Genomic DNA, 57671 nt, shown 5'->3' with positions numbered 1-57671 from the left:
CATGCGCATCCCGAGTTACGGTTCGAAGAACACAGGACCGCCGACGTCGTCGCGCGTGAGCTCGAGGCGCTCGGTTATACGGTATCGCGCGGATTGGGTGGAACAGGCGTCGTGGCGAGCTTGCCTGGCGCGAACCCGGCCTGGGGCATCGTGCTGCGTGCGGACATGGATGCGTTGCCCATCCACGAGGCCAACGATTTCACGCACGCGTCGTGCACGCACGGGATCATGCATGCGTGCGGACACGACGGCCACACGGTGATGCTGCTTGGCGCCGCGCGCATTCTCAAGGACATGCCGCCATTGCCAGGCAGCGTTCATTTCGTGTTTCAGCCGGGAGAAGAAGGCGGCGCCGGCGCGCGAAAGATGATCGACGACGGGCTGTTCGAACACTATCCAGCCGAGGCAGTGTTCGGCATGCACAATTGGCCGGGTTTGCCGGGTGGGCATTTCGGCTTGCGGGTGGGCCCGATCATGGCGGCCGGTTCGCGCTTCAGGATCACGGTCACCGGCAAAGGCGCTCATGCGGCGCAACCGCATCTCGGCCTCGATCCGATTCCGCTGGCTTGTTCGATGGTGCTGCACTGCCAGACCATCGCCGCGCGACACAAGGATCCGGTCGATCCCGCCGTGATCTCCGTCTGCATGATCCACGCGGGCGATACCGACAACGTCATTCCGGACAGCGCCGAGTTGCGCGGAACGATACGTACGCTGTCATCGGAGCTGCAGCAGAAGTTGCAGCGAGACATCCAGTTAATGTGCGAAGGGCTGGCGGCCGCGCACGGCGCTCAGGTCGAAGCCACGTTCTTCCAGTACTATCCGGCCACCATCAACACGCGCGCCGAAACCCGGCTCTGCGAAGCCGTCATTCGCGAAACCTTCGGCGATGACCGTACGCACGCCGACGTGCCGGCCAACATGACATCGGAAGACTTCGGCTTCATGCTGGAAGAGCGGCCCGGCACGTATGTGCTGATCGGCAACGCCCATGCCGGCACGACTGCACCGGGTTTGCACAACCCGAAGTACGACTTCAACGACGACATCATCCCAGCAGGTGTTCAGTACTGGGTCGCGTTGGCGCAGCAGTACTTCCAGACCCGTCAGCCGGGTAAGGCCGTTCAGAACCCAAAGTGAGCCGAACCACACCATCCGATCGTTCCGTGACCCGCTCGCGGCCGTCGTGGAGGTGTGGTCGTGGCGTGGTCGTCGATCGAACCTTTCTACCTGGAATGCCGCGATGGATCAATCCCAGCAGAACGCACAGTTTCCCGAAACGATGAATCCAGCTGGCCTTGCCACGCCTGGCGGCCACTACAGCCACGTTTCGATCGCGAATGGCCTGATTTTCGTGTCGGGCCAACTGCCCATCGACGCGAACGGCGAGAAGCTCACGGAGCGGCCCTTTGAAGCCCAGGCCGAGCAGGTGCTCGCCAATCTGGCTTCCGCACTCGCCGGCGTGGGCAGCGATGTCAGGAAGCTCGTCCAGGTTCGCGTCTATATCGTCGATGTCGCGCATTGGGCCAGCTTCAACGAGATCTACGCGCGTTGGGCAGGCGATGCACGGCCCGCCCGCGCCGTGGTGCCGGTTCCAGCGCTCCACTTCGGTCTGAAGATCGAGATCGAAGCGGTGGCGATGGTTTAGGGGATCAGAGCCGGGAGCCCATGTCTTCATGCGAGCACTGGAATCCGCCACGAATCGTATTGAACGTGCTGGGCCAAGACAGGTCGGCCGCGCTGGAGTTTGTGATGCTTTTCAGTTCTCTCGATACTGTTGAGCGGCTGGTCAGGGAAGAGTCGATCGATTGCGACTTTGTGCGCTAGGCACCACGCCCCTCGTGACGAAGGCGGAGGAAAGCGCCGCCGGAGACCGTCAGCAACCATCTGCGGCGGCCCCCTGCTCCATCAGCCCTGCCACCATACATACTCGCCGAACGAGAAGCCCATCAGGCCGCCGACCGGGATCGAGCCCAGACCTTTGATGCGCTTGTCGTAACCGTCGAGCAGACTGATGAACGACGGTATGCCGATGCCGCCTTCCTGGTTGATGAGCACCTGCATCTCGCCGTACATCTGCTTGCGTTTCGCCTCGTCGGTTTCGGCGCGCGCGAGGGTCAGCAGCTGGTCGAACTTCGGGTTGTTCCAGCCTGATTCATTCCACGGTGCGTCCGACTTGAAGAACTGCGTGAACAGCACGTCGGCGCTCGGACGCGGATTGACGCTGCCGAATCCCAGCGGATGCTTCATCCAGTGATTCGACCAGTAGCCGTCGGACGGCACGCGGTTCACCGTGAGATTCACGCCGATCTTCTGCGCCGACTGCTGCATCAGCACCGCCATTTCGATCGAACCGTTCGCATCCGAAGTCGCGAAGATCGGCGGAATCGGCGTGCCGATCGCACCGGCCTTCTGCAGGTGGAACTTCGCCTTGTCGAGATCGTAGGGGCGCTGCGGCAGCGACGCATTGAAGTAACGATGGCCCGGCGGGATCGGCTGGTCGTTGCCGACCACCGCATAGCCGCGAAAAACCGCCGAGCGGATCTGCTCCCGATCGAACAGATACTTCATGCCGAGCACGAAATCGGGATTGCCGGTCAGCGTGTTATCGCGCCGCATGATGAGGTCGGTGTAGAGGCCCGATTTGGTTTCCTTGACCGCATAGCCGGGCGCCGAGGCGACCTGTTGCGTCGCACGCGGATCGACCGCGCTGATCAGATGCACGTCGCCCGACAGCAGCGCATTGACGCGCGCCGAGCTGTCGCTGATCCCGATCAGTTCCACCTGGTCGAGATACGGTTTTCCCGGCTTCCAGTAACCGTCGTTGCGAACGCCGACAGTCGACACGCCCGGCTTGAACGTTTTCACCTTGTACGGACCGGTGCCGACGGCAGTCGTGAAATCGGTCGTACCGTCCTTGATAATCACCAGTTGCGGCGTCGCAAGAATCACCGGCAGATCCGCATTCGGCACGGTCAGCGTGAGCGTCACTTCGTCCGGGCCGGTCGCCTTGACCTCGGCAAACTGGTCCGCGACGGACTTGACCTTCGATCCCGTCGCCGGATTCTTGTGGCGCAGCAGCGAATAGACGACGTCCGCCGGTGCCAGCGGCTTGCCGTCGGTGAATGTCACGCCCTTACGCAGCTTGATGACCCAGGTCTTCGCATCGCTGCTCTCGAGCGATTGAGCGAGATTCATCTGAGGCGTGAGGCTTTCGTCCAATTGCGTGAGCCCGCTGTAGAACAGGAAGAAGCGGATGTAATCGGGCCCGGCAGACCCTTTCGCGGGATCGAGTGTGTCGGCCGTCGAGCTCGATTCGTAAGCCACCCGGATCTTGCCGCCCCGCTTCGGCGCATCGGCGGCAAAGGCGCTGTTCGCGCCGGCGAGCAGTCCGCCCGCGCCGCTCGCCATCATGCCGCCTGCAGCCAGAATACGCATCATGTCGCGGCGGGTGACGCCACCCTGCTTGATATCGTCGTCGCTCATACGAGTGCTCCTGTAGATTGTCGGGAAGGAAGGTGCGTCGGTAGTGCTGTAGCTTTTAGTACGCCGGTCAGCGGCGTGTTAACCAGAGCCGACCTGCTTGTAGCCGCGTCCTCCGGTGAGCCCGGTCAGAAGCGCTCGTCCTGATGGAATTTCAACATTGCAGAATATTCAGGGTGTTCCGTTCGACGCTATCCCGCCAGCACAAGCGATCGTTTTGCCGATGCTTTTCAGCATGAATTGCTGCGACAACGACGGCAAAGCCTGCGGCGCGACTCCTGCCGGAGCGGGTCGCCCTATCAATCCGGAGAAGCCAGGCTGCGTTGAGCCATCAGACCTGCGCAAACGCGTGGTCCGATTGATTCGGCAAACTACATAATCTGGTACGTTCCCTCGTGCACAACCTGAAGCAACGACAAGGAAAGAAGCATCGCGGCGACGGCCGAACGCTCAGCAGGCGACCTGCGAACGCCGAGCGACGTAATTCCCCGGCGTTACCCCGACCGTGCGCCGGAAGTGACGGCCAAGATGGCTCTGATCGAAGAAGCCCACTTCGGTCGCCACCACCGATGGCGGCACACCGTTGCGCAGCAGCATCTGCGCGTGCCGCACGCGCACGAGGCACACATAGCGATGCGGCGAGATGCCGACTTCCTGCCGGAACAGCGTGGCAAACCGTGACACGCTCAAGCCGACCGTCGCGGCGAGCATCGCAAGACTGACCGGCTGCGCAAACGACGCTTCGATGAACGCCACCGCCCGTGCAACCGCACACGATCGTGCGACCGGTTCGACATGCGGACGTTCGCCTGCGGCATACATGAGCAGTTTGGCCACGATTTTCTCCACTACGCGGCGATCGGTGCAGCGTTTGCCTGGACGGCGAAGCGCTCGATCGCGAAAGGCTCGATGGGTGTACTGGTCGCGCCCGTGTCGATCAGTTCGGCCATTACGTCGCCGACACCGGGACCGAGCTGGAAGCCGTGCCCGCAGAAACCGAACGCGTAATACAGGCCATCCACCTTGCCGCTGCGCCCCATGATCGGACGGTCGTCCGGCATATAACCTTCGACGCCGCTCCACACGCGAATGATATTCAGGCGCGACAGCGCCGGTGCAACGCGCGCCGCCTGGCGGAACTGCAGCAGCGTGCTCTCTGGCAGAACCTTCGCACGACGCGCGTCGAGATAGGCCGGAGCGCGCGCGCATCCGCCGATCACGATGTTGCCGCGCTTCACCTGGCGAAAATACACAACCTCTTCGATATGCGGCGACGACACGCCGACCACCGTCGTGAGGCCGTAAGGCACCGGTTCGGTGACTGCCATCTGCGGGCCGTGAATCGCGATCGGCACCGCTTCGCCGAACTGCGCGCTCAGCCGGTTGCCCCATGCGCCCGCGGTAATCAGCAGGTTTGGCGCGCAGAACACGCGGCCATCCGTGCTGGTCGCGCGGAACGTGTCACCGTCTTTCTCGACCGTGGCGATTTCGGTGTTTTCTTCGATCCGTGCGCCGGCTTTCACCGCCGCGCGTCCGAAAGCCGGCGCCGCGAGGCGCGGATTCGCGTGCCCGTCGATCGGCGCATGCGATGCTGCCAGTACCTCGGGACCGAGGAACGGAAACTTCGCGCGCATTGCGGCGCCATGGTACAGATCGAGCTTGAGCCCATAGTGCGCGGCTTCGCGGGCATAAACCGCGAATGCCTCGTCCTGCTCCTGCCGGTAGCACACGCGAATATGTCCGGTCGGCAGAAACTCGGCATCATGATCGATCAACGCCGGCAGTTTTCCCCAGATTTCGCGCGATCGGTTCGCCAGCGGCAATTGCGGCAGAAAGCGGCCCTGCCGGCGGACGTTGCCGAAGTTGACGCCACTCGCCTGCTGACCGACCAGGCCGCGTTCCAGCAGGATGACCGAGCGGCCGCGCTGGCGCAGAAAAAACGCCGCCGCGACACCCATGAATCCGCCGCCCACGATCACGACATCCGCGTCGGTCCGTTTCATTCTTCCTCCACCGTGGGGGTTGCACTCGACGGCGCCGCGGCCGGCGCGACAGCGGCAGGAGACCAGCCGGCCACCGTCGACATCGCGAATGGTTTGACCGGCGCCTGTCCACGCAGGCGGCCGACCTGTTCGAGCGGCACGCGCGCCGCTGCGGCAATGACCTCGGCGGCCGCATGGCCGCAGTAGCGGCCCTGGCAGCGTCCCATGCCGACCCGGCTGAACGCCTTCGCGCGATTGGCTTCGCGTGCGCCTTCGTCACGGATGACGCGGCGCAATTCACCCGCGCTGATGCCTTCACAACGGCACACGATCGTGTCGTCGGACAAGTGCGCGGCCTGTTGCGACGGCCATGGAAACGCCTCGGCAAGCCCCGCGCGAAAGCGGTCCATCTTCGAGCGCTCACGCGTAAGCGAAGTGACGCGCGATACATCGACAGCGTGTCCAAGATCTTGCAGCACGGCCAGTGCGGCGAGTTTTCCGGCGATCTCCGCGCCATCGGCGCCGAGCACGCGCACGCCGTCCCCCGCGAGATAAACGCGTTTGACCGAGCTGCGGCCCATGCGGTCCAGTACGGGCAGCCATTGACGAGTGGACGCATCGAACGCGAACTCACAACCCGCGAGGTCGGCAAGCTGCGTTTCAGGGCGCAGGTGATAACCCATTGCGACGGCATCGCACGCAATCCGCTGCTGCACGCCGCGCTTATCGCGGTAGCTGAGCGATTCGACGCCGCGCCCGGCGTCACCGTGGATCTCGACCGGCTCAATACCCAGCTCGATTCTGACACCGCTCCTTTTCAGCGACGACACGAGCGCCGCCCCCTTGCGCAGCACGTCGGGCCGCGCAAGCAGCGCGGGCAGCGCACGCAGACGCCTGCTCGAACGCGACGTGTCGAGCACGGCCGCCACCGTTGCGCCAGCCTGCACGTACTGGTTCGCGACCAGATACAGCAGCGGCCCGGAGCCCATGAATACCACGTTGCTGCCGATCGAACAGGCTTGCGCCTTCAGCGCGATCTGCGATGCGCCGAGACTGTAAGTGCCGGCATACTGCCAGCCCTTGACCGGCATCAGCCGGTCGGTTGCGCCGGGGCACAGGACCAGCGCGTCGAACGGATGATGATCGGCCACACCGTCACGCGCCGTATAGAGCTTGCCGCCGGAGATATTCCACGCGAGCGTTTGCGGCAAATAGCCGATCTTTGCCCGCAACCGTTCGAAGCTCTCGTGCAGGTTCTGCGCACTGGCGGCTTCGGTGCCATACAGCTTCGTATAGGGCCGGGAAAACTGCTCCGGCTGACGGCGATATATCTGGCCGCCATCACGCCGGCTTTCGTCGATGACGAGCGGACGCAGCCCCGCCTCCACCAGCGCCTGCGCGCAGCGAATCCCGGCCGGTCCGGCACCCACGACGATTACACGAGGTTCGGCCATTGCAGCTCCGGTTGCCGGGTGACGATATCGAGTTCCTCGCTGAGCACCGTCGTGCACGCGCGAAGCCGTTGGCCATCGACGGTCCAGACCCAGCAGTCCTGGCACGCGCCCATCAGGCAGAAGCCCGCGCGCACTTCCGGACCGAACTCGGACTGTCGCACGTGGCCGGTGTTGCACAGCATCGCCACGAGCAGCGTGTCGCCCTGCAGCCCGTCGACCACTTTGCCGTCGATGCGAAACGACACAGTGGGACGCGTGGTTTCCGCGAGCCGGACGAATCTGGACTTCATGCGCGTGACTCCAGTTGCGCGCCGACGCCGCGACGCAGATCGTGAGTGCCGTCGAGTGGCAGCCTGGCCTTCAATGCAGGATGTCCTGCAGCCGGTAATACGCGCCGACCAACGGCAGAAACCATGCGTGACCGAAGTGCCCGGGAATGGCCGGCCATTCGAGATCCCGCCAGGGATTGCCGGCCGCTGCGCCGTACAGCACGTCGGCCATCACGCGGCCCATGTGTACCGACATCTGCACGCCATGGCCGCTGTAACCCATCGAATAAAAGAGCCCTTCGTGTTGACCCGCACGTGGCAGACGGTCGGCGGTAATGTCCACGAGACCGCCCCAGCAATAATCGAGGCGCACGTTCGCCAGCTCGGGGAAATAGCCCGCGAGTCCGGCGCGCAGAATCTGCCCGCTTTTTTCATCAGATCTCGGGCTCGACATCGCGAAGCGGGCGCGGCCGCCGAATAGCAGCCGGTTATCGGGCGTGACGCGAAAGTAGTTGCCAATCTGTCGCGACGTAACATAGGCGCGACGCGTGGGGAACAGCCGGTTCAATTGTTCGAGCGGCAAGGGCTCGGTCACGACGATGAAGCTGCCCACGGGCGCGATACGCCGCCGGAACCACTGGAACGGCCCGAGCTGCGACGCGCCGGTCGCAACCAGCACGCGATCCGCGCGGATCGTGCCGCGCGCGCACGTCAGCTCATAGCGGTCGCCGTCGAGCCGCTTCATCTGCGTGACGGCAGCCTGTTCGAAGATCCGCGCGCCCTGCAGTACCGCAGCCTGCGCGAGACCGACGCCGAACTTGCCCATGTGCATTTGCGCGCCGTTACGCTGCAGCAGGCCGCCGTAAAAGCCGTCCGAGCCGACTTCGTTGCGCAGGCGTTCGCGCGGAATCAGTTCGATATTCTGGTCGACGTCGCGCATCAGGACTTCGTAGGTCTTCTGCAGCTTAGCGAAATGCTCGGGCTTCGCGGCCAGCTTGAGCTTGCCCGTGCGGACGAAATCGCAATCGATCTGATGGGTGGTGACGATCGAATCGACCGTGGCCACCGCGCTTTCATACGCGCGATAGAACGCCTTCGCCTGCGTCGCACCGATTTTCGCCGCCAGCGACGCGTAGTCGTGCGACAGCCCGGTGTTGCACTGGCCGCCGTTACGTCCCGACGCTTCGCCGGCAATCTGGCCGGCTTCGAGCACCGTCACCTGGACGCCGCGCGATGCAAGTTCGAGCGCCGCCGACAGACCGGTAAAGCCGCCGCCGATCACGACCACTTCGGCATGCCGCTCGACCGGTCCTTCGCGACCGCCGCGGAAGGCTGGACGCGTGTCCAGCCAGTACGATTCGAGTTTCATCCTGACCTTTCAGCGCAGTGCAGGTTAAACCGCCGGTGCTCGCGGCGTGACAGTGCACGTACTCACAGGCCGACCACGCCCGGAAGACCGCCGATGTCCCTGATCTCGGTGTAGCCGTAAAACGGCGTCGACGGCTCGTGCCCGCGCGCCACGAACACCTTGTTCCTGATACCCATGTCATGGGCCGTCATCAGGTCGTAACGCAGGCTCGACGACACGTGCAGGATGTCTTCGGGACCGCAGCCGAGATTGTCCAGCAGATATTCGAACGCCTGCATGCGCGGCTTGTACGCCTGTGCCATCTCCGCAGTGAAGACCTTGTGGAACGGCGCGCCGAGCTTGTCGACGTTGCTCTGGATCTGTTCATTCATCGCGTTCGACAGAATCACCAGCGGAATTTCCTTCGCCACTTTTGCAAGACCTTCAGGCACGTCGGCGTGCGGACCCCAGGTCGGGACCGCGTCGTAGAATTTCTGCGCTTCGGCATCGATGTACTCGATATTCCAGCGCTTGAGCGTGCGGCGCACGGCGTTCTTCACCACGTCCTGATACGGCTTCCACGCACCGAGCACTTCGTCCAGACGGTATGCCGCGAAATCCTTGACGAACTGTTCCATCTGATCGGCCGGAACGCGGTCGGAGAAAACTTCGCGCGCCAGATCACCCATGCGAAAGCGAGTGAGCGTGCCGTAGCAGTCGAACGTGATGTATTTGGGTTTGAAGCGGGTCATGTCTAGTCCCTGTGGTCAGCGAAGATCAAGTCAGAGCCGGAAACAGACGCGGTCTGAAACCGCGTCGACGAATCGAACGCAGCAACGCCGGCGCCGTCGAACATTCTCGCCCTGCGGCATGGCGCGGTAGAGAATCCTTCACGGCGTCGCTTGCTGAGAAACATTAAATCACCTTAAAAAAGCCGACTTACCGTGTATTGGCGGTTCAGCAGCACAGAATCCACCGTTTTTCGCGCCTTGTTCAGCACACTATGCGGCACAGTTTTGGGTGCCATTTGGGGCAATGCCGGGCGGCCTGTCAGGCCCTCAGTCGCACGTACTTGCGCATGATTGCGCATGATTGCGCGTGCTTGCGCGTGAATGTGTTTGCCTCGCGCGTAGTTGTTGCCGGCATGGCGCGCGCCGATACGCGCTGGCCGCGTCGCCTCGCTCGCGGCCTCAGGCGCCGTCGGTCAGGTCGATCAACACGCTCTTGAAACGCAGATTCGCTTCGAATGCCTGGCGTCCCAGGTCTTTGCCGATACCCGACTGCTTGTAGCCGCCCGTCGGAATCACGAAATCGGCGGTGCGCCCATAGCGGTTGATCCACACCGTACCGGCCTCGATGCCTCGCATCATCCGCAGCGCACGGCTCAGATCGGCCGTGTGAACGCCCGCTGCAAGACCGTACTTTTCGTGCGCGGCCAGCGCGAGCGCTTCATCGTCGTTATCAAAAGTCTGCACGGTCAGCACCGGCCCGAAAATCTCTTCCCGCACCGCTTCGGACGCCGGAGTCACGCCGGTCAGGATAGTTGGTGCATAGAACGCACCGTCGCCGTCCAGCTCGATCCGGGCGCCGCCTGCGGCCGCTTGCGCCCCGCTATCGAGCGTACGCCGCACGATGCCGTCGATGCGTTGAAGTTGCAGCGTCGAAATGATCGGCGGCAACGTGGTGCCCGGGGACCAGGTATTGCCCGCCTTCAGTGCAGCAAATGCGCGCGCGATGCCGTCGATCAGGCGCGGCGCCGCGCTGCGCTCGACCATCAATCGCGAGCCGGCCACACATACCTGCCCGGCGTTACCGGCAATCGCGGATGCGACGCGGCGGGCGACCCGGTCGAGATCCGGCGCGTCGGCGAACACGAGTTGCGGACTTTTGCCGCCCAACTCCAGCGTGACCGGTTTAGTGCCGCTCTGCGCGCATGCCGTCATGATCGCCGCGCCGGTCTGCGTCGAGCCGGTGAACGTGACCTTCGCAATCTTCGGATGACGGCACAGCGCGTCGCCCGTCATACGGCCATCGCCCTGTACGACGTTGAAGATGCCCGGCGGAATGCCGGCCTCGATCGCGAGTTCAGCGAGCCGCAGCACCGAAAACGGCGTCAGCTCCGAGGGTTTGAGTACGACCGCGTTGCCTGCGGCGAGCGCGGGTGCGATCTTCCACGACGCCATCACGAGCGGGAAATTCCACGGCGAAATCGCAGCGATGACACCGTAGGGTTCCGCGATCGTCATGCCCAGATGATCGGGGCGAGTCGCGGCCACTTCGCCGCCGATCCGGTCGGCGAATTCGCCGTAAAAGCGGATGCCCTCGGCGGTAAAGGGGATGTCCCAGCGAGCCGCGTCGGCGACCGGGCGCGTCGAGCCGAGCGCTTCGAGCGGCGCGAGCGTCGCCACATCGGCTTCGATCAGTTCGGCCCAGCGGCGCATCGCGCGGGCCCGCTCGCGTGGCGCCCGGCGCGTCCAGTCGCTGGATTTGAACGCGCGCCACGCGTCCTCCACGGCGCGATCCACCAGTGCGGCATCGGCCACCGGCAATTCGGCATAGAAGACGCCGTCGGACGGTCGAACGACGTCGAGCGCGCCGCTGCCTTCGACATACTGTCCGCCGATGAAGTGCGCGCTGCGCACCTTGACTCGGTTAGGGTCAAACCTGTCCATCTTGTCCGCTCCTGTCAGGAAGAAAGGATGTCGCCGCGCAAACACGCCAATGCGTGACGCTTGCGGCCGCGCCGACGCTCGTACGCAAGCCGACATGACCATGTCGTACCGTCACGCCGCGCTCACATCGCATTCAATTGCGGATAATCGCAACGCAGGTCGGCGAACATCGCCTGCACGATTTCAGCACCGCTCTCGTGCGCGAGAGACGGAGCGGACGCGATCCGGTTATCGAGCGCCTCGAACAGCCGATGCTTGATGAAGTAGCGCCACTGCACCGGCACGCTTGCGAGGATCACCGTCAGCGCGGCATAGCGTTCGCGGGTCCACTTCGCCTCGAACGCCTCGCGGTACGGACCGAACGAAAAGGCAGGCGGCGCCGATGCGCCGATCCGGGCCCGCGCTTCGTCGCGCAGTTGCCGCGTGCGTTCGCTATCCAGCGTGTCGCCGTCGAGCGCGACGCCGTAGACATCACGTGCTTCATCGATGCTCACGTAGCCTCGCAGTACGTCTTCGCGCACCTTGTGCGGATCGCGCTCGGTCGGTCGTCCATAGCCTCCCGCGCCCGCGCCGACGAGACGGATCACGTCGCCCGGCATGCAGACAACCAGATCGTTGTTATCCAGTTCTTCCGCGCGCGGCGTGTCCGGATTGCGGGTGAATCGCGCATTGCCGCCGGCGTGGCCGCCGTGCACGCCCCACGACGCGAAACGCGTGCGGTCGCGATTGCGCGCGGTCACGAGCGTATTCGGCGAGAACACCTTGAATTCCATGACGAGGCCCTGGCCGCCGCGATACTGGCCCGCACCGCCCGAACCTGGCGCCACACCGTAGCGGGTAATGCGAATCGGCACCTCGGTTTCGTTGATCTCGACCGGCGTATTGCGCAGAAACGCGTTGTTGGCACCCGAGCCGTCTTCGCCGTCATCTGACGGACCGCCGCCCGCGCCGCCGCCAATCGGACCGATCGATGCCATCACGGTTGCGCCCTGCCGGTCGAGCGTCTTCACGCTGAGAATGGACAGGCCGCCCGCCGGACACGCCGCGAGCCGGTCGGGCACGGCCTGCGAGAACGCGCCGAATGTCAGCAGATGGAGCAGCTTGCACGTGAGGCTGCGCATGCCGACCGCTGCGGGCGGGGTTGCGTTGACGACCGTGCCTTCCGGCAGGATGCAGCGTGCAACACGCAGCATCCCCGTGTTGAGCAGAATGTCCGGGTTGAGCGTGTAGAGCACATAGACGAATCCGACCAGCGCGAGCGCGTGGCGCTCCCGCCCGCCAGTCGGAATATTGAGCGAAGACTGCAGTTGCGGGTCGCTGCCGGTGTAATCCATCTCCACCGAATCGCCGTTGATCCGCACCGTGAGCGCGACGCGCATCGGCTTGCCGCGGACCGAATCTTCGTCGGCGTATTCGGCGAAGAAATAGTCGCCGTCCGGTATGCCACGCAAAATCGTACGAGCCTGTTCTTCCGAATAGTCGAGCAGCGCGTGCATGCCCGCCTTGAAGCCGTCAATGCCAAACCGCTCGATGATCTCCAGCACGCGCCGCTCGCCCGTATGCAGCGACGCGAGTTGCGCCTGCAGGTCGCCGATATTCTGATTCGGCACGCGCACGTTCGCCGCCATGATCCTGACGATCGAATCATCGAACACACCCGCGCGCACGATCTTGCACGGCGGAAAACGAATCCCTTCCTGTTCGATTTCCGTCAGCGTGCGCGACAGCGACGCGGGCACCGCGCCGCCCATATCCGTGTTGTGAATATGTCCGCCGATGAAACAGACGATCTCGCCGCCGTAATACACCGGCTTCCAGATCAGGATGTCAGGCGTATGCGTGGCGACGAAGCCGCTATACGAGTCGTTCGTCATGCAGATGTCGCCCGGCTCATAGTGATCGATCATCGCGATCACCGGACTGTAGTCGAGCCCGACATACCACGTCGCGCCGAGCGTCTTGGGTGAAGCGAACGTGAGGCCCTCCGGCGTCATGATCGCGCACGAAAAATCCTCGGTTTCCTTGACGAACGTCGAGTGCGCGGTGCGCACCAGCGTGTACGCCATGCTTTCGGCTGCGGCCACGCAGTAATTGGCGAAAATCTGCAGCACTGCCTTGTCGAATTGCATTGCGATGCTCCGTCCGAAATCAGTTGACGACCGTGAAAACCAGATTGCCGTATTGGTCGACACGACCGTGATAACCCGGCAGCACGCAGGTCGTGCAATCGTCCTGGGCAATCACCGCCGGCCCGTGAATCTGCTGACCGGCTTTGAGCGCCGTGCGGTGATAAAGCGCTGCATCGTGGAACGCGTCGTCCATGAACACGCGGACCGTGCCCGCCGGCGTGGGCGGCTGATCGCTCGATCCGATCGGTTGCAGCTTCGGTTTGGGCGTCGCGGCGGAGATCACGAGACGCAGCGCGACCACCTGCACGCTGGCGGAAGCATCGCGATGCCCATAGAGCCGTTCGTGCTCGCGATGAAACGCCTCATGCACCGCGCCGAGATCCTGGCCGGTGAGCCAGCCGCTCTCCAGCGGCGTGTCGATTTCGAACGACTGGCCCTTGTAGCGCATATCCGCCGACACGACGATATGCGCCGCGCCGCCATCGCCGGTCTGGCCGGTCATCCAGTCGCGTGCGGACGCTTCGAGCCCGCTCACGTCGTCGGCTAGACGGGCCATCGAGGCCGGATTGAGGTCGTAATAGGTGGTCTTGACGAAGTCGTTGCGGGTGTCCGCAATCAGCCCGCCTAGCGCACTCAACACACCTGGTGCGGTTGGCACGACGATCTCCGGCATCCCGATCGCGCGCGCGAAGTAGCATGCGAGCATCGGACCGGCGCCGCCGAACGGCAACAGCGAAAAAGTCCGCGGATCGATACCGAAACGCGACACGATCCGGCTCACGCCCGCATACATGCCCGACACCGCGACGTTCACGATCGCCTCGGCGGTCCTGTAGACGCTGCTGCCGAGCTGGCTCGCCAGCACCTCGACCGCGCGGTGCGCCGCGTCGTGATCGACCTTCACCGAGTTGTAGCCGAGGCTCGCATTGCCGATCACGCCCAGCACCACGAACGCGTCGGTGATGGTCGCGCGCGTGCCGCCGCGTCCGTAGCAGACCGGACCCGGATTCGAGCCCGCGCTTTCCGGGCCGACCTTGAGCACGCCGAAATCGTCGACCCATGCGATCGAGCCGCCGCCGTCTCCGATCGACGACACCGAGACCGACGGAATATGAATCTGGAAATCGCCGATGTATTCGCCGCTCGCATATTGCGGCTCGCCGTCGACGATCAACGCGACGTCGGCGGTGGTGCCGCCGATGTCGAGGCTCATGCAGTGCTTCAGTCCGCTTTGCCGCGCAACATACGCGGCGCCGATCACGCCCGACGCGGTGCCCGACAGGATCATCTGCACGCAGTTCGTCTTGCCCGCCTCGGCGCTCATCACGCCGCCGTTAGACCTGGTCACTTTCATGTCGGCGCTCACGCCGGTTTCGACCAGCGCACGTTGCAACGAAGTGAGATAGTGCGAGACTTTGGGCTGCACGTAGCCGCCGATGACCGCTGTCGAAGTGCGTTCATATTCACGGATGATGGGCCACACGTCGCTGGAACACGACACGAAAAAACCAGGCCATTCCCGTTCGATGATCGCTTTCACTTCGTGCTCGTGTGCCGGATTACGATACGAGTGCAGCAGCGAGACGACCACACCTTCGCAACCGGCCCGCTGCAGATTCGCGGCCGCCTCGCGCACGCTCGCTTCGTCGACCGGCGTTTCTACGAGACCTTCCGCTGTCAGACGTTCAACCACGCCGAACACGCGCTCGCGCGGCACCAGCGGCACCGGACGCTTCGACAGCAGGTTGTACATGTCCGGACCCTTGAGACGCGCGAGGTCAAGCACGTCCTCGAAGTGGCGCGTCGTGATCAGACCCAGACGCAGGCCCTTGCGCTGCACGACGGCGTTCACGCCGACCGTCGTGCCATGCGTGAAATAATCGACGTCACGCGGTGCGATGCCGTAGCGCTCGGCAAGCTGCTCCATCCCACGCAATACTTCGCTGCCCGGACTGTCCGGCCGCGAAAAGACCTTCAGCGTGTTGAGCTCTCCGGTTTCGTCGTTCAATACGGCAAAATCGGCAAACGAGCCGCCGATATCCACTCCGATTCTCATGCCCATGAAGTTTCCCTTTTCGACGTAAGCTCCGGCGAGCCGGATTTCGCCGGACGACAGGCGGCACGCCCTGAGGCGGTGCCTCAGGACCTGCGTGAAACTGCTCTCTGGCGGTGACCCTCCCGCTTCGCACGGGGTGGTTCCAGCAGCGGGCCAATGCAACTCCGGCTCCTCCACTTCGGTGGAACCTGTCACATCAGACGCGCGTCATGCACGCTCCACGTGTTCCACCGAGAGCGGACTGAGCGGCTGCTGGAAGCCGATCAGATCGGCCTCGCTGCGATGACACAGCACCTGCGCGCCGTTTTCGAGCGTGCGCAGCGAAGGCGTGGTCACGTTGCACACGCCGTCGATGCGCATTGAACAGCGCGATACGAATGTGCAGAGTTCGGGGTTGTCGCTCGACGGACCGATGGGCGCAAGCTCGCGGTGACAGCGCTCGCTCGCATCAGCGAGCCAGCCCGCGCGCAACTCCGGTGCCGACGACACGAGCAGATGCGAATAGGGGTGGTAAGGCGGCGCGGACAAGGCGGCGCGCGTGCCCGTTTCGACGCGATGACCCGCATACAGCACGACGATGTCGTCGCTGATCGCCCGAACCTTGGCGATGTCGTGCGTGATGAACAGGTACGAAACGCCGAGCTTTTTCTGCAGATCGCGCAGCAGGTCGAGGATCGCGGCACCCACGACCGTATCGAGCGCCGACGTGACTTCGTCGCACAGGATCAGATCGGGTTCGGCCGCGAGCGCACGCGCGAGATTCACGCGTTGCTTCTGGCCGCCCGACAGCTCAGCGGTGCTGCGCGCCGCCACCGACGCCGGCAGCCGCACCAGCTCCAGCAACTCCGCGACCCGCGCCTTAGCGCGCGCGCCCTTCATGCCGTGATAGAAAGCGAGCGGCCGCGCCAGCGTGCGTCCTACCGTGTGAGTCGGATTCAAAGCGGTGTCGGCGTTCTGGAACACGATCTGGATGCGGCGGAACTGCTCTTTCGTGCGCCTGTTCAGGTCGCCCGCGAGCGGTTCTCCATCCAGCAATAACTTCCCGCCCGACGGCGTCACGAGCCCGGCGATGACCTTCGCGAGCGTGGTCTTGCCCGAACCGGATTCGCCGATCACGCCAACGGTCTGAGCGCGCCCGATCTTGAGATCGACATCGTTCAGGATCAGCGTGGTCGGCCAGCCTTTCGCGTTGCGGCGGCCATAGCCTGCCATCATGCGGCGCACTTCGAGCAGCGGCGTTGCGGAGGCATCGACTGCCGGTCGCGTGGCCCGGTCCTGGTGGTTGCGCGGCTCGTCGCAGACCGCTGCGCCGTCCGGTGTCACCGCCGCGATCAGGCTCTGCGTGTACGGATGCGCGGGCGCATGCAGGATCTGTCCGGTCGCGCCCGCCTCACGGATTGCGCCGTCGCTCAGCACGAGGATGCGATCGGCCATTTGCGCAACCACCGCCAGATCGTGCGACACATACACCGCCGTCATCCCGTACTCCTTGATGACGCGCTTGAATGCCTGCAACACGTCGATCTGCGTGGTGACGTCGAGTGCCGTAGTCGGTTCATCGAGAATCACGAGTTCCGGATCGGTGATCAGCGCCATGGCGGCCATCAGACGCTGCAGTTGCCCACCCGAGACCTGGTGCGGATAGCGCTTGCCGATCAGGTCCGGCTCGGGCAACGCCAGCGCGCGAAACAGCTCGACGGCCTTGGCTTGCGCAGCACGCTTGCTCAGTGTGCCGTGAATCAGCGCGCTCTCGATCACCTGGTCGAGGATGGTCCGCGACGGGTTGAAGGCGGCGGCCGCGCTTTGCGCGATATACGCGACCGTGCGGCCGCGCAAGGAAGCCAGTCCTTTCGGCGACAGCGAGCGCACATCCGTGTCGCCGACCCGGATCGAGCCGCCCGCGATGCGGCAACCGCTACGCGCATGTCCCATCAGCGACAACGCAATGGTGGTCTTGCCCGAGCCGGATTCGCCGATCAGCGCCAGCACTTCGCCGCGCGCCACGTCGAAATCGACGTCGTGCACGATCGTCGTATCCGGCTCGCCCGGACGGCTGCCGACCACGCGCAGTCCGCGTACTTCGACGAGGTTGCCCGACGCCATGCCGGGATTCGCGTCATGTTTCGTTTTCGGATACGTCTTCATCAATGACCTCCGTCGGCGCTGCGTGCGATCTTGCCGATTTTCCCTTTGCCACCGCGATGCGGGAGCCCGTCGATCAGCAGATTGACGCCGACCGTCAGGATGGCAATGGCCAAAGCCGGCATGATGACGACCGGTGCGCCGTCGCCGAGCCCTGCAATGTTTTCCCGCACCAGAGAACCGAGATCTGCATACGGCGGCTGTACGCCCAGGCCAAGAAAGCTCAACCCGCTCAGCAACAGCACGACGAACGTGAAGCGCAGTCCGGTATCGGTCAGCATCGGATGCAACATGTTCGGCAGCATTTCGACGCATGCTATGTACAGCGAACTCTCGCCGCGCGCCCGCGCCACCTGCACGTATTCGAGCTGGCTGATATTGACCGCAAGCGAGCGGGCGATCCGGTAGGAGCCCGGCATGTAGCTGATCGCGGCCGTCAGGATCAGCAGCGTCAGCGATGAGCCGAACGCGGCCACGATCATCAGCGCGAACATCTTCGAAGGAATCGAGGTGATGGCGTCGAGCAGGCGGCTCATGGTTTCATCGATCGCCTTGCCCGCGACGGCAGCAAGCAGACCGAGTGTCGTGCCGGTGACGGCCGCGAGCAGCGCGGCGGCAAGCGCGAGCAGTACGGTCAGCCGCATACCGTAGATGATGCGGCTCAGCATGTCGCGGCCGAGATAGTCCGAGCCGAGCGGCAGCTTCGCGCTGAAGTTCGCGAACACATCGGGCGTAACGATCGCGCCGACCTCGTGCGGTGCGATGAGGGGCGCGAAAAGCGCGACGAAAAGCGCGAGACACACCATGCCGAAGCCGATCCAGCCACCCGTGGACAATCTCATCCGGGAGGCGAGCGAGCGGCGGCGTGCCGGTTGCGGTTGAGCCGGCGGCTGCGTCGAACCGCCACCGAACGGCTGCGAACGGTCCGCACCCGGCGGCAGTTCGCTACTGCGTTGAACGACATCGGACGTAGTCATGGGCTGCACCTCTTGCGAAAACCAACGGTTCGAGTTCATGTCCGCAGCCTCGGGTTCGAGATGATTGCGCACAGGTCGGCCAGCAGCACCAGCACCAGATAGCCGAGGCAGAAAAGCAGCGTGCAGGCCTGCACTAACGGAAAGTCGCGGTTGCTGACTGCGTCGACCATCAGGCTCGCGAGGCCCGGATAGTTGAAGATGGTTTCGACGACGATCACGCCGCCCAGCAGATACGACAGGCTCAGCGCAATCGCGTTGGCGATCGGACCGATCGCGTTCGGCAGCGCATGGCGCAGCACCACGCGCGCGGGGCTTGCCCCTTTGAGCATCGCCATTTCCACATATGACGATCCCAGTTGTTCGATTACCGCAGCGCGTGTCATGCGTGCCATCTGCGCGATCACGACGGCGCACAGTGTCAGGACCGGCATCGCGTACGCACGCAAGAACTGGTTGAAGTTGTCGATCTCGCCGCCGTAGGAGAGCGCCGAGAGCCAGTGCAGCTTCACCGCGAAGATCAGCACCGCGATCGTGGCGATCAGGAACTCCGGCGTCGCGACGAGCGACAGCGTAGTCAGACTGACGATGCGGTCGATCAGCGAATTCCGGTTGACCGCCGCGATAATGCCGAACGACACCGCGATCGGCACCGAGACCGCTGTCGTGATCGCCGCGAGTATCAGCGATTTCGGCAGACGACCTTCGATCAGTTCCGAGACCGGCAGATTGTTCGACAGCGAGACGCCGAAGTTGCCATGCATGAGACCCGCCAGCCAGTGCACGTAGCGCAGGTAAGCCGGTTGGTCGAGGCCGAACTGCAGGCGCAGCGCCGCGACGGTTTCGGGCGTCGCGGACTGACCGAGTGCGGCTTGCGCGGCATCTCCCGGCAGCAGGTTCGTGATCGTGAAAATGATGACGGACACGATCAGCAGTGTGAGCGCAGTCACCGCGACGCGTCGGCCTATCAGTGCGGCTATGTTCTGGTTCATCGTCCACCTCTCCTGAGAATGACACCTGCCGGAACCGGCGCGCGGGGAGCGCCGCGCTGACCCGGCGCGGACTGCGCGCGGGTCAGGTTGCTGCATGCTGCCGTGCTACGTCAGGCGTTCCACCACACGTGCTCGGCAAACGAGAAGCCCATCATTGCGCCGCTCGGAATCGAGCCGAGCCCCTGCAGATGCTGGTCATATGCATCGAGCAGACTGATAAACGCGGGAATGCCGATCCCGCCCTGATCCGCGACGATCACCTGCATGTCGCCGTACATCTGCTTGCGTTTGGCGTCGTCGGTTTCCGAACGCGCGGCGAGCAGCAGTTGATCGAACTTCGGATTGTTCCAGCCCGACTCGTTCCATGCGGCATCCGACTTGAAGAACTGCGTGAAGAGCACATCGGCGCTCGAACGGGGATTCACACTGCCGAATCCCAGCGGATGCTTCATCCAGTGATTCGACCAGTAACCGTCGGTGGGCACGCGGTTGATGCTGATGTTCGCGCCAATCTTCGCGCCGGTCTGCTGGATCAGTTCGGCCATTTCGATCGAGCCGTTCGCATCGGCGGTCGCGTAGATCGGCGGCAAGGCCGGGCCGAGCGCACCCGCCTTCTGCAGATAAAATTTGGCCTTGTCGAGATCGAAGTGGCGCTGCGGCAGCGACGCGTCGAAGTAACGATGGGTTGGCGGAATCGGCTGATCGTTGCCGATCACGGCGAAGCCCCGGAAGACGGCCGAACGGATCTGCTCGCGATCGAACAGATACTTCATGCCCAGCGCGAAATCGGGGTTACCCACGAGCGGGTTATCGCGGCGCATGATCAGATCGGTGTAGAGACCGGACTTGGTCTCCTTCACCGCGTAACCCGCCGTCGACGCAATGCGCTGTGTCGAGCGCGGATCGACGGAGTTGATCAGATGCACGTCGCCGGACAGCAGTGCGTTCACGCGTGCGGCGTTGTCGCTGATCGCAATCAGCTCGACCTGGTCGAGATGCGGCAGACCCGGCTTGAAATAGCTGTCGTTGCGAACCGCGACGGTCGTCACACCCGGCTTGAAGGTCTTGACCTTATACGGGCCGGTGCCGACCGCCGTCGTGAAGTCGGTCGTGCCGTCCTTGATGATGACGAATTGCGGCGTCGCGAGGATCACCGGCAGATCGGCGTTCGGGCTCGACAGCGTCAAGGTCACTTCATTCGGGCCGGTCGCCTTGATCTCGGCGAACTGATCGGCCAGCGTTTTCACTTTCGATGCGGTTGCCGCAATCTTGTGGCGATTGAGCGAATACACGACGTCCGCCGGCGCGACCGCTTTGCCGTCGTGGAAAGTCGCGCCTTTGCGCAGCTTGATGACCCACACCCTCGCATCGTGCGTGTCGAGCGCCTCGGCCAGGTTCATCTGCGGCGTGAGGCTTTCATCGAGCTGCGTCAGGCCGCTGTAGAACATGAAAAAGCGGATGTAGTCGGAGCCCGTCGAGCCTTTCGCGGGATCCAGCGTGTCGGCCGTCGAGCCCGCGTCGTACGCCACGCGAATCTTGCCGCCTTTCTTCGGCGCAGACGCCGTGGCGGCCGCGGCCGACGCCGAAGTCGCGCCCGCCAGCAGTCCACCCGCGCCTGTCGCAAGCAGGCTCCCCGCAGCCAGCACACGCATCATGTCGCGGCGGCTGAAACCATTTTTGACTTCGTCGTCCTTCATGCGAACTGCTCCTAACAATGACAGGGTTGATACTGGTCACCGCACTCGCCGCGCGAGCCGCTGAACGCGCTTGAGCACCGACCTGTTGCAACAGCATGACTTCGCTGGACTGGCACCCGGCAGCGTCGACTTGATTTAAACACCCCAAAAAGGGACTGTCGTTGCATTCGGGACGTTGCAACCATTCGATTCGGCGGTTTAAGCCGGGTCGCGCAGCACGAGTCGCGGTGCAGCGCAGCACGCGCTGCAGGCCGGCATCGCCCGTGCCGGCCCTTGCGGCGCGACGTGGCTGCGTACTGACATCCATCGTAAAGTCACACGACTGATATATGCCGCCGACAAAAATGCCAATTCAGCACAATCCACGCGTTCAGACTGGTTGGACAGCTGTTTTGCATCGTGTCGGCGCGCGGATGACCTCCATCCGGGGACATAGGAGGATCGTCCTATCAAGCAGGCAACCGGCGTGCGACAGTCGCGGGCAAGCGTGACGTCAAAAGAAAGGAGTTCGCCGTGCCTGAATCAACGCAAAGCGGGTCGCTGACCTACCGACGTTTTACCCCCGACGACATCCCCGCCGCCCACGGTCTGTCGACGGCCGTAGGGTGGCCGCACCGGCCCGAGGACTGGCGCTTCGCTGCCGAGGCCGGCGGCGGCTTCGTCGCGGAACAGGCCGGCGCCGTGATCGGCACGGCGCTGTGCTGGAAGTTCGGCGCGGACCGCGCGACACTCGGCCTCGTGATCGTGTCGCCGGAACATCAGGGACACGGCATCGGCGCAAAGCTGATGCAACTGGTGCTCGAAGAAACCGGCAGCCGCGTCACCTTCCTGCACGCGACGCCGGCAGGCATGCCGCTCTACGAGAAGCTCGGCTTCCGGGCGTGCGGCGCGCTCGACCAACACCAGGGCGCGGTGTTCCAGCCACCGCTCGTGTCGCTGCCGGCCGGCGAACGGTTGCGCCCGCTCGGCATCAACGACACGCCGCGACTGACTGCGCTGGCCGCATCTGCAAGCGGCCTCGACCGCGATGCGATGCTGTCTGCGCTGCTGCAAAGTGCGGATGGCATTGCGCTCGACCGTGACGGCGAACTGCTCGGCTTCTCGCTGTTCCGGCGTTTTGGGCGCGGTTATGCAATCGGCCCCGTGATCGCGGCCGATTCGCCGGATTCGAGCCGCGCGAAGGCGCTGATCCGCCACTGGCTGGCGCTCAACGAAGGCGTGTTTGTCCGCATCGACGTGCCCGCCGGGAGCGGGCTGACCGACTGGCTGATCGGGCTAGGCATCCCGCGTGTCGATACGGTGGTGAAGATGGTCCGCAACGACGACCCGGCGCGCCACGAAGGGCCGCCGGACGATCGCCTTCTCCAGTTCGGCATCGTCAACCAGGCGATGATGTAGGAACGCCACGCACATGACCTTCCTCTACAAAGCCGACCCGGTTCGCGGCGCGCAATGGGCCGCGCGCTTCGCACAGCTCGCCCCCGACCTGCCGTTCCGCATCTGGCCCGACGTCGGCGATCCAGCCGCCATCCGCTATCTCGCCGCCTGGCAACCCGACGATCTCGCGCAAACGCTCCCGAATCTGGAGATCGTGTTCTCGGTGGGGGCGGGCGTCGACCAGTTCGACATGACGCGCGTACCCGATCATTTGCCGATCGTGCGGATGATCGAGCCCGGCATCGTCGACGGCATGGTTGAATACGTGACCGAAGCCGTGCTCGCGGTTCATCGCGATCTGTTCGACTACGCGCTCCAGCAGCGTGAACGCATCTGGAAGCCGCTGCCGGTGCGCACTGCGGCGACGCGCCGGGTTGGCGTGCTCGGGCTCGGCATGCTCGGCACGGCCGTGCTGGAGCGGCTGCGATCCTTCGGCTTTGCATGCGCGGGGTGGAGTCGCTCGCCGCGTGAGCTCGATGGCGTGCGATGCTTCGCTGGCGAAGCAACGCTCGATGCATTTCTCGCGCACACCGACGTGCTGATCTGCCTGCTGCCGCTCACCGATGCGACGCGCAGCCTGCTCGGCAAACGCGTGTTCGATGCACTGCCCACGGGGGCGTCGCTGGTTCATGTCGGACGCGGCCCGCAACTGGTGACGGCCGATCTGCTCGACGCGCTCGAACGCGGCCAGTTGCGCAACGCGATACTCGACGTGACCGATCCGGAACCGCTGCCCGCCACTCATCCGTTATGGGACCACCCGCGCGTGCGCATCACGCCGCACGTCGCGAGCGCGACGCAGCCCGACACCGCGGTCGATGCCGTACTCGACAATCTGCGCCGCCATCGCGCAGGCGAGCCGATGCGGGGCACGATCGACCGCAGGCGCGGTTATTGAGTGCTGGCGAGCATCTCACAGCGAAAACATGCTGTGCACGCGCCGCCGTACAGACAAGGCTTTTAAACGCATGCAGCAGAAGATGCTGCCCACGGGCCTCAAAACGCGACGCCTGCGCTTTTTCGCGCTTTCTTTGACGAAGCGACCGATACGGGTGAATGGGTAGTATGGATTGGTCAACAGCCACCCTGACGAGATACCCGACATGTCACATCAATCGCTCATCGAAGCCGACCGCAAGCATCTGGTCCACCCCGTCATCAACTATCGCGCACATGAAGCGCGCGGTGTCACCGTACTCGAATCCGGACATGGCGCCTATCTGCGCGACATCGACGGCAACGAGTTGCTCGACGCGTTCTCGGGGCTCTGGTGCGTCAATACCGGCTATGGCCAGGAAAGCATCGTCAAGGTGGCGACCGAGCAGATGATGCGCCTGCCCTATGCGACCAGCTATTTCCATTTCGCTTCGGAACCGGCGATCCGGCTCGCCGAAAAACTCGTGTCGCTCGCACCGGCTTCATTGCAGCATGTGTATTTCACGCTCGGCGGCTCGGATGCGGTCGACTCGGCGCTGCGGTTCATCACGCATTACTACAATGCAAGCGGTCGCCACAACAAGAAGCATATGATCGCGCTGCAACGCGGCTATCACGGCTCGTCGTCGGTCGGCGCCGGCTTGACGGCATTGCCCGCGTTCCATCGGAACTTCGATTTGCCGCTGCCGCATCAGCACCATTTGCCGTCGCCTTATGCTTACCGTCAAGCGAACGGGACTGATTCGCAGGCGCTGATCGCGTCGTCGGTGGCGGCGCTCGAAGCGAAGGTGGCGGCGCTCGGCGCGGAGAACGTCGCCGCGTTCTTCTGCGAACCGATTCAGGGATCGGGCGGCGTGATCGTGCCGCCGGTCGGCTGGCTCAAAGCCATGCGTGATGCGTGCCGCCGTCTCGACATTCTGTTCGTCGCCGACGAAGTCATTACCGGCTTCGGCCGCACCGGCCCGCTGTTCGCCTGCGAAGGCGAACAGGTGAAACCCGATCTGATGACCGTCGCGAAGGGGCTGACCGCAGGCTACGCGCCGATGGGCGCGGTGTTCATGTCGGACGAAATTTATCAGGTGATTGCCGGCGACGCCGGCGACACCGCGATCGTGGGTCACGGTCACACGTATTCGGCGCATCCGGTGAGTGCTGCAATCGGTCTCGAAGTCATGCGCCTCTATCATGAAGGCGGTCTGCTCGCGAACGGCAAGGCCATGGCTCCGCACTTCGCGGCAGGTCTCGACGCGCTGCTGGAGCATCCGCTGGTCGGCGATTCGCGGCACCGTGGGTTGCTCGGCGCGCTCGAACTCGTGTCGGACAAGGACAGCAAGCAAGGCTTCAATGCGGCGCTCAAACTGTCGGAGCGCATCGCCACAGCCGCGTATCGCAACCGCCTTGTGTTCCGTGCTTTCGGCGACAACATCCTCGGCTTTGCGCCCGCGCTGTGTTATACGGAGGCCGAATTTGCGCTGTTGTTCGAACGCCTGAAACGGACGCTCGACGACGTGCTGAACGAGGCCGAAGTCCGCGCCGCGCTTCGCGGGGCCAGCCGCGAAGCGGCATAACTTCGTGATAACATCGCCCTGCCCGATCGGAACAATCTTCGATCGTCAGACAGAATTAGAGCCATGAGCAGCGACTGCAAACTCGACCGCATTGATCTGCGTATTCTTTCGCAACTGCAGAAGAAAGGCCGTATTACGAACGTCGAACTGGCCGACGCTGTGGGACTGTCGCCGAGTCCCTGTCTGATCCGCGTCAAACGGCTGGAGAAGGCCGGTTATATCGTCGGTTACGGCGCGCAGATCCAGCTCGAAAAACTCGGCGACGTGCAGATCGTCTTCACCGAAGTCACCCTTGCGGATCACCGCCGCGAAGACTTCATCAAGTTCGTCGCCGCGATTCGCGACATCGACGAAATCGTCGAGTGCCATCTGGCAAGCGGTGGCTACGATTATCTGCTGAAGTTCGTCACGCGCAGCGTCGGTCATTATCAGAGTATTGTCGAAGGGCTGCTGGAGCGCGACATCGGCATTGAAAAGTATTTCAGCTATGTGATCATCAAGACGCCTTTCATCAAGACGCATTACCCGCTCGAAACGCTCTTCCCGCCGAATCAGCATTAAAGCGTTTTTTCCGATTTTCAATGCGGACGTTGGCGCGGCCCATGCGCCACGTCAATGCCGACTCCGCTTTCTTCCTGACCCTCTCCGCTCTCTTTCAACGCGTTCGCGACACGCGGTTCGAGCTGCATTCTGTTCGCGTGCGTTTTTCAGAATACATGCCGCGTCGGCGCGCCAAATGCAGATTTATCTGCGGTGAATGCCCACATAGAATGAGTCTCAAAGCTTGGCGCGTGCACGGCGCGCACGCTCACTAAGGAGAGACTTGCTATGACCCGCAGTTATCGCGTTGCCGTCATTCCCGGCGACGGCATCGGCGTGGAAGTGATGCCCGAAGGTTTGCGCGTGCTGGATGCGGCGTGCCGGCGCTTTGGTATCCAGATCGACTATCGACATATCGAATGGGCCAGTTGCGATTACTACGCGCAACATGGCCAGATGATGCCCGAGGACTGGAAAGCGCAACTCGACGGCTGCGACGCGATTCTGTTCGGCGCCGTGGGTTGGCCCGACAAGGTGCCCGACCACGTTTCGCTGTGGGGCTCGTTGCTGAAATTTCGCCGCGAATTCGACCAGTACATCAATCTGCGCCCTGCTCGTCTCTTCGACGGCGTGCCGTCGCCGCTCGCGGGGCGCCGCCCTGGTGACATCGACTTCATGATCGTGCGGGAGAATACCGAAGGCGAATATTCGTCGGTAGGCGGCAAGATGTATGAAGGCACGGAACGCGAAATCGTCATGCAGCAAGCGATTTTCTCGCGTCACGGCACCGACCGCGTGCTGAAGTTCGCGTTCGATCTGGCCGCGCGCCGCGAGAAGAAGATCACGGTGGCAACCAAGAGCAATGGCATTTCGATCAGCATGCCGTGGTGGGACTCGCGCGCCGCCGAAATGGCCGCGCGCTACCCCGATGTCACGTGGGACAAACAGCATATCGACATTCTCTGTGCGCGTTTCGTACTGAGTCCCGACCGCTTCGACGTGGTGGTCGCGTCCAATCTTTTTGGCGACATCCTGTCGGATCTCGGTCCTGCCTGCACGGGCACGATCGGCATCGCGCCGTCGGGAAACCTCAATCCGGAACGCACGTTCCCGTCGCTGTTCGAACCGGTCCACGGGTCCGCGCCGGATATCGCCGGAAAGGGTATCGCCAATCCCGTCGCGATGATCTGGTCGGCGGCGATGATGCTCGACTTCCTCGGCAACGGCGAAGGTGCGGAGCGCGCCGCGCACGATGCGATGCTCGAGGCCATCGTGCAGGTGCTCAAGGAAGGGCCGCACACGGGTGATCTCGGTGGCAACGCATCGACGAGCGAAGTCGGCAAAGCGGTCGCCGCGCAGCTCACGGAACGTATCGGCACGACAGCCATCGGTTGACATTGTGACTAGCAGAGGAGTCGATCATGACACTGGAAGAGCAGGCCGCCGCGTTGATTCGCACGGACAATTTCATCGACGGTGAATGGGTGCCCGCGCAAAGCGGCCGGCGCTTCGCCGTCACGGATCCCGCCACCGGCAAGCTGATCGCGGACGTCCCCGACAGCGGGCCATCCGACGCCCGCGCCGCCGCCGATGCCGCCGCCCGCGCGCTGCCGGCATGGCGCGCATGTTTGCCGAAAGAACGTGCTGACGTGCTGCATCGCTGGCACGCGCTGATCCTCGAGCATCTGGACGCGCTCGGCGCGCTGATCTCGCTCGAACAGGGCAAGCCGCTCGCCGAAGCCCGCGGCGAAGTCGCCTATGGCGCGTCGTACGTCGCGTGGTTCGCTGACGAAGCGACACGCATTTACGGCGATCTGATCCCGCAGCAGCAGCGCGGCAAACGGATGAGCGCGATCAAGGAGCCGATCGGGGTCGTGGCGGCCATTACGCCGTGGAATTTCCCTCTCGCGATGATCGCGCGCAAGATCGCCCCTGCGCTCGCGGCCGGCTGCACGGTCGTCGCCAAGCCGGCCGAAGATACACCGCTCACTGCACTGACGCTCGTTCATCTCGCGCACGAAGCCGGCGTACCCAATGGTGTGCTGAACCTGATCACGGCCTCACGGGAATCGACCGTCGAAGCCGTGGCGGACTGGCTCGCCGATGGGCGCGTGCGCAAGATCACCTTTACGGGCTCGACGCCGGTCGGCAAACAGCTGGCGCGTGAATCGGCGGCTACGCTCAAGAAGTTGTCGCTGGAACTCGGCGGCAATGCGCCGTTCATCGTCTTCGAAGACGCCGATCTCGATGCCGCCGTCACTGGCCTGCTGGCCGCCAAATTCCGCAATGGCGGGCAGACCTGCGTGTGCCCGAACCGTGTGTATGTGCAGTCAGGCGTGTATGAGCGCTTTGCGGACATGCTCTGCGCACGCGTGTCCGAACTGCGCGTCGGTCCCGCCAGCCATCCCGCTTCGCAGATCGGCCCGATGATCAATGGTCGTGCCGTCGACAAGATCGCGCGCCATGTCGAGGACGCCGTGGCGCGCGGCGCAACCGTGTTGACGGGCGGCAGGCGCCTGCCCGAGCTTGGGCCCAACTACTTCGCGCCCACCGTGCTTAGCGACGCGAGTTCGCCGATGGCGCTGTGCAGCGAGGAAACCTTCGGTCCCGTCGTTCCGCTATTTCGCTTCGATACCGAACAGCAGGCGGTCGATGCGTCGAACGATACGCCGTTCGGCCTCGCGTCCTATTTCTACAGCCAGGATCTGCGGCGCATTGAACGCGTTTCTCACGCACTCGAAGCCGGCATTGTCGGGATCAATGAAGGGGCGCTCGCATCGGAAGCGGCGCCATTCGGCGGCGTGAAGGAATCCGGCTATGGCCGCGAAGGCTCGAAGTACGGTCTCGACGATTACCTGTCGATCAAATACCTCTGCCAGGGCGGTCTCGACTGAGTGTTTGCGGACGGCGCCAGGTACGCGGCGCTTCGCCCCGGATCGCATCGGACTCAATCAACACAGGAATACGCTACGTGAAAGTACAGCAGATCAAACAGACCGTCGAACTCGGCGGACTCGAAGACTGGGGCACCGCTTCTCTTCCCGGTGAGGAAGGGGTACACGTCTCGGGCAAGCAGTACGTGATTGCCGGGACCGAGGCAATCGACACCGGTGTGTTCGAATGCTCGCCCGGCACCTATCGGCGCAAGGTCAAACAGGCGGAAGTCATGCATCTCCTGTCCGGCTCGGGATCGTTCACACCCGACGGGGAACCCACGGTCCACTTTCGCGGCGGCGATACGATGTTCTTCGAGGCCAACACGGAAGGCCTGTGGCAAGTGGACGAAACGATGCGAAAGGTCTACGTCATTCTGTGAAGGAAGGCGGCTCAATGAAGCGACTCGAGCGTGGGCCTTCCGGTGCGCGATGCCCATCCATCTCAGTCCGGCACGGGCTCTTCAATGTCGATATCGAGCAGCGCTGAGCTCACCGACTTGCCGTGCGCGTCGAGCGCCAGCGACCGTGTCACGCCGCCGCCGAGCGCGTGGCCCAGCACGAAATTGAACGCGCCGAGAAGCGGCAGTTCATAGCGCACGACATCGCCTTTCACCACATCGGCGAGATGTGCCTTGACGCGCTCGGGCGTCAAAGCTTCGCGCAGATGCGCATAGTGCGTCGGGTCGAAGCAAATGACCGACGCGTTCAGCGTGTTGCCCTTGTCTCCGGTACGGCTGTGCGCGAGTTCACGCAACTTCATCGTGGGCCTCCACGAATTCAAAAGCAGGTTTCACATGTTCGCGCGCGAGCAGCACGGACTGCACGGCGATGACTTCGCGCGTCATTTTCGTTACACCGCCGCCCGCTGCCGGGCCGTTGGTGTAGAGCGTTTCCACTTCGTTGCCGATACGCGTCGCTTCGTTTGCGTCAAGTGTGCGCCCCGCTACGCGCAAGCGGACTTCGGCAGCATCTTCGCTGTTGCTCGCGAATGCCTCGCCGTAGAGCGCGTTCACCCCGATCATGTCGAAGCGCAACTCACTCGCATGGACGCCAGTGATCGCGAGACGCTCGCGCACGATATCGCGCGCGAGACGTGCGCGTGCGACTGCGCCCGGTCCGCCATAGGATATCTGCCCTTCGCCGATATACCCGTCGACGTAGGCGACGGAGACTTTCAGCGTATCCGTGCGCGCATTGCCGCGTCCGCCCCAAACGCGCACGCGGTCCTGTGCTTCCTGCTTCACTTGTACTGCGGTGAAATCGGCGACCACATCCGGCTGATAGTAACGCGCCGGATCGTGAATCTCATAGAGCAGCTGTTCCTTGCACGTCGCCTCGGTCACGGCACCGCCTGCATGCGGCACCTTCGTCACGACAATGGAGCCGTCGGCGGCCACCTCGCCAATCGGAAAACCGAGCCGCGCTGGATTGCCGACGTCCTTATAGCCGGGGTCGGCGAAGTACCCGCCCGTCACCTGTCCCGCGCATTCGAGCAGATGCCCTACGACGGTTGCCTGCCCAAGGGTGGTCCAGTCGTCCATCTTCCAGCCGAATTCGTGAATGAGCGGCGCCGTGAAGAGGGACGGGTCCGCGACACGTCCTGTCAGCACGATGTCCGCACCCGCGGCAAGCGCATCGACGATCGGCCCCGCGCCGAGATACGCGTTCGCGGAGACGAGGCGCGGCGCATAAGCGCTCACCTTGTCGCCGGATTCCTCGAAACGCAGATCCGAGCGCAGGACGACATCGAGCACGTCGTCGCCGGTGACCGCAGCGATTTTCAGCCCGTGCAACCCGAGTTCGCGCGCGATCTCCGCGGTCTTTCTCGCGGCCGCGCGCGGATTGGCCGCGCCCATGTTCGAAATGATGCGCACGCCGTTTCTCGCCGCGACCGGTAGCACCGCGCGCATACGCGTTTCGAGCAGCGGGTCGTAGCCGAGGCCGCGGTCGATGCGGCGCGCCTGTTGCGCGATGGCAATCGTGCGTTCGGCGAGGCATTCGAACACGAGATAGTCGAGCGCGCCGTGTTCCGCGAGCTCGACGGCGGGTTCGATGCGGTCGCCTGAATAGCCTGCGCCCGCACCGAGTCTGATCGTGTGTTTCATGACGTCGTCCGGTATGGATTAAAGCGGAAACACGCCCAGCACGACGCACGTGATCGTCATGACGATCGATGCGCCGAACAGCAGCGGGAACGTAAACTTCTGATGATCCGCCAGATCGATGCCGCACAAGCCGACGACCAGAAAGGTGGCCGGCGTGAGCGGACTCACGGGAAAGCCGGTTGTCATCTGACCGAGCAGGGCCGCCTGACCGACATGCACTGCTGGCACCCCGAGCTGTGACGCGACTTCGGCGATCACCGGTAGCACACCGAAATAAAACGAATCAGGGTCGAATAGCATTGAAAGCGGCATTGACAAAAGGCCCAGCGCGACCGGAATGTGTCCGGCCATCGCGGGGGGCACGTGTCCGACGGCCGCCTGCGCCATCGCCTTCAGCATGCCGCTGCCCTGCATGACGCCGGTGAACACGCCCGCCGCTAGAAGAATGCCCGCCATCATGAGCGCAGCGCGCGCGTGCGCATCGATGCGTTTCCTCTGCATGTCGACGTTCGGATAATTCACGATCAACGCGATGCACAGTCCGACCATGAACATGATCGCGGGCGGAATTTTCTCGCCCATCACGACCATCGTGCCGAGAACGACGATCGTCAGAATGATGTTGAACCAGAAGTTCCCCGGACGACGCAGCGCCTGCTCCTCGGCGCTCAGTTCACGCGTGGGAACGGGAATCGCGCCGCTCGCGCTCGAATAGCCGAGACGCTTTTCTTCACGGCGCCCGAGCCACCAGGCCATGCCGAACACGAACACAAGGCCGACCGCCTGCACCGGAATCAGCGGGTTGAAGAGCGCCGAAATGCGCAGGTGCAATGACGCGGACGCGCGGATCATGGGCCCGGTCCACGGCAGGAAGTTAATGCCCGCCGCCATCGATACAGCTGCCGCGAGCACGCGCCTGTCCATGTTCAGGCGATCGTAGAGCGGCAGCATCGCCGGGATGGTGACGAGGAAACACACGGCGCCGGAGCCGTCAAGATGGATCAGAAGCGCGAGCAGCGTCGTGCCCATGACAATGCGCGTCGGTTTCGTGCCGACGGCGCGCAGGATGCGGTCGATGATCGGATCGAGCGTGCCTGCGTCGGTGATCGTGCCAAAATAGAGAATCGCGAAGACAAACATGCCTACAACCGGCGCAAGGCTCTTTAATCCGTCGATGACGAACCTGCTCGTCGACAGGCCGAAGCCGCCGATCAGTGACGCTGCGATCGGCACGAGGATCAGCGCCACGAGCGGCGACATGCGCTTGGAAAGAATTGCCCCTAGCAGGACGAGGATGGTCGACAGACCGAGCAGCGGCAGCATCAACTTGTCTCCGGATATTGTCTTTTAATAGGGCCGAGAGTAAGTTTGGTGCGGCGATAATGCAATTGAAATGATTTGATCGTAGCTATCACGAACCGTAATGGATCTGAATCTTCGCGATATCCGCGCGCTCGTCGCGGTGGCTGAAGCGGGTAGCTTCACGCGCGCGGCGCAGCGGCTGCACCTGTCGCAGCCCGCGCTCACCGTACAAATACGCAGACTGGAGGAGGCGGTCGGCGCGCGGCTCTTTGATCGCAATAGCCGCAACGTCGCGCTGACGCCGAACGGGCGCGAACTGCTACCACTCCTTCGCAAGTCCCTGCGCGACATGGAGACGGTGCTGCGCGATGCGCGCGCGATGGGTACAGGCGAAAGCGGCACGATCCGGATCGCCTGCCTGCCGACCTTTGCAGCGAGCGCGTTGCCCGAGTTGATCAACGCCATGAAGCGCGACGTGCCGCGCGTCGTTTTCCAGATCCACGATGTCGTGGCCAGTACCGTCAACGCGCTCGTGCGCGAAGAAGAAGCGGATATCGGCCTCACCGGCGGTGAAGTGCTCGACCCGGCGCTCGAAGTCCTGCATGCGGGAGTGGACCGGCTTGTCGCCGTGTGTCCGCAGGCTCACCCTCTCGCCAAAAAGCGTCGCATCGGTCTGGACGAACTGGCGCGCTTACCGCTCGTACTCACGGCGCCGGGTACGAGCGTGCGCGCAGTCGTCGATGCAGCGCTCAGCAAATCGAGCCAGCCGCTCGACATCGCGTGCGAACCCACCTACATGATGACTGCTGTCGCGATGGTGCGCGCCGGTCTGGGTGTAACCATCCTGCCAGCGACCGCGCGCGAGGTGCACGCCGAAGCGGGGCTTGCTGTAAAGAAGATCGACGACCCGGCGTTCGTGCGCTCGATTGCCATCGTGAAGAAAAGAGGCAGAACCTTGTCGGCCGTCTCCGATAACTTCGTCCAACGAATGCGTCGGAGTGTGAGGACGCGGTGAGCTTGTCGCATGTATCCGATCGGTCTCTGCCCGGGGTAATTGGCCTGGAAGATCGTGACTATCTGGATGCCACGTCGATAACGACCTTGCCAAAGTGACCCGCCTGCTCGAGGTAGCGATACGCCGACTGCGCGTCGTCGAACTCAAATACACGGTCGACAACCGGTTTGATGCGCGACTGGGCGATGGCGCGCGTCGCATCTGCCAGATTCGCAGTCGATCCTGTCTGGCTACCCACGATCCGCAGTGTCTTCAGCATGACGGGAAGCACCGGAAACGACACGTCCATGCCGCTAATGAACCCGAGCGTAAAAATCGTGCCCCCGATGGCCGCCACGTTAATGGAGCGCCGGAACGTATCGGGGCCAATGGTTTCCACCACCAGATCCGCTCCGCGACCTCCGGTTGCTGCGAGCATCGCTTCGTCCCACGCCGGCGTGGTCCGGTAGTTGATCAGTTCGTCCGCGCCCAATGCTCGCGCCCGCTCCAGTTTTTCAGGAGACGATGACGTGATCAACACGCGCGCACCCGCCGCTTTGGCTAGCTGCAGTGCGAAGAGGCTCACACCGCCCGTGCCGAGCAGCGCGACTGTCGTGCCTGGGCGAATCGATCCCGCCACGAGCGCGTTCCAGGCCGTCGTGGCGGCAATCGGCAGGCAGGCGGCTTCGCGATACGACATCGACAGCGGGATGCGCACGAGCGCGGTCGTCGGCACGACGGCGTACCCGGCGAGGGAGCCGGGCATCGATACGCCACGGATTCGCTTGCCGGCCTCAGTCGTGTAGCGCCCTGCGGACCAGTCGACAAACGTGCCCACGACCACCCGCTCGCCGACCTCCCAGCCCTCGACGCGCTCGCCCAACGCGGCGATCTCGCCGGCACCGTCGGTGCCTGGTATGAACCCGGGCGCAACATCGCCAAAGCGACCGCGCGCCACAGCCAGATCCAGATAATTCAGACTCGCTGCATGCAGTCGGACGAGTACTTCACCGCAGCGCGGCACTGGCTGCTGCATGTCGATGCGCTGCAACCGGTAGTCCTCACCTGCCATCAGATTAAAGGCTTGCATGGTGTTCTCCTTTGAATGGGGTGGAACCATGCTACCTATCCTGAGACGCTACAATCGATGCGCCAGACACAACATTGCTGCATGAGGTGCATGAATGGATAGCCTACAGGCCGATCAGACAAACGCGTTCCTCGCCGTGCTCGAAACGGGCAGCTTCACGGCGGCGGGCCGCAAGCTCGGCCGCGATGGGTCGGTGATCTCGCGTCGTGTCGCGGCGCTCGAAACGCGGCTGGGCATCCGGCTGCTCGAACGCTCGACGAGACGCGTTTCCGCAACCGAAGCGGGCGCGCGCTTACGGGCACGGATCGGCGAGGCATACGGAATACTGCGGCGGGCGGAGGACGAAGCACGGTCGATGGCCGAGACGCCGACGGGTCTGCTGCGCATCAGTGTGCCGGCCGGATTCGGCCGTCGGTGGGTGGCGCCGCGGCTACCTGAGTTCCTGGCACGCTATCCGGCACTTGAAGTGGAGTGCAGCCTCAGCGACAGGTACGTCGACCTCATTGCGGAGCGCTACGACGTGGGTGTGCGGATCGGCAAACTTGAAGACAGCCGTCTGATCGCAAAGCCGCTCCTGACCATGCAACGTCTGCTCTGCGCGTCGCCCGAATGGGTCCGCAGCCACGGGCGCCCCACCCATCCGCGGGATCTCGCGCATAAGTCGTGTATCGGGTTCACACCGCTGCACACCTGGCCGACATGGCACCTGCATCGTCGCGGCGAGCATCACGCGGTCCGCATCCAGGCACAGCTCGCGACCGATGACGTGGATACGATGGTCCATGCGGCCACGGCCGGTGCGGGCATCATGCTCGGCGCGGACTGGCTGGTCGGCCCCGAACTGTGCCAGGGGAAGCTGGTGCGTGTCCTCCCCCAATGGACCGTGTCGGAGAACGAGAAACTGAGCATTGTGCGTGCGTCGCGCAGAAACGAGCCCGCGAAAACGCGGGCGTTCGTTGACTGGTTGAGTGCACTGTTTCAGCAACCACCGTGGACGGACGTGGTTAGGTCAATCGGGACGCGGAAAGCCGACTAGTGTGATTCATCACCCGAGCGACGAAGTACCGGCCGCATGTCTGGCCAATCCGAGTAGCCGGTCGAATCTCCCCCGTACCAGTATTCTTTCGGCGCGTCGGCAAGTGGCGCGCCGACGCGCAGCCGGTCAACCAGATCCGGGTTCGCAATGAACGGCCGTCCCATACTGAAGAGGTCCGCGTCGCCTGCCGCCAGCGTTCTTTCGGCAAGCTCCAGTGTGTACTGGTTGTTGGCGATGTATGCGCCGTCAAACTGTTTGCGTAGTGCGGCAAAACTGACGCCGCTATCCGTTTCTCGGCTCAGTTGCGTCACGCCTTCTATGTCATGGATATACAACAGCTTCAGCTCCGACAACGCCCGCACATAAGCACCGAACACAGTCATAGGATCGCTGTCGACAGGCGTTTCCCCCGGCGCCGTTGTGACCGGTGAGATGCGAATGCCGACGCGCTCGTTGCCCCAGACTTCGAGCACCGCCTTGACTACCGAAAGTGGAAAACGCAGACGGTTCTCGACCGAGCCGCCGTACTCATCCGTCCGCTGATTGGTGCTGTCGCGAATGAACTGTTCGAGCAGATAGTTGTTGGCCGAGTGGATCTCAACGCCGTCGAAACCCGCGCGCTTCGCATTCTTCGCGGCATGGCGATAATCGTCGACGATACCGGGGATTTCATCCGCACGCAGCGCGCGAGGCGTGACAAATTCCTTCATGCCGTCGTGAACGCGTATCTCACCGCCCGGCTTGATCGCTGAAGGTGCAACGGGTAACGCGCCGTCATGCATGTCCGGGTGAGAGATCCGCCCCGTGTGCCACAACTGCAGAAAAATCTTGCCTTCACGGCGATGGACCGCTTCGGTCACGCGCGTCCACGCGGCGACCTGGGCCTCGGTCCAGATCCCCGGTGTGCGGGGATAGCCGCGCGCCTGCGCGGAGATATTGGTGGCTTCGGTAACGATAAGGCCGGCGCCTGCGCGCTGCGCGTAGTAATCGGCTGCGTAGTCGGGCGGCACGCCCGCGTCGTCGGCCCGGCTGCGCGTCATCGGCGCCATCACGATGCGGTTCTTGAGTTGCAGGTTGCCCACCGTCACCGGTTGAAGTATTGGACTTACGGATGAATGGTTCATATTTCGGATGACTAATTGAAAGTTTAAAAAGTCTTGCGTGTCGGGTTCGATGTGAAGAGAATCAGTCGACCGTGCGCGCCCAAACCGCCTGAGCGTTGGTGAACTCCCGCAAACCGAAGTGCGACAGTTCCCGACCATATCCGCTCTTCTTGACCCCACCGACAGGAATGCGCGGGTTGGAGGCCGAGAAGCCGTTGATAAACACGCCACCCGTTTCCAGCCGACGGGCGATGCGTTGAGCACGGGCCACATCGCTCGTCCACAGGCTGCCACCCAGTCCGTAATCGCTCGTATTGGCAAGTTCGATGGCGTGCTCCGCGTTGTCGGCCACGGTGATCGCAGCGACCGGGCCGAAGGTCTCCTCGTCGAACGCGGCCATTCCCGGGACCACATCCGCGAGCACGGTCGGTTCGTAATAATTGCCTGCGCCCGCAACCTTGTTGCCGCCGAGCAGCAGCGTGGCACCGGCTTCGATCGTGCGCTCCACCTGACTGTGCAGTTCATCGCGCAGATCGGCACGCGCCATCGGCCCGATCGTGCTCGCCGGGTCGAGAGGATCGCCGGCGCTCACCTCGCGCGCGGCTTCGACGAACTTGCGGGTGAACTCGTCCGCAACCGGACGCTCCACGATGAATCGCTTCGCAGCAAGACATACTTGCCCCGCGTTCTGGAAGCGCGCCTCGATTGCGGCCTTTACAGCGAGGTCCACGTTCGCGTCAGCCAGCACGATGAAGGCGTCGGCGCCGCCCAGTTCCAGCAGCGTTTTCTTGAGCGCCTTGCCTGCCGTCGAGGCGACCGCCGAGCCCGCGCGCATGCTGCCGGTCAACGTAATCGCGGCAACACGCGGATCTTCGATCACGTGCGCAACGGTGTCGTTATCCGCATTCAGATTGGCGAACAGACCGACCGGAAAACCGGCCGCTTCGTAAGCGTCCTGAAGCGCGTACGCCGACCCCATGACATTGGCCGCGTGCTTGAGGATGAATCCATTGCCTGACAGCATGATCGGGCCCGAGGCGCGAATGACCTGCCATAGCGGAAAATTCCACGGCATGACGGCGAGGACCGAGCCGATCGGCAGGTACGAGACATAGACTTCGTCATCGCCGTCGACGGGCGCGGCTTCGTCTGCCAGCAACGCGGGGCCGTTCGCTGCAATCCAGTCGATAGCCGCCGCGCACTTCTCGACTTCGGCCCGTGCGGCACTGAGCGTCTTGCCCATCTCGGTCGTAATCAGCGCGGCCAACGCCTCCGACCGGTCCCTCAAAACCGTCGCGAGTCGGCGGTACGTCACGACGCGCTCCGGCATCGGCGTGGCGCGCCACAGGCGGAAGGCCGCGGCATTCCTGTCGAGCATGCGCTCGATTTCGTCGGCCGTCTGAAAAGCGTAGTGGGCGATGAGTTCGCCCGTGGCGGGGTTACGCGAAGTTGCGCCGCTGGTAACGGGGGTGCTGAGATTCGACATGTTTGCCTCGGTGACGTGAAGAGCAATGGGAAAGTTGCTGCACTGGCGTCACTTTAAGCACGTCAAACCGGCCCAGGAAGGCGTCTTGTCATCCTATTAGTGGCAGTCACTGCCGACACTGCCTGCGATGTCTGTTCCGCCTGAGTCGCCGGCCGTCAGTCGCGGGAGATAGGTGACGAGCGACAGATCCGGCCTGCCCGCCGGCGTCAGCGCGACGTACGTGAATTCGACGTAACCGCCTGAAGGATGACGAAGCCGTTTGTCGCCCTCATCGAAGCCTTTTACGTCAGTGTCCTGCCACCAGTCGCGGAATTCCGCACTGAGCCCGGTCAGCTCGCTGACGAGGCTGTCGAACGGAGCTTTGTCCGGTGCCTGGGCGCGCGCCGCGCGAAACGCCGAGATCATGCCTCGTGTCATCTGTTCCCAGTCGAGAATCAGCGTACGGTAGGGCTTGTAAAGGAATAGCAAACGCAATGTATTGCGCTCGTGCGGCTCGAGCGATCCATAGTCGACGAAAAGATCGGCGATCGCGTCGTTCCACACAAGGATGTCGAGACGCGTATTGCGTACGTAGGCCGGGACGTTGATCGACTGCACGAGTAGTTCGAGTCCTTCGCTGACGCCGCTTCCGGTCGCGACCTGCGAATGCTCGCGCGCCGACAGCGCGAACAGGTGCGCGGATTCGACGGCATCGAGCTTGAACACGGCCGACAATCTGCGCAGCGCGTCGGCGGATGGCTGGATGTCGCGACCCTGCTCGAGCCATGTGTACCAGCTCACGCTGACCCCGGCGAGCACGGCGACTTCTTCACGCCGCAGACCCGACGTGCGGCGGGCGCCTTCGGGTAGACCGAAATCGGCGGGCTGCAGGCGAGCGCGGCGGCTGGACAGAAAGTTGCCGAGTTCGCGTCGTTGTTCAGGAGAGGGTCGTCTGGACATGTTCAAATCAGCTAATAAGAGGGTTGTCTGCTGCCGACAATAGGCGTTTTCGCCCGCTCGCGAAGCCGTGAACCGGCATGGGTACACAGCGGTTCACCTGCTTCGGCTCGCGCATCGAGAACCCCGCGAGGAGCGAACAACGCTTCACGCCGCCAAAGCACTGCCGATCACAATTCCCAGCATTTCGCGAGTCGTAGCGAGCGCGGTGTCGAACGGTCGACCCGAGCGCTCTATCTTTGCCATCACGCTCGCGCCCAACCACAGCGAGTAGAGCGACTCCGCAACCTGCCGGAATGGCCTCGCCGTTAGAACGGACCCCTCTGCCACGCCGTGCTCGATCGCGACCGACAACCGCGCGATCACTCCGGACGTACCCCGCTCCAGCGCTTCACGCATCGGCTCGGACAAGTCGGACACTTCGGCGCCAAGCTTGACGGCGAGACAACGTCCCTGAAAATCGAATGCGAGCTGGTGCTCGCGCCAGCCTGCCCAGTAAACCATGAGCTTTTCCGCCATTGAAAGCCCGTGCTTCGAGAACAGAACATCCATATCCTCGTGATAAGCCCGGAAATACTCGGACAGCAATGCTTCGCCGAACGCATCCTTGGAGGAGAAGAAATAATAAAACGATCCTTTGGGAACGCCTGCTCCCTTCAGGATCTCCATGATTCCCACTGCGGAAAAACCTCGGCGACTCATACATTGCTGCCCCATTGCAAGAATGTCTGATCGCGTATCGCGTACTACTGTTGTCTTTCCCATTCTCGTTCCTCCAGCAGCCCTGACTCGCGGCGGCGGCGAGCAGACTCGGCGCTTGCGTCACTGTACTTTCTCGTAGACCGATCGTCTACCATGTAATAAATCGATTACTACAGGAACTTGCCTGCGTCGCCCCGAGGTATCGCCTGTGACTGGCAGTCATAGGATCACAAGACGCCTTTCTGAGCCCTTAGCGTGCGGATAAGCTAGGATCACTGAAGCGACATTGACTTACGCTTCCGGCAAATGTGATCCGTGAAACGTGAAGTAGCCGACCGGTCTACACAGCATGTTTTCGTAGAAGACCGGCTCGATACCGTCGCATCGGATTTCCCGCGTCCCACCATTCTTTGGAGAAAGTGATGAACGTACTGATGGTTCTCACCTCGCATGACCAACTCGGCAACACTGGCCGCAAAACCGGCTTCTGGCTGGAAGAGCTTGCCGCGCCCTACTATGCGTTCAAGGACGCAGGCGCAAACATTGTTCTGGCGTCGCCGAAGGGTGGCCAGCCGCCGCTCGATCCCAAGAGCAATGAGCCGGCAAACCAGACCGACCTTACCCGCCGCTTCGAGAAGGATGCGCAGGCGGTGGCCGAACTGGCAAGCACTGTGCGCCTCGACAGCGTGTCGGCTGACGACTTCGACGCCGTTTTCTACCCCGGCGGCCACGGTCCGCTATGGGACCTGGCCGTCGACCCGACGTCGATCCAGTTGATCCAGTCGTTCATCGCCGCGGGCAAGCCCACGGCGCTCGTGTGCCATGCCCCCGGCGTGCTGCGAAACACAGTCGACGCGAAAGGCCGGCCCCTCGTGGAGGGCAAGAAAGTGACCGGGTTTGCGAATTCGGAAGAAGAAGCAGTCGGACTGACCGATGTCGTGCCGTTCCTCGTCGAAGACATGCTGAAGGCGAACGGTGGCATTTACTCAAAAGGTGAAGACTGGGCGCCCTACGTTGTCGTGGACGGCCTGTTGATCACCGGTCAGAACCCTGCATCCTCCGCTCCCGCTGCTGCCCGTCTGCTTGCGCATCCAGCGCTGGCCGGCAACGCGTAGCACGCCCAGGCGGCGCCTGATCGCTCGCGATGCGGCCACCCACCTCATAGCTGGCTGCTACCGCCAGCGTGCCAGCGCGGGTCTTATCGCGAGCGAGGGCACGCGGATCGAACGCCGCGTGCAGCGCTAAGTATGGATTCGGGGAATGTATAGCAACCGCGCAGCCCGGCGGCCGGCACAAGGCGACCGACGCCGCCCGTGCCGCCGCTGGCGTCATGTTTGCGCAGTTGTGGTGTGGGATCGGCTTTAAATCGGCCGGGTCGAAGCCGATCCTCACTTGCGGGCAAGTTGCGCCGCATTTTTAACCGCCTCCTAGAACTTCTCCCAGTCGCCGGCGCTGCTCATCGCGTCAGTCACTGCCAGTCGAGGTTCTTCGGTAACCTTTCGTTCAGTAGCCGTACTGAACCTGGAAAGTGCGGCTGGCGTACCCTTTTCCGCAAGCTTCATCGGCTTCGAGACAGCCGGTGTCGTCCGTGTGGTCACCGTCGGTTTCTTCACGGAAGGGACGGCCGGCGACTCGCTTTCGACCGAGAACGTTGAAACGGCCGACCTCAATCCAACGGCCTGTTCTTCAAGTGACTGCGCAGCAGCGGCCGCCTCTTCCACGAGAGCGGCATTCTGTTGCGTGACCTCGTCCATCTGGACGACCGCACGGTTCACCTGTTCAATACCCGTGCTCTGCTCTTCGGACGCAGCAGCGATCCCGCTGACGATGCTGGAGACTTCCTTGATGGACCGATCCACCTCGTCCATCCTGACGCCCACTTCGCGGGCGCGCTGCGAGCCGTCGGCAACCTTCGCGACCGACTCTTCGATGAGCGCCTTGATCTCTTTCGCAGCAGACGAGGATCGCTGCGCCAGCGTGCGCACCTCACCTGCCACAACCGCAAAGCCTCGCCCTTGATCGCCCGCTCGTGCGGCCTCGACGGCCGCGTTAAGCGCCAGAATATTGGTCTGAAACGCAATGCCTTCGATCAGGGTGGTGATCTCCGAGATCTTCGCCGAGCTGTCGCTGATATCGCCAATGGTCGCGACCATTCCTTGCACTGCATCCCGTCCTTTGCCCGCGACATGGCTGGCGCGTTCGGCTAGCTCATTCGCCTGACGCGCGTTGTCGGCATTCTGGCGGACTGTCTGGGTCAGCTCTGTCATGCTGGACGCGGTCTCCTCCAGCGAGGCCGCCTGTTCCTCGGTACGCGCTGAGAGGTCAATGTTGCCCGCCGCAATTTCGGCGGTGGCCGTTGTGATCGATTCGGCCGAGCGCTTGATGTGACCGACGGTAGCTGCGAGATTTTCCCGCATGGTGCTGAGCGCAAACAGCAAGCTCGAATGGTCGTTACTGCGAACATTCGCTGGCGTGCGGAGATCACCCGCTGCAATGCGTTTGCAGACTTCTTTCGCATATTCGGGCTCTCCGCCGAGGTCGCGAAGCACCAGACGGATGACGAAGGCCATCAACCCGCTAAGCAAGAGTCCAACAACGACCACGGCGCCGAGCGAGCGCGCCAGCTTCGCGCGGAATGCGTCGTCGATATCGTCCAGGTACGCGCCGGTATAGACGTGCCACTCCCAGCCAGGCAGCACCCCGGAAACGGTCATTTTTCGCACCGGGGTACTCGCGCCGGGCTTGGGCCACTTGTAGTACGACACATGCGTGCCATCCGTGTCGGACTTCACGATGTTCACCACGATGCGGTTTCCATCGACGTCCGTCAGGCCACTGACATCCGTGTTTTCAAGCGAGGGTTTGGTCGGCAGCAACAACTGTACAGCGTTGGAATTGGTCACCGACATGTAGCCGCTTGTACCGTACCTGAAATCTCTCAGTGCAGCGATCGCCTCGCGTTCACCTTCTTCACTGGTCAGCTTTCCCGCCGCTACCCGCTGCTGAAAGTGCGCTGCAACGCTAATGGCAGCCTGTACCTGTTCCGCGAGCGACTGCTGGCGAGCGTCGAGCATGTCGCGGCGCTCCGAGAAGGCGTTCAAGCTGGCAAGCACGCCGAGCGCCACCCACACGAAGCCGACTGTCATCCACAGTTTTCGGCTCATTGTAAACTTCGACTTCATTCCTGACATTCCCATTCGGAAGTGAAGCGACGGCCTGGCAAAAAGAGCCGCCGCAATAGAAGCTCTAACGGCAAAATGTCGCGGTTCTAAAGGGTTCGGGATGTGCCATGTCGCCGGTCGGCGCGGCAGGGATGCGCTGGGCAAGCGGATGCACACGTATTTAGTGCTCGGCTTTCTCGTCTTGCTGCTCCGCTGACAGATCCCGCCTGAAAGGCTCAGCGAGGAAACACGCGCACACGAGGCTCAATAAAGCGGTCGCGGCGATTTGGATCGAGATGTGTAGCGGGTGGCCGTAGGTGGCGAACAGTAGGCGGCGAACCGATAGGTGACGATCGACGGCGTCGATCCCGGCGTGATGATGCCGGCGATCTGATACGGCAGCGCTGCTCCCGTATTGCGCACCCGCGTACCGAACCGTTCCGCAAACCACGTCGATTGCACGCCATACGCCGACGCCTGGCTCGACGCGATGCCGCAGACGCAGACGCAGGCCGTCGTAGACCGCCGATACCCCCCGACCATGCCTGAGAACGCGAGAGGACGAGAACGTCTTTGCGGATCGCCAGTTTCTCGTAGACAATGCGTCATCAAGGCGCCGGACCATAGCGCGCCACGAGGCCAGACCTGCCTGGCTCGCAGGAAGACTTCCACGGCGCACAATCGGTTTCGCCGTCGCAGCGCTCAATCAATACGGGATGTGAATGGCAACCTCTAGCGAAAAATCTTCGGGACAGGCGCGTTACGCGAGCTATCCCAGTCTGGTTGACCGTGTCGTGCTCATTACGGGCGGCGCGAGTGGCATTGGCGCTTCGTTCGTCGAGCACTTCGTTGCGCAAGGCGCACGGGTGGGCTTTCTCGACATCGACACGAACGCGGGCACAGCGCTTGTCAAAGCGCTCGGCAACGCGCGTCACCAGCCGCTCTTCGTCGCCTGCGACGTCACCGACATTCCCGCGTTACACGCGGCCATCGCCCAGGTGCGAGCGGCATTCGGACCGATCGAGGTACTCGTGAACAATGCGGCGAACGATCGCCGCCACGCGCTCGCCGACGTGACGCCCCAGTCATTCGATGCGGGCGTGGCAGTCAACGTGCGGCATCACTTGTTCGCAGCGCAGGCCGTGGCCGACGATATGAAGGCCGCACGCGCGGGCTCGATCATCAATCTCGGCTCGCATTGCTGGATGCTCAAGAGCAGCCAGTTCCCGGTCTACGCCATGAGCAAGGCGGCAGTACAGGGTCTGACGCGTGGGCTCGCCAAGGACCTCGGCGCGTATGGGATCCGCGTGAACACACTCGTGCCGGGCTGGGTGCTGACCGAGAAACAGCGCAGCCTGTGGCTCACCGACGAAGGCCGCGAAGAGATACGACGCGGCCAATGCATCGACGAGGAAATGGAGCCCGGCGATATCGCGCGCATGGCGCTTTTCCTCGCGGCCGACGATAGCCGCATGATTACGTCCGAGGACGTGATGGTCACGTGTGGCTGGTCGTAGGAAGGCGCTTCTTGCCCGACGGTTTCGCTCGTTAGCGAGCGGTAGTGGCATGGCAACTTCCAGCCAGGGTCCGCTGACGGTGGAGGCGCGTTCGCGTCCTCGCGCAACCCGCCGATGCCTCCAGGATTGTCGACGGCTCCGCCCGGATCGCGCCGACGTATCGTGCGGACTAACCATAAGCACGCACGAGAAAGCGACGACTCCGCGTCGTCAGCACCGCTTCAGACGGTAACCGACGCCGCGCACGGTCACCACCTGCTGCGCGCCGATCTTGCGCCGCAAGCTGTGCACATGCACTTCGATCGCGTTACTGCCCACCTCCTCGCCCCAGCCATATAGCTTCTCTTCCAGTTCCGGCCGCGTGAACACCCGCGTGGGCTCTTCTATCAACGCCTGCAGCAAAGCGAACTCGCGCGGTAAGAGCGGCAGCACTTTGCCGGCCTGGGTGACTTCATGCGCGGCGGGATCGAGCGTGAGTTCGCCGTGCGAATAGACGGGTTGCTTCTGGCCGGTGCGCCGCCGCGATAGTGCGCGCACGCGCGCCGCGAGTTCGTCGAGGTCGAATGGCTTGATCAGGTAATCGTCGGCGCCAGCGTCAAGGCCGTGAATCCGGTCCTCGACTGCATCACATGCGCTCAGGATGATCACGGGTGCGGTGCCGCCGCTCTGGCGGTAGACCTTCAGCACGTCGATACCGTTTTTCTTCGGCAAGCCGAGGTCGAGCAGCACGAGGTCGTACACGCCGTTCCCGAGCGACAGTTCCGCCGCGCGGCCATCTTCGGCCCAGTCGATCGTGTAGCCCGAGCGGCGCATCGCGCCCAGGACCGTCTCCGCAATCATGTCGTCGTCTTCGACCAGTAGCAGACGCATGGCCGCTCCTCTCGTCCATTTGCCGACATTGTCGGACCCGGCAGCTTAACGTTTCCTTATCTCTTGCGGGCTGAAGTTCACGGAATGCCAATGAGCAGCCTGTTTCCGGTTAAGCGTTTCTTAAGCACATCATCAGCAGAATCCAAGTCCGTTCTGCGACACTCGTCGCCGCCCTTCCATCTTGTTCAGGAGCCGGATTGTGCCCGTTTTCAACGCCGCCGCGGCGGCCAGGTCGACGGTTCCGCCCGCAACAGGCCTGCTGTTGCTCATGCCCGTCTGCGCAATGCTGCTCGGCGGATGCGCCTGGTATCACCGCGAACCGCTCTCACCGCAGGACACGGCGACCTCGGCCCATTCGCTGGAACGCATCCAGATCGATCCGTCCACCATGCCGCTGCCTGAACTGGCGGCACATCGCTTCGATCCGTCCGACGGGCTCGACATCGACGAAGTCGCGATGCTGGCGGTGGCGAACAATCCCGACCTGAAGCTCGCGCGTGATGATCTCGGCATCGCCCGGGCGCAAGCTTATTCAGCAGGACTGCTGCCGGACCCGCAACTGAGCGTGTCGAGCGATTACCCCGGCGCGGCCGGCGCCACGCGCGCGTTCAATTACGGTTTGAGCATCGACGTGATGGCGATCGTGCTGCGCAGCGCGAACCGGCAATCCGCAGACGCGACGGCGGCCAAAACCGATCTCGGCCTGCTGTGGCAGGAATGGCAAATCGTTGCCCAGGCTCGCCAGTTGTTCATCAAGACACGCTTCCAGCAGGACACGCTGCCGCTGCTGCAACAGCAGCGGGACCTCGCGCGCACGCGCTACGAGCGCATGGCTGAAGCGCACCGCGACGGCAATCTCACCGACGACACACTCACCGCCGCGCTCACCGCATACAGCGACGCACGCAAGCAATACACCGACACCGAGCGGGCGGTGGAACAGACGCATCACGATCTGAACGCGCTGCTCGGCCTCTCGCCGGAGGTGCAGTTGCGACTCACCGGCGACGACGACGCCACCGAGCTGTCCGACGCGACGCTCGACGCGGCACTGGCCCACCTCGCGCGACGCCGTCCGGACCTGATCGCTTTACAAGCGGGTTATGAGGCGCAGGAGCAGAAATACCGCGCTGCGATTCTCAGCCAGTTCCCCAGTCTTTCCGTCGGTTTCGTGCGCGCGCGAGACACTTCGAACATCTATACCAGCGGCTTCCAGATCAACCTGAGCCTGCCGATCTTCAACCGGAATCGAGGCAACATCGCGATCGAACAGGCGACGCGTCAGCGCCTGCGCGATGAATACCAGTCACGCTTGAATCAGGCCTACGCCGACGTCGCCCAGATGCGTGCGGACACTGTGATTCTCTCTCGACAGTTACAGCAGACCGAAGCTGCGCTGCCCGATGTCGACGTTGCCGCACGACACGCGGCTGAGGCCTACGCGCAGCACGATATCGTGCTCGGCGCCTACACGGATGCGCAAAGCGCCGCACTCACCAAACGCATCGATGTCGCCACGCTGCGCGAATCGCTCGGCGAGCAGCGTGTCGGCTTGCAGGCGCTGCTGGGTAGCACGATTCCCGATGCCTTCTCATTCGCTCAGACCTCCACCGACACTCATGCGAAATAGTCCAATTGCCGCGCGGCGGCAGCGCCTTGCCACTTACGCGTTTTCTCTCGCCAGCGCCGCGCTGATGAGCGCCGGCGCGCATGCCGCCGGTGCAGCCAGCGCCTCCGCCGGCGACGATGCGGCCGACCGGGCCGTCGTATCCGTGCAGACAGTGAAGGTGCAGCGCGCCGTCATCGCGCAGCCGGTCCGCGCGTATGGCATCGTCGCGGCATCCGCATCGAACCTGACCACGGTCAATCTTCCATACACCGCGCGTATCGTGCAGATGCGTGTGCAGGCTGGCCAGAGCGTGAAGCGCGGCACGCCGCTCTTTGTCGCGCAAGCCGACCCTGCGGCGGTGCTCGCTGCCAGTCAGGCGAAAAGCGCGGTGACGCTGGCGCTGGGCGAACTGGCGCGCACGCAATCGCTGTACGACAAAGGGCTCGCCACGCAATCGCAACTCGCCACGGCCCGCAAGGCTGCCGAGGACGCCCGGCAGGCGCTTGCCGCGCAAAACCAGACGGGTGTCGCGAGCGGTAACAAGATCATCGCGGCGCCGATCGACGGTGTCGTCTTGCAGGTATCGGCGCAACAGGGCGATCAGGTGCAGCCCGGCGCCGCGATCCTGCAACTGGCTGGCGGCAGTGGGAAGGATGCGCATGCGAATGTCATGCTCGGCGTCGAGCCGTCTGACCTGTCCGCCATTCATGCCGGCGACACGGTCACGTTGCACGGCCTTTCTACCTCGCTCGCCAGCAGCGCGGCGGACGGTCACGTGGTACTGGTCGGCGCATCGGTCGATCAGCAAAGCCAGCTCGTCAACGTCGGCGCGAACGTCCCGCTCGGACAAGGCGGCTTCATTCCGGGCACGCGCGTCAGCGCCGACATCGCCACGCGTAGCGGCACGCATTGGGTCGTACCGCGCGCCGCCGTACTGAAAGACGACCATGGCGCGTACGTTTTTCAGATTACGCCGCAAAACAAGGCGCACCGCGTGGCGGTGGTGATGCAGGTCGAAAACGGCGACCGTTACGGCGTGGACGGTCCGATCGACGGCGCAGAGGGGCTCGTCGTCAGCGGCAACTATGAATTGAAGGACGGCATGACGGTGCGCTCGGGCGGAGGCGCGCCGCGATGAACTTCGGTCAATGGATGCAGAAGCACCGACGCTCGCTGCTGTTCGTGATCGCGCTGCTGGCGATCGCGGGCGCACTGACCGCGTTTCGCCTGCCGATTTCGCTGTTCCCGAACGTCGCGTTTCCGCGCGCGGTCGTCTCGCTCGACGCGGGCGACCGCCCCGCCGAACAGATGGCCACGCTCGTCACCATGCCAGTCGAAGAGGCGCTGCGCCGCGTGCCGAACGTACGCGACGTCGAGTCAAGAACGAGCCGCGGCTCGGCGGAAATCTCGATTAATTTCGACTGGGGCACCGACATGGCGCAAGCCACGTTGCAGGCCCAGTCGGCCATCAGCGAGATTCTGGCTACGCTGCCGCAAGGCACCTCGATGCAGGTACGGCGCATGGACCCGACTGTGTTCCCGGTGCTTGCGTATAGCCTGACGTCGAAACAGCAGTCTCTCTCGGCGCTGCGCGATTTGGCGCAATTCCAGATGCGACCGTTGCTGTCGTCCGTAGAGGGCGTGGCACGCGTCGAGGTGACCGGGGGCGCGCAGGACGAATTCGAAGTCGCGATCGACCCGGCGCGCCTTGCTGCCTACAAGATGTCGATCGCCGACGTCGCGAAAGCGATCAGTGCGAGCAACGTGCTGATGGCCATGGGCCGTATCGAGGATCACTACAAGTTGTACCTCGTGATTGCCAACACCACGATCACACAGCTCGACGAACTGCGCAACGTGGTGGTCGCGGCCAACGGCGCGACGCAAATCCGGCTCGGAGACATTGCGACGGTCCGGCAGGGAGTCGCGCCGCAATGGATGCGCGTCACCGCGGACGGCCAGGATGCCGTGCTACTGAACGTCTATCAGCAGCCCGGCGCGAACAGCGTGGCGATGGCCAAGGCGATCCGCGCGAAGCTCGCCGGCTTCCAGCATCAGATGCCTGCCGGCGTGAAGCTGTCGAACTGGTATGACCAGAGCGAACTGGTCATCGCCTCGGCGACCAGTGTGCGCGATGCGATCATGATCGGGGTGGTGCTGGCCGCGTTCACGCTGTTTGCCTTCCTGCGCAACTGGAAAATCACCGCGATCGCCGTCGCGCTGGTGCCTGTCGTGATGGCCGCGACGATACTGCTGCTCGACGTGTTCGGCATGGGGTTCAACATCATGACGCTCGGCGGGATGGCCGCCGCGGTTGGCCTCGTCATCGACGACGCCATCGTCATGATCGAACACATCGTGCGACGCATGCGCGAAGGCGGGGCGCACAAATTCCATGGCCGTGTGATGGCGGCGGCACTTGAATTCACACGGCCGCTTGCCGGATCGTCGGCGGCGACACTGATCATTTTCGTGCCGCTAGCGTTTCTGTCAGGCGTGACGGGTGCGTTCTTCAAGGCGCTCTCTGTGACGATGGCCAGCGCCCTGTTCATTTCGTTTTTCGTTACGTGGCTCGCTGTGCCGATCCTGTGCGACCGGTGGCTGAAGCCGAGAGACGCCGAGGAGCACAAGGAAACCCGCTTCGCGTCCTGGATGAACCGGCGCTACGGCGTTCTGGTCGAGCGCGTGACGGCACGCCCGATTCTCGTGCTTCTCGGCCTGCTGCCACTGATCGTCGTGGCTGCGTTCGCGTTTACACGTGTGGGCAGTGGTTTCATGCCAAGCATGGACGAGGGCGGTTTCGTGCTCGACTATCACACCGAGCCGGGCACCTCTGTGACGGAGACCGACCGGCTGATGAAGCAGATCGAGGGCATCATCCGCGCGAATCCGAACGTTGCGACCTACTCGCGCCGCACCGGCGCCGGTCTCGGTGGAGACCTGAACGAGCCCAACAAGGGCGACTTCTTCGTGCGGCTGAAATCGGGCGGCCGTGAGCCGATCGAGACGGTGATGGAAGAGATCCGCTCGAAGATCGAGACACAGGTGCCGGGCGTGAGCGTTGAGCTCGCGCAACTGATGGAAGACCTGATCGGCGACCTGACCGCGGTGCCGCAACCGGTGCAGATCAAGATCTATTCCGACGACCAGAACACGCTCGCCACCACCGCGCGCAAAGTCGCCGCGCAGATCGGCAAGATTCAAGGCGTGGTGGACGTCAACGACGGCATCAACCCGGCCGGGGATGCGCTGGAGTTGCACATCTTGCCGGAGGCGGCGGCGGCGGAGGGCATGGATCCGCAGTCGATTGCGCAGGCGGTGTCCGACATGGTGGAAGGCAATGTTGCCACGCAATTCCAGAATGGGCCGAAGACCGTGGGTGTGCGTGTGCGCGTTGCCGGGGCACTGACACTGACCGATACGCAATTGGGACAGTTGCAGATCCGCGCGCCGGACGGCCATCTGTTCGCGCTGAATCGTGTTGCAGACCAGGTGACCGTGACTGGCCAGCCGGAAATCAGCCGTGACAACCTCAAACGGATGGTGGCCGTGACGGCACGAATCGACGGTCGCGATCTGGGCTCGACGATCGTCGACGTGCAGAAAACACTGAGCGACAAGAGCCTGTTGCCGACTGGCGTGTATTACGAGCTGGGCGGACTGTATCAGCAACAGCAGATCGCCTTCAAAGGTCTGCTGACGGTGTTCGGCGCCGCGATCGCGTTGGTGTTCGGGTTGCTGCTGTTTCTGTACGAGCGCTTCCGCATTGCGCTGGCCGTGATGGCGATGCCTTTGCTGGCAGCAGGTGCGGTGTTTATCGGTTTGTGGATCACCGGCATCGAGTTGAACATCTCCGCGATGATGGGGATGACGATGATTATTGGCATCGTCACCGAAGTGGCGATCTTTTATGTATCCGAGTTGCAGGGTCTCGTCGCGGATGAGGGGCTGCAGTTCGAAGAAGCCTTGCTCGCGGCTGGCCGCAACCGGTTGCGGCCAATCGCCATGACCACGATCGCGGCCATTCTGGCGTTGCTGCCGTTGGCGTTTGCGCTTGGGCAAGGGTCGGCAATGCAGCAGCCGCTCGCGGTAGCGATCATTTCCGGGCTGATCGTTCAACTGCCACTGGTGCTTCTGCTATTACCCGTACTGCTCAAACTGCTGATGAAGCGAGACGCGTAGCGATGTTTATCGCGAGGTGCGGCGACTGGCCAAGGTTTAAGGCCACGGCGACTTCCCGCGCCGGGCCTAGTCGCCTGCCTTGATACAGGCGTGCGCTTCGGCCACAGACCTGCAGTCCCGCAGGCGGCTGCGAAACGCTCCATCATTGAAAAGTTGCGCCACTTCGGCAAGCAGTGACAGATGCATCGACGCTGCCCGGCCCGGCACCAGCAGGACAACGGCGTCCACCACCGGCAGGCGGTCAGGCGAATCCAGATTTAAGGCGATGGCTGAACGTACATAGAGCGCGGCGGCGCTGCGCAGATGATCCAGCCTGCAGTGCGGCACCGCGAAGCCATTTCCGAGCGCTGTCGATCCCATGCTCTCGCGCCTGTGCAATTCGAGCGCAATCTGTTTTGCGTCGACGCCCGTCATGCCGCCGAACCGTTCGCCGATCCATTGAAACAGGTCGCCGCGGCCGGGCAGTTCGAGGTCGAGCACGATCTGCCCGGGCGTCAGCAAATCGCGGATCGACGGTATGGAGCGAAGCGTTGCTTTCTGAGCGTCGAACCGCCTCGCGGCAATCTGCTCGCCCGCGCGGACCCGCGCGAGATCGCGCCACGCGTCGGACGGCGCGAAGGGCATGTGTACGATCCGGTCGAATACCGCGGAGGGCACGTGTTCGCCGATGCGCGACATCGCGCGCTCAACGTGAGGTTTGGGCAGATACAGCGACAGCCTGACGCGCTCGGTACCCGGCACAGGTGCAACGCGCATTGTCCAGCCGTCACCGTCGCAGTCCTGGGATAATGCCTGGCGCAAAGGTGCCGCGTGAACGGCTTCGAGTGTGACGTGCATCATCACACTGCGTGCTGCATCGCTCGCAGTTGTCCGGTCAGTTCCGCGCTCTTCAGTCTGGCCGGCATTCGCGGTAGAGGTGAGAAGTGACATCAGTTTCATGATTTGCGTTGTCGGCATGCCTATGCGTGTGAGCGGCGGCGGAAAGAACGTCCACGAGACTAAAGCCTGCGTGGCGCACAGGCACACTGACCACGTGAAAGGAGTCTTCCTCGATGCCGGGCGGCCGGATAGCCCGGCGGCCGACACCTGGCTGCAGATGCGTCACCCCTCTCTGTGTTCGTGTCAGAGCATCCGGCATGGGCGTGGTCTCTTGCGCAGTGACGAGCCGCTTATTGATGCACCTGGGCTCGCACAAAAAAATTTCCCGTCAAGAAGAATCGACACGGCCTGCGGTTGCACCTCTCAGTCGAGGGACGAAAAACCCTCGAACCCGAGGTGTAGAACGACCAGCCAGCGACAAGGACACGCTCGCGCAACCCGGACGGTTTTTCCTGTCAGGAACGTCAAATGGCCATCTCGACGAGCATGCCTGAATGCCTGCTTCGCGCTCGCCCGAATCCTGCAACTGGCCAGTGAATACATCATGAAGCTGAATAACGTAGTCAGGCCCAAAGCCGCGTCCTGATGGCTTTGGTAGACAACCAATGCGAAGATTGCTGTCGGAACCAGCACGGCCAGAATCGCCATGATCACCAAGGCGATGCGAAACCTTCGTTGCGTCTTGTGCGCATTGATACGCGGATGGGGATGGCCGGGCGTGGGCGAACCGATATCTTCGCTTTCGCCTTGCGCGTCATGAGTCGGATCGAAGTTCAAGGCTGTCATCTCTAATCAGAAGCCTTCGACAGACTATGCGATCAGACCGTTAAGGTTTGCAAAAATACGGGTGGCGGGTATCAATATCGTGTAAAGACCGCCGAACCGCGCCACGCGCAGCACGATTCGCCGGTCGGGCGCGCGCGCCGCTGTCATCCACCGCAGATGGTCACAGTCAGTTTCTAGAATCGCATGACGAGCGCTATTCCCGCCACCATCAACAATGTCCCGAGCGCGCGCAGCCAACTCAAAGGATGCTGGTCTACGCCAACCAGTCCGAAATGATCGATCGCGACCGATGCGACGAGGTTCGCGCAGATGGTCAACCCGTTGAGCGTGCCGACGCCGACCTTCTGCACGAGCGTCAGGCCCGCGAAAACCGCCACTGCCCCTACAATGCCGCCGAGCGGCGCCCACCATTTCATGCTGCGTAAGTTGTCGAGTGTGGGCAATGGCGTCGGCTGTATCCAGAACAGGGCGATGGCGAGAAACGTGACGAGCAGAAACGACACGCCCGACGCAAGCCACGGGTTGACAAGTGCTCTTTTGAGTTCGCCGTTAATGGGCGCGCCTGCGGCCTGGAGAATGCCGCCAAGAATGATGAAGGGATATATCCACGCGTTGCTCATTCGTCTGATCTCCGTCTGTTAGCGTTAATGCCCGGTCAGCAGGCGGCTGGCGAGCGCCAGCACGAGCGCGGGCAGCATGACGACCACACCGATCTTCAGGAACTGCCCGAAGCTCACTTCTTCGCCTTCCCGTCGAATCGCCGACAGCCAGAGGATCGTGGCGAGTGAGCCGGTGATCGACAGATTCGGGCCGAGGTCTACGCCGATCAGCAAAGCGTCTATGACGCGCTCGGGAGCGTGGGCCTGCAACGCCGTCGCGCTTGCAATGAGCCCGGCAGGCAGATTGTTGATTGCGTTGCTTCCAAAGGCGATGACCAGACCGGACAGCGCCGCCGTCATCGACGCATTTTGTCCGGCAGCCTGCTGCAGTAAAGCAGACAGTTCGTGAATGACGCCCGTATGGTCGAGCACCTCGACCAGCACGAAAAGACCGGCGACGAGCGGCAATACACTCCACGAGATCTGGCTCACGAGTTCAACCGGAGACTGCCGCTCCTTGATCAGCACGATCAGCGCCGTCAGGATGCCGAGAGCCGCCGTGGGCAGCCCCAGTTGGAGATCGAACGCTGAGACGACGAGCAGCGTGACTGCTGTCACGCCCATGCTCGCCAGGGTGAGCTTGCCGTTCGTTCCGAGCGGTTCCACGGGCAAATCGCGCGCGCATGTCCCACTGAGATTGACACGCTGCGTAAAGCGCAGCATCACGAAGGTGGCGATAATCGACAGCACCGAAGGCAACGCGAACCGCGCCATCCATAGACCGAGCGCTGGCGTATGGTTTGCATAAAGCACGAGGTTGGCGGGGTTGGAAATCGGCAGAACAAAACTCGCCGCGTTGGCGATGAACGCGCACACATAGAGGAAGGGGAGCGGCTTCGTTTGCGCCTTTTTCGCGGCGGCGAACACTGCGGGCGTCAGGACCACGGCGGCCGCGTCGTTCGACAGGAACGTCGTCACCACGACGCCTACGAGATATACCAGCAGAAAGAGCCTTCGCGGCGAACCGTTCGCGTAGTTGACAGCATGCCCAGCAACCCAGGCGAACAGCTTTTCGCGGCGTCCAAGCTCCGAGAGCAGCATCATGCCGATCAGGAAAAGATAGACGTCGGTGCCCTTGCCCACCGCCTGCCACGCCAGCGTGGCGGGGAGGAGTCCGAGGGCGACCAGCAGCAGCGCGCCGATCACGGCCCAGATGGCCTCGGGCCAGCGAAAAGGCCGCAGAATGACGCCGGCAGTCGCGGCGAGGGCAATACCCCATGAGAGAAAGACAGGATTCACCAATGACGTCCGTTTTTGTTAGGTCCGAGTTGCGAGCCGAGAATGCCGTGCTCCGGCCAGGGTTCGACGGCGTGCGCGTCAGTGCCGAGCGCACCGCGGCGTTCGATCTCTCCGCCCGCGTTGCCCGTTGCCGCTAGTGCGATCGAATCCTCGCCGATCCGTCCATCAGCCGTATGGGCCGTCACCGTCAACGGCATCCGGTGGCTAACCTTGCCCGTTGGCGGAGTGGCATGCCAGATTCCGGGTTCGCACGCGCTGGGCGAAAACTCGAGAGGCATGCCGCCGAGCGTCCCGGTGACGGACACGACCTCATCATCCGAAACGAGCACACGAATGCTTTCATTGCCGGTCGCGTCCTGCGTCGAACGCCGGCGATGTAACCGCCAGTCGGACGGACGCGTAATCATGACGAATGGCGACGCGGCATTGAGCGGGTGAAACTTCCAGCTCACGACCCCGCCATCGATTGCCGCGACGGAAAACCCCGGACGACCCTCGTCTTCCTCGATCTGTCCGGTGGACCGCGTGGCCGCGTAGACGACGAAGCCGTCGTTGAGCAACTCGTTGTAGTGGGTATGCCCGGTGTCCACCATCGCGACTTTGGCGTGTGCGAACGCCTCCGCCAGCGCCTGCCCGTCGGCGACATCGCCGGGATAAGCGTGCATGAACACGACCGGCGGCTCGGGATCTCGGGCGCTGGTATCGAGTTCCCGTTCGAGCCATTGGCGGTCCGAATCCGAAAGCCGGAAGTCGGGGCCGCCACGACCCGCCGATACCACGTCCAGAAAGATGCAACGATGGCCATTCACGACGCACGACGCGGGCAACAGGGCGTTGGCAAACGCATTGAATGCGTCCAGACTGCCTGGCTCGAAATCGTGATCGCCGGGGATCACGTGAAACGGCAACTTCAGATCCGACAATGCCCCGGAGATCCGCTGGAATTGCTCCGGCATCCCGTTATTCGCGTTATCTCCCGGCAGGAATACGAAATTGACACGGTCGGCGAGGCGGCGATTCACGAGCCGCACCATTGCCCTCAGATGCGCGAGGCTCTCGTAGTTATCCTCACTGGAGGCATGCAGATCTCCGAAATGCACCCAACTCAGCATGACATTGCTCCTTAGGTAAGGTACAAGCCCGTCGTCCCAACTAGGACGCGTCGACAAGGTCGGCTATTTCCCTCGGCCTCGATCGTGCGTCCGCGCCGGTTCTTTACGCCATGGCGCCACACGTGAACGTGCGCCCTCCTTCGCGTAGCGACGAGTCATTTGCAAAGGCCATGCCATGCGAGAACGCCTGTTGACTCAAGGCGTAAGTGATGAGAAGCGAGTCGATGTGTCAAGAAACCCGACAGCGTATGTCCGCTTCGCTGACACTGTCGGGATGAATGAGCGCCGAACGCGCAGGGCCGGTCACCTCGTGGACGGCCGCGGTGACGCCGACGCATTCCCACGGCTCGACAGTCACACGTACGATGCCACCTGCAAACGGTTGCATCATTGAATCGTTAGGGGTACGGATGTTATGGATGGGGAAGCGCCGGAACAGCCAGTCCGGCGACGCTACGCTTACGGACCGAGGAACTGCTTACAGGCAGCCGGCGGCCTTGAGCCTCGTGCACTTTCTGCCTACATTACTGCGCTATCCGGTGAAAAAAATTTCGTGGAGGGGTGCAGCGGAGGGCATCAATAACCCGGTGGCCCATCCATTTTTGGATTCCTGTGAGGAACCTCGGGACGTGCCTGATCTGCCTGGTCGGATGCGGGAGCCGTTGACGTAGCCGGTTGACTCGCCGCGCCCGATGTCGTGCTGGACACCGGCATCGTAGCGGTCGTGCATCCCGCGAGGACGAACACTAAAGCCGGTAAGATGTTTCTTGTCATTGCGCCTCCGGAATGGAGGTTACATGTTACGACGGACCGCCAGCCGGAAGCTTAAGGCCCGGCCATTTTCACCACGTTCAAGCGCCGCCTGTGCGCAGCGCTGCTGTCGTTCGCTGGCAGGGTGGCAGTGTCCGGCCACGCGCCGGGGCGCGTATGCCGGACGTACTCGACAACGTGAAGAAGCAGGCGTAATCCGTGTGTCGATGCCGCCGTATGACGCACCGTCCGGCTCGGTCGGCCGCGCATGGAACTGCATGGCTACGATCTCGAAGCGACGAACTGACTTGCGCGGGTCTGAACGTGATGCTGCGGATCGTGCCCGTGGCGGTGCAACGGTCGTTCCCACTGCTCGCCTTCAGCAAGCTAGATGACGTTGAGCAACGCCAGTGCCGTGTCCTGTAAAGGCTGCAATACGCGGCTTAAAGCGGCCTCGGTTTTTTCCTTACCCATCGGCATGTTCGTGCTGAGCGCCCCCACGACTTCGCCGTGGCGGTTCTTGAGCGGAACGGCGATGCCTCGAATGCCGATCTGCAGTTGCTGCTCGATCACGGCAAAACCATCGGCGTGCGCCTGACGGATCGTCTCCATCAGACGTGTCTTGTTCGTCAACGTATGCGGCGTAAAAGGAAGCAGTTCGGTACCGTCGAGCCATTCGCGCACGGAATCCATATCGGGTTTGTACGCGAGCAGCACGACGCCAGGTGAAGCAAGCGGTGCCGGCACGCGCGCGCCGAGCACGAAGCCCGTAGTCATTACGCGCGACGTGCCATTGCGCGCGATGAACACCAGTTCCCATTCGTCGAGTACGCTGACATACACCGACTCGCTGATCGCCGCGCTCAACTGCTGCAAATACGGCTGAACCAGCTTTGGCAAACGCGCTGAGTCGAAGTACGACCACCCAACCCGCAACACGCGCGGCGTCAAACCGAACTGCTTGCCATCTCCCTGCACATAGCCAAGGTGCTCGAGCGTCAGCAGATATCGGCGCGCCGCCGTGCGCGTCATATTGGTTCGCGCTGCCGCCTGGGTGGGCGTCATGCGCGCATGGTCGCTGTCGAACGCCTCCAGAATCGCCAACCCTTTCTCCAGGCCGGCGATCCAGTCACGCTTGTCCAACTGCGGTCTCGTCATGGAGAGAACCCTCACTTTGTGCATTGAGCGCACCACTGTGTGCGATTATCGCGCGAACGCGTTGCATTGTGCCTGCGCGCCGAGCCTTTTGGCCGGCGGATGGCAATCCGCACGGCTTTTGATCTGGTCATCAACGCGTCGCCTCTCGTCCTGAGAGCCTGTGATCCGCTGCCCGTTGACGTCAGTGCAATCGCGCAGCACGCGGCTGTCTGCGACAGACTGATGAAGACCTGCCGACGCCGCTTCTACGCGCGGCGTCCGTACGACCGTCGGAGCCTGGTGCTATCCCTCGAAATGAGCGTTAATCGCGCACTGTCGTTCGATCATCGATCCGTGACCTCCGTTAAAGTATTGCCCGGCTCAAGACAGTTCCCTATTCT

At 63.1% G+C, this 57671-nt stretch carries 46 protein-coding genes (1 of these 46 cut by a window edge); 16 read left to right on the top strand and 30 right to left on the bottom strand.

The window, feature by feature from the left end:
• Both AAGS40_RS25640 and AAGS40_RS25635 read left to right on the top strand, forming a co-directional pair.
• Positions 1–1140, top strand: the 3' portion of a protein-coding gene (locus AAGS40_RS25640; protein WP_345817267.1) for a M20 aminoacylase family protein. The gene continues 75 nt to the left of window position 1, outside the view; the window shows 1140 of its 1215 coding nt (coding positions 76–1215); its start codon lies beyond the left edge, outside the window; the stop codon is at positions 1138–1140.
• A gap of 103 nt (positions 1141–1243) precedes the next feature.
• Entirely contained in the window at positions 1244–1648 is a 405-nt protein-coding gene (locus AAGS40_RS25635; protein WP_345817266.1) for a RidA family protein, read from the top strand.
• 260 nt (positions 1649–1908) lie between these two features.
• On the opposite strand, the gene AAGS40_RS25630 is transcribed toward AAGS40_RS25635, so the two are convergent.
• The 14 genes from AAGS40_RS25630 to AAGS40_RS25565 all read right to left on the bottom strand — a co-directional run bounded on the left by AAGS40_RS25630 (position 1909) and on the right by AAGS40_RS25565 (position 21198).
• Positions 1909–3486, bottom strand: a complete 1578-nt coding sequence (locus AAGS40_RS25630) for an ABC transporter substrate-binding protein (RefSeq protein ID WP_345817265.1) — start codon at positions 3484–3486, stop codon at positions 1909–1911.
• 447 nt (positions 3487–3933) lie between these two features.
• Positions 3934–4305 (bottom strand): AraC family transcriptional regulator, encoded by a 372-nt coding sequence (locus tag AAGS40_RS25625; protein ID WP_345817592.1) that lies wholly within the window; start codon positions 4303–4305, stop codon positions 3934–3936.
• A 26-nt stretch (positions 4306–4331) separates the two neighbouring features.
• Complete coding sequence (locus AAGS40_RS25620; protein ID WP_345817263.1) at positions 4332–5486, bottom strand: FAD-binding oxidoreductase; 1155 nt, start codon at positions 5484–5486, stop codon at positions 4332–4334.
• Positions 5483–6919: an FAD/NAD(P)-binding oxidoreductase gene (locus tag AAGS40_RS25615; protein ID WP_345817262.1), complete on the bottom strand. Its 1437-nt coding sequence runs from the start codon at positions 6917–6919 to the stop codon at positions 5483–5485. Before AAGS40_RS25615 ends, AAGS40_RS25620 begins: the two co-directional genes overlap by 4 nt.
• Positions 6901–7209: a (2Fe-2S)-binding protein gene (locus tag AAGS40_RS25610; RefSeq protein ID WP_345817260.1), complete on the bottom strand. Its 309-nt coding sequence runs from the start codon at positions 7207–7209 to the stop codon at positions 6901–6903. Before AAGS40_RS25610 ends, AAGS40_RS25615 begins: the two co-directional genes overlap by 19 nt.
• Positions 7210–7279: 70 nt before the next feature.
• Entirely contained in the window at positions 7280–8557 is a 1278-nt protein-coding gene (locus AAGS40_RS25605; RefSeq protein WP_345817258.1) for an FAD-binding oxidoreductase, read from the bottom strand.
• Between the two features lie 62 nt (positions 8558–8619).
• Positions 8620–9288 (bottom strand): haloacid dehalogenase type II, encoded by a 669-nt coding sequence (locus AAGS40_RS25600; protein ID WP_345817256.1) that lies wholly within the window; start codon positions 9286–9288, stop codon positions 8620–8622.
• Between the two features lie 438 nt (positions 9289–9726).
• The gene (locus AAGS40_RS25595) at positions 9727–11208 is read right to left on the bottom strand and encodes an aldehyde dehydrogenase family protein (protein WP_345817255.1); all 1482 of its coding nucleotides are present in this window, start codon (positions 11206–11208) and stop codon (positions 9727–9729) included.
• Positions 11209–11330: 122 nt separating this feature from the next.
• Positions 11331–13337 carry a hydantoinase B/oxoprolinase family protein gene (locus AAGS40_RS25590; protein WP_345817254.1) on the bottom strand — a complete coding sequence of 669 codons (2007 nt, stop codon included), beginning with the start codon at positions 13335–13337 and terminating at the stop codon, positions 11331–11333.
• Positions 13338–13356: 19 nt separating this feature from the next.
• The gene (locus AAGS40_RS25585; protein ID WP_345817252.1) at positions 13357–15399 is read right to left on the bottom strand and encodes a hydantoinase/oxoprolinase family protein; all 2043 of its coding nucleotides are present in this window, start codon (positions 15397–15399) and stop codon (positions 13357–13359) included.
• Between the two features lie 201 nt (positions 15400–15600).
• The gene (locus tag AAGS40_RS25580) at positions 15601–17538 is read right to left on the bottom strand and encodes an ABC transporter ATP-binding protein (protein ID WP_345817251.1); all 1938 of its coding nucleotides are present in this window, start codon (positions 17536–17538) and stop codon (positions 15601–15603) included.
• A complete protein-coding gene (locus AAGS40_RS25575) occupies positions 17538–18512 on the bottom strand; it encodes an ABC transporter permease (RefSeq protein WP_345817250.1) in 975 nt (324 codons plus the stop codon). Before AAGS40_RS25575 ends, AAGS40_RS25580 begins: the two co-directional genes overlap by 1 nt.
• Positions 18513–18547: 35 nt before the next feature.
• Positions 18548–19501, bottom strand: a complete 954-nt coding sequence (locus AAGS40_RS25570) for an ABC transporter permease (RefSeq protein ID WP_345817249.1) — start codon at positions 19499–19501, stop codon at positions 18548–18550.
• Between the two features lie 110 nt (positions 19502–19611).
• Complete coding sequence (locus tag AAGS40_RS25565; RefSeq protein ID WP_345817248.1) at positions 19612–21198, bottom strand: ABC transporter substrate-binding protein; 1587 nt, start codon at positions 21196–21198, stop codon at positions 19612–19614.
• Positions 21199–21711: 513 nt separating this feature from the next.
• Here AAGS40_RS25565 and AAGS40_RS25560 point away from each other — a divergent pair.
• The 7 genes from AAGS40_RS25560 to AAGS40_RS25530 all read left to right on the top strand — a co-directional run bounded on the left by AAGS40_RS25560 (position 21712) and on the right by AAGS40_RS25530 (position 28995).
• Entirely contained in the window at positions 21712–22596 is an 885-nt protein-coding gene (locus AAGS40_RS25560; protein ID WP_345817247.1) for a GNAT family N-acetyltransferase, read from the top strand.
• A 13-nt stretch (positions 22597–22609) separates the two neighbouring features.
• Complete coding sequence (locus AAGS40_RS25555; protein ID WP_345817246.1) at positions 22610–23533, top strand: glyoxylate/hydroxypyruvate reductase A; 924 nt, start codon at positions 22610–22612, stop codon at positions 23531–23533.
• A 205-nt stretch (positions 23534–23738) separates the two neighbouring features.
• Positions 23739–25139, top strand: a complete 1401-nt coding sequence (locus AAGS40_RS25550; RefSeq protein ID WP_345817245.1) for an aspartate aminotransferase family protein — start codon at positions 23739–23741, stop codon at positions 25137–25139.
• A 63-nt stretch (positions 25140–25202) separates the two neighbouring features.
• On the top strand, positions 25203–25700 hold the full coding sequence (locus AAGS40_RS25545; RefSeq protein ID WP_345817244.1) for a winged helix-turn-helix transcriptional regulator: 498 nt from the start codon (positions 25203–25205) through the stop codon (positions 25698–25700).
• A gap of 267 nt (positions 25701–25967) precedes the next feature.
• Complete coding sequence (locus tag AAGS40_RS25540; protein ID WP_345817243.1) at positions 25968–27074, top strand: tartrate dehydrogenase; 1107 nt, start codon at positions 25968–25970, stop codon at positions 27072–27074.
• Between the two features lie 26 nt (positions 27075–27100).
• Positions 27101–28573 (top strand): NAD-dependent succinate-semialdehyde dehydrogenase, encoded by a 1473-nt coding sequence (locus AAGS40_RS25535; RefSeq protein ID WP_345817242.1) that lies wholly within the window; start codon positions 27101–27103, stop codon positions 28571–28573.
• 77 nt (positions 28574–28650) lie between these two features.
• A complete protein-coding gene (locus AAGS40_RS25530; RefSeq protein WP_345817241.1) occupies positions 28651–28995 on the top strand; it encodes a cupin domain-containing protein in 345 nt (114 codons plus the stop codon).
• Between the two features lie 62 nt (positions 28996–29057).
• On the opposite strand, the gene AAGS40_RS25525 is transcribed toward AAGS40_RS25530, so the two are convergent.
• From AAGS40_RS25525 to AAGS40_RS25515, 3 genes are read right to left on the bottom strand one after another with little or no spacing between them, the layout of a single operon-like run.
• On the bottom strand, positions 29058–29375 hold the full coding sequence (locus AAGS40_RS25525) for a hypothetical protein (RefSeq protein ID WP_345817240.1): 318 nt from the start codon (positions 29373–29375) through the stop codon (positions 29058–29060).
• On the bottom strand, positions 29362–30720 hold the full coding sequence (locus AAGS40_RS25520; protein WP_345817239.1) for an acyclic terpene utilization AtuA family protein: 1359 nt from the start codon (positions 30718–30720) through the stop codon (positions 29362–29364). The genes AAGS40_RS25525 and AAGS40_RS25520 overlap by 14 nt, the downstream gene beginning before the upstream one ends.
• A gap of 18 nt (positions 30721–30738) precedes the next feature.
• Positions 30739–32043, bottom strand: coding sequence for a citrate:proton symporter (locus tag AAGS40_RS25515; protein ID WP_345817238.1), 1305 nt, complete (start codon positions 32041–32043; stop codon positions 30739–30741).
• A 100-nt stretch (positions 32044–32143) separates the two neighbouring features.
• On the opposite strand from AAGS40_RS25515, the gene AAGS40_RS25510 reads away from it, so the two are divergent.
• Positions 32144–33037, top strand: a complete 894-nt coding sequence (locus AAGS40_RS25510; RefSeq protein WP_345817237.1) for a LysR family transcriptional regulator — start codon at positions 32144–32146, stop codon at positions 33035–33037.
• A 58-nt stretch (positions 33038–33095) separates the two neighbouring features.
• On the opposite strand, the gene AAGS40_RS25505 is transcribed toward AAGS40_RS25510, so the two are convergent.
• Positions 33096–34106: an NAD(P)-dependent alcohol dehydrogenase gene (locus AAGS40_RS25505; RefSeq protein WP_345817236.1), complete on the bottom strand. Its 1011-nt coding sequence runs from the start codon at positions 34104–34106 to the stop codon at positions 33096–33098.
• A gap of 94 nt (positions 34107–34200) precedes the next feature.
• Here AAGS40_RS25505 and AAGS40_RS25500 point away from each other — a divergent pair, with 94 nt between their 5' ends.
• Positions 34201–35142 carry a LysR family transcriptional regulator gene (locus tag AAGS40_RS25500; protein WP_345817235.1) on the top strand — a complete coding sequence of 314 codons (942 nt, stop codon included), beginning with the start codon at positions 34201–34203 and terminating at the stop codon, positions 35140–35142.
• On the opposite strand, the gene AAGS40_RS25495 is transcribed toward AAGS40_RS25500, so the two are convergent.
• The 4 genes from AAGS40_RS25495 to AAGS40_RS25480 form a co-directional block, all read right to left on the bottom strand.
• A complete protein-coding gene (locus AAGS40_RS25495) occupies positions 35139–36266 on the bottom strand; it encodes an alkene reductase (protein ID WP_345817234.1) in 1128 nt (375 codons plus the stop codon). The two genes, AAGS40_RS25500 and AAGS40_RS25495, sit on opposite strands and share 4 nt — an antisense overlap.
• A 61-nt stretch (positions 36267–36327) precedes the next feature.
• Positions 36328–37731, bottom strand: coding sequence for an NAD-dependent succinate-semialdehyde dehydrogenase (locus AAGS40_RS25490; protein ID WP_345817233.1), 1404 nt, complete (start codon positions 37729–37731; stop codon positions 36328–36330).
• A 96-nt stretch (positions 37732–37827) separates the two neighbouring features.
• A complete protein-coding gene (locus AAGS40_RS25485) occupies positions 37828–38670 on the bottom strand; it encodes a helix-turn-helix transcriptional regulator (RefSeq protein WP_345817232.1) in 843 nt (280 codons plus the stop codon).
• Between the two features lie 144 nt (positions 38671–38814).
• Positions 38815–39336: a TetR family transcriptional regulator C-terminal domain-containing protein gene (locus AAGS40_RS25480; protein WP_345817231.1), complete on the bottom strand. Its 522-nt coding sequence runs from the start codon at positions 39334–39336 to the stop codon at positions 38815–38817.
• 455 nt (positions 39337–39791) lie between these two features.
• Between AAGS40_RS25480 and AAGS40_RS25475 the strand changes: the two genes are divergently transcribed.
• Complete coding sequence (locus AAGS40_RS25475; RefSeq protein ID WP_345817230.1) at positions 39792–40484, top strand: type 1 glutamine amidotransferase domain-containing protein; 693 nt, start codon at positions 39792–39794, stop codon at positions 40482–40484.
• A 312-nt stretch (positions 40485–40796) separates the two neighbouring features.
• Here the strand turns inward: AAGS40_RS25475 and AAGS40_RS25470 are convergent, their stop codons facing one another.
• Positions 40797–42533 carry a methyl-accepting chemotaxis protein gene (locus tag AAGS40_RS25470; protein WP_345817229.1) on the bottom strand — a complete coding sequence of 579 codons (1737 nt, stop codon included), beginning with the start codon at positions 42531–42533 and terminating at the stop codon, positions 40797–40799.
• Between the two features lie 719 nt (positions 42534–43252).
• On the opposite strand from AAGS40_RS25470, the gene AAGS40_RS25465 reads away from it, so the two are divergent.
• Complete coding sequence (locus tag AAGS40_RS25465) at positions 43253–44047, top strand: SDR family oxidoreductase (RefSeq protein WP_345817228.1); 795 nt, start codon at positions 43253–43255, stop codon at positions 44045–44047.
• Positions 44048–44257: 210 nt separating this feature from the next.
• Here AAGS40_RS25465 and AAGS40_RS25460 read toward each other — a convergent pair whose 3' ends face one another.
• Entirely contained in the window at positions 44258–44917 is a 660-nt protein-coding gene (locus AAGS40_RS25460; RefSeq protein WP_345817227.1) for a response regulator, read from the bottom strand.
• A 268-nt stretch (positions 44918–45185) separates the two neighbouring features.
• Here AAGS40_RS25460 and AAGS40_RS25455 point away from each other — a divergent pair, with 268 nt between their 5' ends.
• The 3 genes from AAGS40_RS25455 to AAGS40_RS25445 are packed head-to-tail and all read left to right on the top strand — an operon-like array spanning position 45186 to position 50708.
• Positions 45186–46547, top strand: a complete 1362-nt coding sequence (locus tag AAGS40_RS25455; protein WP_345817591.1) for a TolC family protein — start codon at positions 45186–45188, stop codon at positions 46545–46547.
• Entirely contained in the window at positions 46537–47664 is a 1128-nt protein-coding gene (locus tag AAGS40_RS25450; RefSeq protein ID WP_345817226.1) for an efflux RND transporter periplasmic adaptor subunit, read from the top strand. The genes AAGS40_RS25455 and AAGS40_RS25450 overlap by 11 nt, the downstream gene beginning before the upstream one ends.
• Positions 47661–50708 carry an efflux RND transporter permease subunit gene (locus AAGS40_RS25445; protein WP_345817225.1) on the top strand — a complete coding sequence of 1016 codons (3048 nt, stop codon included), beginning with the start codon at positions 47661–47663 and terminating at the stop codon, positions 50706–50708. Before AAGS40_RS25450 ends, AAGS40_RS25445 begins: the two co-directional genes overlap by 4 nt.
• A 66-nt stretch (positions 50709–50774) precedes the next feature.
• Here AAGS40_RS25445 and AAGS40_RS25440 read toward each other — a convergent pair whose 3' ends face one another.
• The 6 genes from AAGS40_RS25440 to AAGS40_RS25415 form a co-directional block, all read right to left on the bottom strand.
• Positions 50775–51464, bottom strand: a complete 690-nt coding sequence (locus AAGS40_RS25440; protein ID WP_345817224.1) for a PTS sugar transporter subunit IIA — start codon at positions 51462–51464, stop codon at positions 50775–50777.
• A 486-nt stretch (positions 51465–51950) separates the two neighbouring features.
• Complete coding sequence (locus AAGS40_RS25435) at positions 51951–52373, bottom strand: hypothetical protein (protein WP_345817223.1); 423 nt, start codon at positions 52371–52373, stop codon at positions 51951–51953.
• A gap of 173 nt (positions 52374–52546) precedes the next feature.
• Positions 52547–52993: a DMT family transporter gene (locus tag AAGS40_RS25430; protein ID WP_345817222.1), complete on the bottom strand. Its 447-nt coding sequence runs from the start codon at positions 52991–52993 to the stop codon at positions 52547–52549.
• Between the two features lie 24 nt (positions 52994–53017).
• Complete coding sequence (locus AAGS40_RS25425; RefSeq protein WP_345817221.1) at positions 53018–54271, bottom strand: arsenic transporter; 1254 nt, start codon at positions 54269–54271, stop codon at positions 53018–53020.
• Positions 54268–55383, bottom strand: a complete 1116-nt coding sequence (locus tag AAGS40_RS25420) for a metallophosphoesterase (RefSeq protein WP_345817220.1) — start codon at positions 55381–55383, stop codon at positions 54268–54270. The genes AAGS40_RS25425 and AAGS40_RS25420 overlap by 4 nt, the downstream gene beginning before the upstream one ends.
• A gap of 1137 nt (positions 55384–56520) precedes the next feature.
• Positions 56521–57291 carry an IclR family transcriptional regulator C-terminal domain-containing protein gene (locus AAGS40_RS25415; protein WP_345817219.1) on the bottom strand — a complete coding sequence of 257 codons (771 nt, stop codon included), beginning with the start codon at positions 57289–57291 and terminating at the stop codon, positions 56521–56523.
• Between the last annotated feature and the right edge of the window lie 380 nt (positions 57292–57671).

The organism is Paraburkholderia sp. PREW-6R (assembly GCF_039621805.1).
GTDB lineage: Bacteria > Pseudomonadota > Gammaproteobacteria > Burkholderiales > Burkholderiaceae > Paraburkholderia.
Note: the sequence above shows the minus strand (reverse complement) of the source record. Positions and strands in the feature narration are given on the sequence as shown.

What these genes read in the sequence shown, in the direction of transcription:
- AAGS40_RS25635 (WP_345817266.1), top strand. Translation starts at nt 1,244, where the DNA reads ATGGATCAATCCCAGCAGAACGCACAGTTTCCCGAAACGATGAATCCA.
- AAGS40_RS25630 (WP_345817265.1), bottom strand. Translation starts at nt 3,486, where the DNA reads ATGAGCGACGACGATATCAAGCAGGGTGGCGTCACCCGCCGCGACATG.
- AAGS40_RS25625 (WP_345817592.1), bottom strand. Translation starts at nt 4,305, where the DNA reads ATGTATGCCGCAGGCGAACGTCCGCATGTCGAACCGGTCGCACGATCG.
- AAGS40_RS25620 (WP_345817263.1), bottom strand. Translation starts at nt 5,486, where the DNA reads ATGAAACGGACCGACGCGGATGTCGTGATCGTGGGCGGCGGATTCATG.
- AAGS40_RS25615 (WP_345817262.1), bottom strand. Translation starts at nt 6,919, where the DNA reads ATGGCCGAACCTCGTGTAATCGTCGTGGGTGCCGGACCGGCCGGGATT.
- AAGS40_RS25610 (WP_345817260.1), bottom strand. Translation starts at nt 7,209, where the DNA reads ATGAAGTCCAGATTCGTCCGGCTCGCGGAAACCACGCGTCCCACTGTG.
- AAGS40_RS25605 (WP_345817258.1), bottom strand. Translation starts at nt 8,557, where the DNA reads ATGAAACTCGAATCGTACTGGCTGGACACGCGTCCAGCCTTCCGCGGC.
- AAGS40_RS25600 (WP_345817256.1), bottom strand. Translation starts at nt 9,288, where the DNA reads ATGACCCGCTTCAAACCCAAATACATCACGTTCGACTGCTACGGCACG.
- AAGS40_RS25595 (WP_345817255.1), bottom strand. Translation starts at nt 11,208, where the DNA reads ATGGACAGGTTTGACCCTAACCGAGTCAAGGTGCGCAGCGCGCACTTC.
- AAGS40_RS25590 (WP_345817254.1), bottom strand. Translation starts at nt 13,337, where the DNA reads ATGCAATTCGACAAGGCAGTGCTGCAGATTTTCGCCAATTACTGCGTG.
- AAGS40_RS25585 (WP_345817252.1), bottom strand. Translation starts at nt 15,399, where the DNA reads ATGGGCATGAGAATCGGAGTGGATATCGGCGGCTCGTTTGCCGATTTT.
- AAGS40_RS25580 (WP_345817251.1), bottom strand. Translation starts at nt 17,538, where the DNA reads ATGAAGACGTATCCGAAAACGAAACATGACGCGAATCCCGGCATGGCG.
- AAGS40_RS25575 (WP_345817250.1), bottom strand. Translation starts at nt 18,512, where the DNA reads ATGACTACGTCCGATGTCGTTCAACGCAGTAGCGAACTGCCGCCGGGT.
- AAGS40_RS25570 (WP_345817249.1), bottom strand. Translation starts at nt 19,501, where the DNA reads ATGAACCAGAACATAGCCGCACTGATAGGCCGACGCGTCGCGGTGACT.
- AAGS40_RS25565 (WP_345817248.1), bottom strand. Translation starts at nt 21,198, where the DNA reads ATGAAGGACGACGAAGTCAAAAATGGTTTCAGCCGCCGCGACATGATG.
- AAGS40_RS25555 (WP_345817246.1), top strand. Translation starts at nt 22,610, where the DNA reads ATGACCTTCCTCTACAAAGCCGACCCGGTTCGCGGCGCGCAATGGGCC.
- AAGS40_RS25550 (WP_345817245.1), top strand. Translation starts at nt 23,739, where the DNA reads ATGTCACATCAATCGCTCATCGAAGCCGACCGCAAGCATCTGGTCCAC.
- AAGS40_RS25545 (WP_345817244.1), top strand. Translation starts at nt 25,203, where the DNA reads ATGAGCAGCGACTGCAAACTCGACCGCATTGATCTGCGTATTCTTTCG.
- AAGS40_RS25540 (WP_345817243.1), top strand. Translation starts at nt 25,968, where the DNA reads ATGACCCGCAGTTATCGCGTTGCCGTCATTCCCGGCGACGGCATCGGC.
- AAGS40_RS25535 (WP_345817242.1), top strand. Translation starts at nt 27,101, where the DNA reads ATGACACTGGAAGAGCAGGCCGCCGCGTTGATTCGCACGGACAATTTC.
- AAGS40_RS25525 (WP_345817240.1), bottom strand. Translation starts at nt 29,375, where the DNA reads ATGAAGTTGCGTGAACTCGCGCACAGCCGTACCGGAGACAAGGGCAAC.
- AAGS40_RS25520 (WP_345817239.1), bottom strand. Translation starts at nt 30,720, where the DNA reads ATGAAACACACGATCAGACTCGGTGCGGGCGCAGGCTATTCAGGCGAC.
- AAGS40_RS25515 (WP_345817238.1), bottom strand. Translation starts at nt 32,043, where the DNA reads ATGCTGCCGCTGCTCGGTCTGTCGACCATCCTCGTCCTGCTAGGGGCA.
- AAGS40_RS25510 (WP_345817237.1), top strand. Translation starts at nt 32,144, where the DNA reads ATGGATCTGAATCTTCGCGATATCCGCGCGCTCGTCGCGGTGGCTGAA.
- AAGS40_RS25505 (WP_345817236.1), bottom strand. Translation starts at nt 34,106, where the DNA reads ATGCAAGCCTTTAATCTGATGGCAGGTGAGGACTACCGGTTGCAGCGC.
- AAGS40_RS25500 (WP_345817235.1), top strand. Translation starts at nt 34,201, where the DNA reads ATGGATAGCCTACAGGCCGATCAGACAAACGCGTTCCTCGCCGTGCTC.
- AAGS40_RS25495 (WP_345817234.1), bottom strand. Translation starts at nt 36,266, where the DNA reads ATGAACCATTCATCCGTAAGTCCAATACTTCAACCGGTGACGGTGGGC.
- AAGS40_RS25490 (WP_345817233.1), bottom strand. Translation starts at nt 37,731, where the DNA reads ATGTCGAATCTCAGCACCCCCGTTACCAGCGGCGCAACTTCGCGTAAC.
- AAGS40_RS25485 (WP_345817232.1), bottom strand. Translation starts at nt 38,670, where the DNA reads ATGTCCAGACGACCCTCTCCTGAACAACGACGCGAACTCGGCAACTTT.
- AAGS40_RS25480 (WP_345817231.1), bottom strand. Translation starts at nt 39,336, where the DNA reads ATGGAGATCCTGAAGGGAGCAGGCGTTCCCAAAGGATCGTTTTATTAT.
- AAGS40_RS25475 (WP_345817230.1), top strand. Translation starts at nt 39,792, where the DNA reads ATGAACGTACTGATGGTTCTCACCTCGCATGACCAACTCGGCAACACT.
- AAGS40_RS25470 (WP_345817229.1), bottom strand. Translation starts at nt 42,533, where the DNA reads ATGAGCCGAAAACTGTGGATGACAGTCGGCTTCGTGTGGGTGGCGCTC.
- AAGS40_RS25465 (WP_345817228.1), top strand. Translation starts at nt 43,253, where the DNA reads ATGGCAACCTCTAGCGAAAAATCTTCGGGACAGGCGCGTTACGCGAGC.
- AAGS40_RS25460 (WP_345817227.1), bottom strand. Translation starts at nt 44,917, where the DNA reads ATGCGTCTGCTACTGGTCGAAGACGACGACATGATTGCGGAGACGGTC.
- AAGS40_RS25455 (WP_345817591.1), top strand. Translation starts at nt 45,186, where the DNA reads ATGCCCGTCTGCGCAATGCTGCTCGGCGGATGCGCCTGGTATCACCGC.
- AAGS40_RS25450 (WP_345817226.1), top strand. Translation starts at nt 46,537, where the DNA reads ATGCGAAATAGTCCAATTGCCGCGCGGCGGCAGCGCCTTGCCACTTAC.
- AAGS40_RS25445 (WP_345817225.1), top strand. Translation starts at nt 47,661, where the DNA reads ATGAACTTCGGTCAATGGATGCAGAAGCACCGACGCTCGCTGCTGTTC.
- AAGS40_RS25440 (WP_345817224.1), bottom strand. Translation starts at nt 51,464, where the DNA reads ATGCGCGTTGCACCTGTGCCGGGTACCGAGCGCGTCAGGCTGTCGCTG.
- AAGS40_RS25435 (WP_345817223.1), bottom strand. Translation starts at nt 52,373, where the DNA reads ATGACAGCCTTGAACTTCGATCCGACTCATGACGCGCAAGGCGAAAGC.
- AAGS40_RS25430 (WP_345817222.1), bottom strand. Translation starts at nt 52,993, where the DNA reads ATGAGCAACGCGTGGATATATCCCTTCATCATTCTTGGCGGCATTCTC.
- AAGS40_RS25420 (WP_345817220.1), bottom strand. Translation starts at nt 55,383, where the DNA reads ATGCTGAGTTGGGTGCATTTCGGAGATCTGCATGCCTCCAGTGAGGAT.
- AAGS40_RS25415 (WP_345817219.1), bottom strand. Translation starts at nt 57,291, where the DNA reads ATGACGAGACCGCAGTTGGACAAGCGTGACTGGATCGCCGGCCTGGAG.